47 protein-coding genes (1 of these 47 running past the window's edge) are annotated in these 57,671 nt (G+C 61.1%); 29 read left to right on the forward strand and 18 right to left on the reverse strand.

Annotated features, from left to right (window positions below; all coding sequences use genetic code 11):
* Positions 1 to 354: 354 nt before the first annotated feature.
* The gene (rhtA, locus tag C2E19_RS20495; protein WP_129394827.1) at positions 355 to 1,242 is read left to right on the forward strand and encodes a threonine/homoserine exporter RhtA; all 888 of its coding nucleotides are present in this window, start codon (positions 355 to 357) and stop codon (positions 1,240 to 1,242) included.
* A 170-nt stretch (positions 1,243 to 1,412) separates the two neighbouring features.
* Positions 1,413 to 1,694 carry a hypothetical protein gene (locus tag C2E19_RS20500; protein WP_129394828.1) on the forward strand — a complete coding sequence of 94 codons (282 nt, stop codon included), beginning with the start codon at positions 1,413 to 1,415 and terminating at the stop codon, positions 1,692 to 1,694.
* A gap of 9 nt (positions 1,695 to 1,703) precedes the next feature.
* Here the strand turns inward: C2E19_RS20500 and C2E19_RS20505 are convergent, their stop codons facing one another.
* Entirely contained in the window at positions 1,704 to 2,273 is a 570-nt protein-coding gene (locus C2E19_RS20505) for a TetR/AcrR family transcriptional regulator (protein WP_129394829.1), read from the reverse strand.
* A gap of 90 nt (positions 2,274 to 2,363) precedes the next feature.
* Between C2E19_RS20505 and C2E19_RS20510 the strand changes: the two genes are divergently transcribed.
* Both C2E19_RS20510 and C2E19_RS20515 read left to right on the forward strand, forming a co-directional pair.
* Positions 2,364 to 3,092 (forward strand): SDR family oxidoreductase, encoded by a 729-nt coding sequence (locus tag C2E19_RS20510; RefSeq protein WP_129394830.1) that lies wholly within the window; start codon positions 2,364 to 2,366, stop codon positions 3,090 to 3,092.
* A 36-nt stretch (positions 3,093 to 3,128) separates the two neighbouring features.
* Entirely contained in the window at positions 3,129 to 3,719 is a 591-nt protein-coding gene (locus C2E19_RS20515; protein ID WP_129394831.1) for a 2-hydroxychromene-2-carboxylate isomerase, read from the forward strand.
* Between the two features lie 65 nt (positions 3,720 to 3,784).
* On the opposite strand, the gene C2E19_RS20520 is transcribed toward C2E19_RS20515, so the two are convergent.
* The 4 genes from C2E19_RS20520 to C2E19_RS20535 all read right to left on the reverse strand — a co-directional run bounded on the left by C2E19_RS20520 (position 3,785) and on the right by C2E19_RS20535 (position 8,008).
* Entirely contained in the window at positions 3,785 to 5,593 is a 1,809-nt protein-coding gene (locus C2E19_RS20520; RefSeq protein ID WP_129394832.1) for an aminopeptidase P family protein, read from the reverse strand.
* Positions 5,594 to 5,649: 56 nt separating this feature from the next.
* Positions 5,650 to 6,816 (reverse strand): aminotransferase class V-fold PLP-dependent enzyme, encoded by a 1,167-nt coding sequence (locus C2E19_RS20525; protein ID WP_129394833.1) that lies wholly within the window; start codon positions 6,814 to 6,816, stop codon positions 5,650 to 5,652.
* 205 nt (positions 6,817 to 7,021) lie between these two features.
* The gene (locus C2E19_RS20530) at positions 7,022 to 7,636 is read right to left on the reverse strand and encodes a LysE family translocator (RefSeq protein ID WP_129394834.1); all 615 of its coding nucleotides are present in this window, start codon (positions 7,634 to 7,636) and stop codon (positions 7,022 to 7,024) included.
* A gap of 102 nt (positions 7,637 to 7,738) precedes the next feature.
* Complete coding sequence (locus C2E19_RS20535) at positions 7,739 to 8,008, reverse strand: hypothetical protein (RefSeq protein ID WP_064391321.1); 270 nt, start codon at positions 8,006 to 8,008, stop codon at positions 7,739 to 7,741.
* Positions 8,009 to 8,397: 389 nt separating this feature from the next.
* On the opposite strand from C2E19_RS20535, the gene msuE reads away from it, so the two are divergent.
* The 4 genes from msuE (at position 8,398) to C2E19_RS20555 (ending at position 12,568) form a co-directional block, all read left to right on the forward strand.
* A complete protein-coding gene (gene msuE, locus C2E19_RS20540; RefSeq protein WP_129394835.1) occupies positions 8,398 to 8,961 on the forward strand; it encodes an FMN reductase in 564 nt (187 codons plus the stop codon).
* Between the two features lie 10 nt (positions 8,962 to 8,971).
* Positions 8,972 to 10,117, forward strand: a complete 1,146-nt coding sequence (ssuD, locus tag C2E19_RS20545; protein ID WP_129394836.1) for an FMNH2-dependent alkanesulfonate monooxygenase — start codon at positions 8,972 to 8,974, stop codon at positions 10,115 to 10,117.
* Between the two features lie 123 nt (positions 10,118 to 10,240).
* Entirely contained in the window at positions 10,241 to 11,428 is a 1,188-nt protein-coding gene (locus tag C2E19_RS20550) for an acyl-CoA dehydrogenase family protein (RefSeq protein WP_129394837.1), read from the forward strand.
* Between the two features lie 36 nt (positions 11,429 to 11,464).
* Entirely contained in the window at positions 11,465 to 12,568 is a 1,104-nt protein-coding gene (locus C2E19_RS20555) for a sigma-54-dependent Fis family transcriptional regulator (RefSeq protein WP_129394838.1), read from the forward strand.
* Here the strand turns inward: C2E19_RS20555 and C2E19_RS20560 are convergent.
* Complete coding sequence (locus C2E19_RS20560; RefSeq protein ID WP_129394839.1) at positions 12,565 to 12,918, reverse strand: antibiotic biosynthesis monooxygenase; 354 nt, start codon at positions 12,916 to 12,918, stop codon at positions 12,565 to 12,567. The genes C2E19_RS20555 and C2E19_RS20560 overlap by 4 nt on opposite strands.
* A 93-nt stretch (positions 12,919 to 13,011) precedes the next feature.
* On the opposite strand from C2E19_RS20560, the gene soxR reads away from it, so the two are divergent.
* The 5 genes from soxR (at position 13,012) to C2E19_RS20585 (ending at position 17,654) form a co-directional block, all read left to right on the forward strand.
* Positions 13,012 to 13,464 carry a redox-sensitive transcriptional activator SoxR gene (gene soxR / locus C2E19_RS20565; RefSeq protein ID WP_129394840.1) on the forward strand — a complete coding sequence of 151 codons (453 nt, stop codon included), beginning with the start codon at positions 13,012 to 13,014 and terminating at the stop codon, positions 13,462 to 13,464.
* 245 nt (positions 13,465 to 13,709) lie between these two features.
* Complete coding sequence (locus C2E19_RS20570) at positions 13,710 to 14,168, forward strand: VOC family protein (RefSeq protein ID WP_129394841.1); 459 nt, start codon at positions 13,710 to 13,712, stop codon at positions 14,166 to 14,168.
* Positions 14,169 to 14,408: 240 nt separating this feature from the next.
* Entirely contained in the window at positions 14,409 to 15,284 is an 876-nt protein-coding gene (locus C2E19_RS20575) for an alpha/beta fold hydrolase (RefSeq protein WP_129394842.1), read from the forward strand.
* Positions 15,285 to 15,380: 96 nt separating this feature from the next.
* Positions 15,381 to 16,682 (forward strand): dicarboxylate/amino acid:cation symporter, encoded by a 1,302-nt coding sequence (locus C2E19_RS20580; RefSeq protein WP_129394843.1) that lies wholly within the window; start codon positions 15,381 to 15,383, stop codon positions 16,680 to 16,682.
* Positions 16,683 to 16,739: 57 nt separating this feature from the next.
* The gene (locus C2E19_RS20585; RefSeq protein ID WP_164979442.1) at positions 16,740 to 17,654 is read left to right on the forward strand and encodes a LysR substrate-binding domain-containing protein; all 915 of its coding nucleotides are present in this window, start codon (positions 16,740 to 16,742) and stop codon (positions 17,652 to 17,654) included.
* A gap of 76 nt (positions 17,655 to 17,730) precedes the next feature.
* Here the strand turns inward: C2E19_RS20585 and leuD are convergent, their stop codons facing one another.
* Positions 17,731 to 18,345, reverse strand: a complete 615-nt coding sequence (leuD, locus tag C2E19_RS20590) for a 3-isopropylmalate dehydratase small subunit (protein ID WP_129394844.1) — start codon at positions 18,343 to 18,345, stop codon at positions 17,731 to 17,733.
* Positions 18,342 to 19,760, reverse strand: coding sequence for a 3-isopropylmalate dehydratase large subunit (leuC, locus tag C2E19_RS20595; RefSeq protein WP_129394845.1), 1,419 nt, complete (start codon positions 19,758 to 19,760; stop codon positions 18,342 to 18,344). Before leuC ends, leuD begins: the two co-directional genes overlap by 4 nt.
* 414 nt (positions 19,761 to 20,174) lie before the next feature.
* Between leuC and C2E19_RS20600 the strand changes: the two genes are divergently transcribed.
* The 8 genes from C2E19_RS20600 to C2E19_RS20635 are packed head-to-tail and all read left to right on the forward strand — an operon-like array spanning position 20,175 to position 26,434.
* A complete protein-coding gene (locus tag C2E19_RS20600; RefSeq protein WP_129394846.1) occupies positions 20,175 to 21,377 on the forward strand; it encodes a PepSY domain-containing protein in 1,203 nt (400 codons plus the stop codon).
* The gene (locus C2E19_RS20605; protein WP_129394847.1) at positions 21,374 to 21,913 is read left to right on the forward strand and encodes a thiamine pyrophosphate-binding protein; all 540 of its coding nucleotides are present in this window, start codon (positions 21,374 to 21,376) and stop codon (positions 21,911 to 21,913) included. The genes C2E19_RS20600 and C2E19_RS20605 overlap by 4 nt, the downstream gene beginning before the upstream one ends.
* Positions 21,910 to 22,251 carry a hypothetical protein gene (locus C2E19_RS20610; RefSeq protein ID WP_129394848.1) on the forward strand — a complete coding sequence of 114 codons (342 nt, stop codon included), beginning with the start codon at positions 21,910 to 21,912 and terminating at the stop codon, positions 22,249 to 22,251. Before C2E19_RS20605 ends, C2E19_RS20610 begins: the two co-directional genes overlap by 4 nt.
* The gene (locus tag C2E19_RS20615; protein ID WP_129394849.1) at positions 22,248 to 22,823 is read left to right on the forward strand and encodes a DUF6162 family protein; all 576 of its coding nucleotides are present in this window, start codon (positions 22,248 to 22,250) and stop codon (positions 22,821 to 22,823) included. Before C2E19_RS20610 ends, C2E19_RS20615 begins: the two co-directional genes overlap by 4 nt.
* A gap of 34 nt (positions 22,824 to 22,857) precedes the next feature.
* Positions 22,858 to 23,787, forward strand: coding sequence for a metal ABC transporter substrate-binding protein (locus C2E19_RS20620; protein ID WP_129394850.1), 930 nt, complete (start codon positions 22,858 to 22,860; stop codon positions 23,785 to 23,787).
* On the forward strand, positions 23,784 to 24,629 hold the full coding sequence (locus C2E19_RS20625) for a metal ABC transporter ATP-binding protein (RefSeq protein WP_129394851.1): 846 nt from the start codon (positions 23,784 to 23,786) through the stop codon (positions 24,627 to 24,629). The genes C2E19_RS20620 and C2E19_RS20625 overlap by 4 nt, the downstream gene beginning before the upstream one ends.
* Entirely contained in the window at positions 24,629 to 25,528 is a 900-nt protein-coding gene (locus tag C2E19_RS20630) for a metal ABC transporter permease (RefSeq protein WP_007917717.1), read from the forward strand. Before C2E19_RS20625 ends, C2E19_RS20630 begins: the two co-directional genes overlap by 1 nt.
* Positions 25,529 to 26,434, forward strand: coding sequence for a metal ABC transporter solute-binding protein, Zn/Mn family (locus C2E19_RS20635; protein ID WP_129394852.1), 906 nt, complete (start codon positions 25,529 to 25,531; stop codon positions 26,432 to 26,434).
* A gap of 187 nt (positions 26,435 to 26,621) precedes the next feature.
* Here the strand turns inward: C2E19_RS20635 and C2E19_RS20640 are convergent, their stop codons facing one another.
* The 5 genes from C2E19_RS20640 to C2E19_RS20665 all read right to left on the reverse strand — a co-directional run bounded on the left by C2E19_RS20640 (position 26,622) and on the right by C2E19_RS20665 (position 31,261).
* Positions 26,622 to 26,846 (reverse strand): MbtH family protein, encoded by a 225-nt coding sequence (locus C2E19_RS20640; RefSeq protein WP_129394853.1) that lies wholly within the window; start codon positions 26,844 to 26,846, stop codon positions 26,622 to 26,624.
* Positions 26,847 to 26,929: 83 nt separating this feature from the next.
* The gene (locus tag C2E19_RS20645; protein WP_129394854.1) at positions 26,930 to 28,342 is read right to left on the reverse strand and encodes an aspartate aminotransferase family protein; all 1,413 of its coding nucleotides are present in this window, start codon (positions 28,340 to 28,342) and stop codon (positions 26,930 to 26,932) included.
* 143 nt (positions 28,343 to 28,485) lie between these two features.
* Positions 28,486 to 28,971 carry a GNAT family N-acetyltransferase gene (locus C2E19_RS20650; protein WP_129394855.1) on the reverse strand — a complete coding sequence of 162 codons (486 nt, stop codon included), beginning with the start codon at positions 28,969 to 28,971 and terminating at the stop codon, positions 28,486 to 28,488.
* 287 nt (positions 28,972 to 29,258) lie between these two features.
* A complete protein-coding gene (locus C2E19_RS20660) occupies positions 29,259 to 30,581 on the reverse strand; it encodes an ATP-binding protein (RefSeq protein ID WP_129394856.1) in 1,323 nt (440 codons plus the stop codon).
* Entirely contained in the window at positions 30,581 to 31,261 is a 681-nt protein-coding gene (locus C2E19_RS20665; RefSeq protein WP_129394857.1) for a response regulator, read from the reverse strand. The genes C2E19_RS20660 and C2E19_RS20665 overlap by 1 nt, the downstream gene beginning before the upstream one ends.
* Before the next feature lie 154 nt (positions 31,262 to 31,415).
* Between C2E19_RS20665 and dsbD the strand changes: the two genes are divergently transcribed.
* From dsbD to dsbG, 3 genes are read left to right on the forward strand one after another with little or no spacing between them, the layout of a single operon-like run.
* On the forward strand, positions 31,416 to 33,149 hold the full coding sequence (gene dsbD / locus C2E19_RS20670; RefSeq protein WP_129394858.1) for a protein-disulfide reductase DsbD: 1,734 nt from the start codon (positions 31,416 to 31,418) through the stop codon (positions 33,147 to 33,149).
* Entirely contained in the window at positions 33,149 to 34,030 is an 882-nt protein-coding gene (locus tag C2E19_RS20675; protein ID WP_129394859.1) for a TlpA disulfide reductase family protein, read from the forward strand. Before dsbD ends, C2E19_RS20675 begins: the two co-directional genes overlap by 1 nt.
* Positions 34,006 to 34,776 (forward strand): thiol:disulfide interchange protein DsbG, encoded by a 771-nt coding sequence (dsbG, locus tag C2E19_RS20680; protein ID WP_129394860.1) that lies wholly within the window; start codon positions 34,006 to 34,008, stop codon positions 34,774 to 34,776. Before C2E19_RS20675 ends, dsbG begins: the two co-directional genes overlap by 25 nt.
* Before the next feature lie 110 nt (positions 34,777 to 34,886).
* On the opposite strand, the gene C2E19_RS20685 is transcribed toward dsbG, so the two are convergent.
* Together C2E19_RS20685 and C2E19_RS20690 are read right to left on the reverse strand one after the other, a co-directional pair.
* A complete protein-coding gene (locus tag C2E19_RS20685; protein ID WP_129394861.1) occupies positions 34,887 to 35,711 on the reverse strand; it encodes an alpha/beta fold hydrolase in 825 nt (274 codons plus the stop codon).
* A 192-nt stretch (positions 35,712 to 35,903) separates the two neighbouring features.
* On the reverse strand, positions 35,904 to 48,902 hold the full coding sequence (locus tag C2E19_RS20690; protein WP_129394862.1) for a non-ribosomal peptide synthetase: 12,999 nt from the start codon (positions 48,900 to 48,902) through the stop codon (positions 35,904 to 35,906).
* 371 nt (positions 48,903 to 49,273) lie between these two features.
* Here C2E19_RS20690 and C2E19_RS20695 point away from each other — a divergent pair, with 371 nt between their 5' ends.
* A complete protein-coding gene (locus tag C2E19_RS20695; protein WP_008088195.1) occupies positions 49,274 to 49,828 on the forward strand; it encodes an RNA polymerase factor sigma-70 in 555 nt (184 codons plus the stop codon).
* A 93-nt stretch (positions 49,829 to 49,921) separates the two neighbouring features.
* Here the strand turns inward: C2E19_RS20695 and C2E19_RS20700 are convergent, their stop codons facing one another.
* The 3 genes from C2E19_RS20700 to C2E19_RS20710 form a co-directional block, all read right to left on the reverse strand.
* Complete coding sequence (locus C2E19_RS20700) at positions 49,922 to 50,935, reverse strand: GNAT family N-acetyltransferase (RefSeq protein ID WP_129394863.1); 1,014 nt, start codon at positions 50,933 to 50,935, stop codon at positions 49,922 to 49,924.
* An 87-nt stretch (positions 50,936 to 51,022) separates the two neighbouring features.
* Positions 51,023 to 51,820, reverse strand: coding sequence for an ABC transporter substrate-binding protein (locus C2E19_RS20705; protein ID WP_129394864.1), 798 nt, complete (start codon positions 51,818 to 51,820; stop codon positions 51,023 to 51,025).
* Positions 51,821 to 51,912: 92 nt separating this feature from the next.
* A complete protein-coding gene (locus C2E19_RS20710) occupies positions 51,913 to 52,536 on the reverse strand; it encodes a TetR/AcrR family transcriptional regulator (RefSeq protein WP_129394865.1) in 624 nt (207 codons plus the stop codon).
* 184 nt (positions 52,537 to 52,720) lie between these two features.
* Here C2E19_RS20710 and C2E19_RS20715 point away from each other — a divergent pair, with 184 nt between their 5' ends.
* The 4 genes in view from C2E19_RS20715 to atuD are tightly spaced (at most 30 nt apart) and all read left to right on the forward strand, a layout consistent with a single transcriptional unit that may run on beyond the window.
* A complete protein-coding gene (locus C2E19_RS20715; protein ID WP_129394866.1) occupies positions 52,721 to 54,505 on the forward strand; it encodes an acyclic terpene utilization AtuA family protein in 1,785 nt (594 codons plus the stop codon).
* 12 nt (positions 54,506 to 54,517) lie between these two features.
* The gene (locus C2E19_RS20720) at positions 54,518 to 55,387 is read left to right on the forward strand and encodes an SDR family oxidoreductase (protein WP_129394867.1); all 870 of its coding nucleotides are present in this window, start codon (positions 54,518 to 54,520) and stop codon (positions 55,385 to 55,387) included.
* 3 nt (positions 55,388 to 55,390) lie between these two features.
* Positions 55,391 to 57,007: a geranyl-CoA carboxylase subunit beta gene (atuC, locus tag C2E19_RS20725; RefSeq protein ID WP_129394868.1), complete on the forward strand. Its 1,617-nt coding sequence runs from the start codon at positions 55,391 to 55,393 to the stop codon at positions 57,005 to 57,007.
* 30 nt (positions 57,008 to 57,037) lie between these two features.
* Positions 57,038 to 57,671: the 5' portion of a citronellyl-CoA dehydrogenase gene (gene atuD, locus C2E19_RS20730; RefSeq protein ID WP_129394869.1), read on the forward strand. Its footprint extends 524 nt past the window's final position; only the first 634 of its 1,158 coding nucleotides appear in the window; it begins with the start codon at positions 57,038 to 57,040; its stop codon lies beyond the right edge, outside the window.

Consider the following 57,671-nt stretch of genomic DNA (forward strand, 5'->3'; position numbering starts at 1 on the left):
CAGCGTTACACGCTGCTGTCAACACCTCTTTTTCTCCGCTTTCGACCGAGAAGATCGAAACGTTAAAAGAGCCAAACATCATCACTCTTTCAACTCCTTCCAGGCTTCGATGATCTGAAGCAAGTCGCTGTCGAAAACTGCATAACTCATTGAATCTCAAGGAGTTTTCCGTTTCGACTGCGCCGGAAGTGGGGCGAATTATAGACGTCCAGAATCTGCCGTCAACCGTTAATTTCGCTTTTCTATCGATACGTCAGAAAAGCTGCCTATATATAGACGCAACGGCAGCGAATGCGCAATATATTGCCCAACAGCTATAAAAATGCCCGCTCCTACCTTGGATGATGCCTAGTAATGAATGACCAGCCTCGCTCCCTTGCCTCCATGCTGTTTCCGGTTGGCCTGCTATTAATAGCCATGGCATCCATCCAGTCCGGAGCCTCTCTGGCAAAAAGCATGTTCCCGGTCGTAGGCGCACAAGGAACTACAACACTTCGGCTGATCTTTGCCAGCGTGATCATGCTGATTTTGCTGCGTCCATGGCGCGCCAGGCTCACAGCTAAATCCCTGCGGACGGTGATCGTTTACGGGATGGCGCTGGGCGGCATGAACTTCCTCTTCTATATGTCCCTGCGCACCGTTCCTCTGGGAATCGCCGTGGCCCTGGAATTCACCGGGCCATTGGCCGTTGCCATTTATGCGTCGCGGCGTGCCATCGACTTTCTCTGGATCGCCCTGGCCGCAGCCGGACTGATGCTGTTGATACCTATCGGGGCAACGACTGCCGGGATCGATCTGGTGGGCGCTGGTTATGCACTGGGCGCCGGCGTTTGCTGGGCACTGTACATTCTGTTCGGGCAGAAGGCCGGCGCAGACAATGGCGTAACGACTGCGGCGCTGGGCGTAATGATCGCAGCGCTGTTCGTGGCGCCCATTGGCATTGTGCATGCCGGCGCTGCACTGCTGACGCCCTCGTTGATTCCGATTGCCATCGGCGTCGCGATTCTCTCTACCGCCCTACCCTACACCCTGGAAATGGTCGCCCTGACTCGCATGCCCGCGCGCACCTTCGGCACACTGATGAGCATCGAGCCGGCATTCGGCGCCCTGTCAGGTCTGTTTTTTCTCCAGGAATACCTGTCGCTGTCACAATGGATGGCGATCATGTGCATTATTCTGGCTTCTGTCGGGGCGACCCTGACCATGGGCAGCAACGCGAAGCCCGCCATCGCGGCAGATTGAAACAGGATTTGACCGGGGTCTGGTAATTGGCGCTCATTTAGGCCATGTTTAGATCCCGTAACCCATCGCCAGACATGGATTTTTTCGCAAAGGGACGTAGAAACGCTGCAGAAGCGAGCGAACACAGGCAGACCCGAGCATCAGACTCGCGGCCGCTATTAAGGACGGTAATGAAACGAATTTTGATACTGATCGCCGTACTGGCGATTGCGGGTTGTGCTGCGACTTCGGAAACCCAGGTCAAACGCGGCAAGAAGGGTTTGCATATCAACTGTTCAGGACTCTCGTCCTCTTGGGACAAGTGCTACACCAGTGCCGCCAATTCCTGCGCGCCAAAGGGTTACAAGGTCATTGCCAAATCCGGCGATGCCGTCGAGGAGCCGGGTGATTATCCGTTCGGCCTGAATCCCGCCGGCTACACCAGCCGCAGCATGATCGTCATCTGCAAATGACCCTCCGCCCTACTCCGCTCGCTGAACTGCGAGCTGACGGGCGATCTCTTCGTGACTGGATTTCAACACGGTGCGCTGGACGTCCGGTGTCGCCAACATCCGCGCAACCACCAAAGCACCGACGCATTGCGACAGTATCGCCCACGCCAGGCTCTCGCTTTGCAGTATCTGCGCCCAACTCTCCTGAAGACGGCAAATCCAGATTTCTGCCTGCTCGCGCACCTGCACATCCGAGCGGGCAATCTCCGCCCCCAATGTCGGCAACGCACACCCCGACTCAGGCTGCTCGACATGCGCCATGCTCAGGTATTGCTTGAGACAACGCTCCAGCCGCTCGCGGTCTTCATTGCCTTGCCCGCTCAGGCGCTCAAGGCTTTGCCCGAGCTCACGTTCGACGATGGCAGAGAACAAAGCATCCTTTGAGGAAAAGTGGCTGTAAAACGCTGCACCACTCAGCCCGATGGCTTTCATCAGCCCATCCACCCCTACCGTGGAAAACCCCGAGCGCTTTGCCGACAACGCACTGCTTTGCAGCAATCGTTCGCGGGTTTCCAACTTGTGACCGGCCGAATAACGCATGTGTTTACCCTGTAATTCACCGCCTTGACGTTGTTCGGATCCTAGCATAACGTTCGTTAACTAAACGATCGTTAACCAAAAGGATTCACCATGAATAACAACAAGGTCGTACTGGTGGTCGGTGCAGGCGACGCCACGGGCGGTGCAATTGCCAAGCGTTTTGCCCATGAAGGTTTTGTCGCCTGTGTCACTCGACGCAGCGCCGACAAACTCCAGCCGCTGGTAGACGCGATCAAGGCCGAAGGCGGCGAGGCTCACGGCTTTGCCTGCGATGCGCGCAAGGAAGAGGACGTCATTGCCCTGATTGAGGACATCGAAACCCGCCTCGGCCCGATTGAGGCATTCGTCTTCAATATCGGCGCCAACGTACCCTGCAGCATCCTCGAAGAGACCGCGCGCAAGTACTTCAAGATTTGGGAGATGGCCTGTTTCTCCGGTTTCCTCAATGCCCGCGAAGTGGCCAAGCGCATGGTCACTCGTCAGCGCGGCACAATATTGTTCACCGGCGCCACCGCCGGTCTTCGCGGCGCGTCGGGATTTGCCGCATTCGCCGGCGCCAAACACGGTATCCGCGCACTGGCGCAAAGCATGGCGCGAGAATTGGGGCCGATGAATATCCACGTCGCCCATGTGGTGGTCGATGGCGCAATCGATACCGACTTCATCCGTAACAGTTTTCCCGAGAAATACGCCACCAAGGATCAGGACGGTATTCTCGACCCCGAGCATATCGCCGAGAACTATTGGTATCTGCACAGCCAGCCACGGGATGCGTGGACCTTTGAGCTGGATCTGCGCCCATGGAATGAACGCTGGTAAGCCTGCCCCCATAACAATAAACAGAGAGCCGTGAGCATGAGCAAAACCGTTGAGTTCTACTTTGACCTGGGCAGCCCTGCCACTTACCTGGCCTACACCCAACTGCCAAGGATCTGCGCTGAAAACGACAGCGCGCTGATCTACATCCCGATGCTGCTCGGTGGTGTTTTCAAAGCCACGGGCAATGCTTCACCGGCGATGATTCCGGCGAAGGGCCGCTACATGTTTGAGGATCTGGACCGCTACGCCAAACGCTACGGCGTCCCGCTGAAATTCAATCCGCACTTCCCGATCAATACACTGATGCTGATGCGCGCCGTAACAGGCATGCAACTGCGCCACCCGGAACGCTTCCCGGCATTTATCGATTGCCTGTTCAAGGCACTTTGGGTTGACGGCCGCAGCCTCGATGAACCGGCAACCGTCGCAGCCGTGCTGACTGAGCACGGTTTTGCTCCAGAGGATGTACTGGCATTGACCAACGACGAGACCGTCAAAGCCGCACTCAAAGACAACACCGAAACCGCGGTTAAACGCGGTGTTTTCGGCGCACCGAGCATGTTTGTTGGCGGGCAATTGTTCTTCGGCCAGGATCGGCTGGATTTTATCGAGGAAGCCTTGCGCTAAACCTCGAGTTACCGGCTGCCAGGGCGACTCTCAAAAGGGTCGCCCTGGCGTTGCACGGCAACAGATCAGATCGCTGCAGTGCGCGTTTCGAGCCACTCCAGCGCCGCGCCGTCAAGCAGCGGGCTCAAGCGTTCGCGTACTTCGGCGTGATAGGCGTTGAACCATTGTTTCTCTTCCTGACTGAGCAATGACGGCACCAGGCAACGCGTGTCGATCGGGCACAGCGTCAGGGTTTCGAACTTGAGGAACTCGCCAAACTCGCTGCTGCCGGCCTCGCGGTTCATCGCCAGGTTCTCGATACGCACGCCCCAACGGCCCGGACGGTAAGTACCCGGTTCGATCGACGTGATCATCCCCACCTGCATCGCAGTCTGCGGCGCCGGCGCAGCCTGATAGGCAATCACCTGCGGGCCTTCATGGACGTTGAGGAAATAGCCGACGCCGTGACCGGTACCGTGACCGTAATCGACGTTATCCGCCCAGATCGGCGCACGGGCGATGGCATCAAGCAGCGGCGACAGAATGCCTTTCGGGAAATGCGCCCGGGACAGGGCAATCACACCTTTGAGCACGCGCGTGCAGTCGCGCTTTTGCTCTTCAGTCGGCGTTCCCACCGGTACCATCCGCGTGATGTCGGTTGTGCCGCCGAGGTATTGACCGCCCGAGTCGATCAGCAACAAACCATCGCCCTCGATCACCGCGTGCTCTTCTTCGGTGGCGTGGTAGTGCGGCATTGCGCCATTGGCGTTGAACGCGGCAATGGTGTTGAAACTCAGCGAAACATAATCCGGACGACGTTCACGGGCAGCCGTGAGTTTTTCATCGATGGTCAGTTCGGTGATGCGCTCGCGCCCCCAAGCCGATTCCAGCCAGGCGAAGAATTCGCACAACGCTGCGCCGTCCTGCTCCATCGCTTTACGGATGTGCCCAGCGTCGGCTTCGCTTTTCTGCGACTTGGCCAACGTGGTCGGGTTCAAGCCCTCGACCAGTTTCACGCCGCCGTCGAGATTGTCCAGCAAACCACTGGTGACCCGCGCCGGATCGACCAGCAAGCTCGCGCCACCCGGCACGGCCCGCAGCGCATCAGCCACTTCAGTGTAATCGCGCAGCGTCACGCCATCCTGTTCCAGCACGGCGCGCAGATCAGCGTCAACCTTGCTCAGTGCGACGAACAGCGTGGCTTGTTGTTGATTGATCAAGGCAAACGAAACAAACACCGGGTTGAACGACACGTCGCCGCCACGCAGGTTGAACAACCAGGCGATGTCGTCGAGGGTGGCGATGAAGTGCCAGTCGGCGCCGCGTTCCTGCAGGGTTTCGCGCAGCTTGGCGAGTTTCTCGCCACGGCTGACGGTCGCTTGCGGCGGCAGATGTTGATAGATCGCTGCATTCGGCAGGCCCGGGCGATCGCTCCAGACTTCCTGCAACAGATCGATGTCGGTCCGCAGACGTGCACCGCGCGCCTCAAGCTTGCTGCTCAGTGTGCGTGCCGAAGCCACCGCCATCACGGCGCCATCGACGGCAACGACGCCACCTTGCGGGGTCTGTTCGGCCAGCCAGTCGAGCGGACTCGGTTGACCCGGTTGTAATTTGACCAGTTCGATGCCGCTGCCTTTGAGTTCCTTGCTTGCCTGTTCCCAGTAACGACTGTCAGCCCAGACACCGGCGAAATCAGCGGTGACAATCAGAGTACCGACCGAACCATGGAACCCCGACAGCCATTGCCGCCCCTGCCAGTAACCCGGCAGATATTCCGACAAGTGCGGGTCAGCGGACGGCACCAGCAAGGCATGGATGCCTTCGCGGTGCATCAGTTCTCGGGTGTGCGCCAGGCGCTGGGGCACCGATCCTTCGGTCGAGGTCTGGGTACTCATCATGTCTCCTGCTAATCACTTCTTCGTTATTGTTCGTAGCCGTAGATTCGGCTCGTTTAAAGCCCGGTCGCCCAGAATGCCGGAGCACTGGCGCAGGCGGTCTTGATCAGTTCAACAGCCTTGTCGACGTCTTCGGCGGTGGTAAAACGCCCGAGACTCAAACGGATGGTGCGGCTGGCCAGATGCGCATCGTGCCCGAGGGCCAGCAGCACATGGGACGGCGCGTTGCTGGCGGAATTGCAGGCCGACGTCGCGGAAAACGCAATCGAGTGACTGAGTGCGGCACTGTTGAATTCGCCTTCGCTGAACGTCAGGCTCAGGGTGTGCGCAATGCGCTGTACAGGGCTGCCATTCAGGCGCACGCCCGGCAGGCTCAGCAGTTGCTCAAGCAAGCGCTCGCGCAGGGCCGCGATGGACTTTTTCTCCTCGTCGAACGCAGCCGCCGCCAAGGCAAACGCTGCGCCCATGCCGGCAATCTGGTGCGTCGCCAAGGTTCCGGAACGCAAGCCACCTTCGTGACCGCCGCCGTGAATCTGCGCCTGCAAACGCTGTTGCGCGCGCGGGCCGACGTACAACGCGCCGATCCCTTTGGGGCCGTAGAGTTTGTGTGCCGAGAACGACATCAGATCAACCGGCAACTGCGCCAGATCGATCGCCACCTTGCCGGCGCCTTGAGCGGCATCGACATGGAACAGCGCTTCGCGGCTGCGCACGACCTCGCCAATCGCCTGAATGTCGTTGAGCGTACCGAGTTCGTTGTTAACCAGCATCAGTGACACCAGAAAGGTGTCCTCGCGCATCGCTTCGCTGACCGCCTGCGGCGTGATCAGCCCGTCGGCGTCCGGCACCAGATAGGTCACGGCAATACCGGCGTCCTGCAACTGGCGGGCGGTATCGAGGATGGCTTTGTGTTCGATCTGACTGGTGATGATGTGGCCGCCAGGCACACCGCGCGCCTGCGCCACGCCCTTGAGGGCGAGGTTGTTGGACTCGGTCGCACCGGACGTCCAGACAATCTGCTCGGCACTGGCACCGACCAGCTCGGCGACTTGCCGCCGGGCCAGTTCGACTGTCTGCCGGGCCTGCTGGCCGAAGGCGTGGGAGCTGGAGGCCGGGTTGCCGAAGTTACCGTGAAACCCCAGACATTCGATCATCACCTGGATGACCCGCTCGTCCACCGGGGTGGTGGCGGCGTAATCGAAATACAACGGACGTGTGTTCATAAAAGACTCGCAGAGCGTGTTCCGGGATCAGGAGGCTCGTGTCTGCAAACGGCACCGCGCAGCCTTGTGAGCTGCGCGTCGGTTCGAGAGCGTCATCAATACCTGATCGGATGCCGTTAAAGAAGAACAACTTCATTTAAAAGTGCGTAGGAACGCTCCTGAAGTCGAGCTTAACAGGCATCGGGCCGGCGGTTGAAGCAATGCATCAGCTAAAGCTTTCGAGAAGTAACGGATACAGCGAAATCACCAACAACACCGCCATGCCCCAGTTGAACACGCGCAACCAGCGCGGCTCCTTCAGGACATTGCGCAACAATGTGCCGCAAGCTGCCCAGAGGCCGACACTCGGCAGGTTGATGATGGCGAACACCGCTGCGATCACCAGCACATTGGTGAAATAACCCTGCATCGGCGTGTACGTGCTGATAGCACCGATGGCCATGATCCACGCTTTGGGGTTGACCCACTGAAACGCCGCCGCGCCGAGGTAACTGATCGGCTTGGCTTCGCCTTCAACGCTGTCACCGACAGGTCCCGAGTGGGCGATTTTCCACGCCAGATACAAAAGATAAGCGGCGCCGACGTAGCGCAGAACTGTATAGAGCAGCGGATATGTCTGAAACACCGCGCCCAGACCGAAGCCCACCGCCACCACCAGCACAAAGAACCCGCAGGTGATGCCGAGCATGTGAGGAATGGTCCGGTTAAAACCGAAGTTGACACCCGATGCGAGCAACATGGTGTTGTTCGGCCCCGGGGTGATCGAGGTGACAAGGGCAAACAGGGCAAAGCCCAGCAGCAGATCGAGCGAGAGGTTCATGGTGCGGCAATCCATCAGGGTCATTCAGGTGTTGACCCTATCCCACGCAGCCCGGCAAGCCCACGGACAGTTAGGCAAAACTTCAAGCGGTACAGTTGGTTTTCAGCTGGAGCGACCGTGCAGCTGTACGGCACGTTCGGCGCTCATCTCACCCTGTTTGTCGAAACCGTATGTCTGCTGTGGCTGACCGAGCAACTGAGCTTTTTTCGAGTGGTATTCGTCGAAGGACAAACCGCTGCGATTCAGTGCCTCCATCGCCAGTTCACGGGATTCTTCGGCGCTGTAAGGACGCAATTCCGGAGCGACGTGGCTGGCGCATCCGGCCAGTACAGAGACAGCGAGCAGCAGCGAAACAGTCAGTAAATGATTCATGGGAGCGTCCTGGCGAGCAATGTGGGAGTCGATGAAGAAAGGCTACGCCCGCCCACGCTCATGCAGAAATCAACGCTCTCAATAGTGGCTATCAGGAATTCAACAGCGACTCCACATATCTCCAAAAGATCTATAAATATCGATTAACGTTCTTTTACGGAATAACAATCAGCCTTTATAAATCCCTTCATGCGCTCATCACTGTTGCTCCAGCAACTGTTGCTCAGCCAACAGCGTTTCAACAAACCGCACCGATACCCACACAGCCGATCGCTGGCGGAACGCTCAACGCCCCGTAAACCGGGTTCTCCAGGAATTGGTACAGCACTTGCTCCAGTGCAGTGACTTACTCACTGCTCGCTGAGCAACTGTTGAAAAAGGAACTGATCATGTCGCGTCCCCTGAAAGTCGTCGCCCTGTCCGGCGGCACCTGGCGTCCATCGCGCACCTTGGTGCTGACTCAAGCCTTGCTGGCTGAGCTGGCCGCGCATCTGCCGATCGAGAGCCACTTGATCGAACTCGGCGACATTGCCCGGCCGCTCGGCGGCGCGCTTTCGCGCCAGGAACTCAGCGCGGAAGTCGAAGCCGAGTTGCAAGCCATCGAACAGGCCGACCTGCTGATCGTCGCCGCGCCGGTGTATCGCGGCTCCTACCCGGGGTTGCTCAAGCATCTGTTCGACCTGATCGATCTCAACGCACTGATCGATACGCCGGTATTGCTCGCCGCCACCGGTGGCAGCGAACGCCATGCGCTGGTGCTCGATCATCAATTGCGGCCGCTGTTCAGCTTCTTCCAGGCCGTTACGTTGCCGATCGGCGTGTACGCCACCGAGGCGGATTTTGCCGACTACCAGATCACCAGCGAAACCCTGAAAGCACGCATCCGTCTGGCGGCCGAACGCGCTGCGCCGCTGTTCGCCACACAAATCAAACCGTTGCTGAAAATCGCCTGAGGAGCTGTTCATGGATGTTTTCTGGTTTCTCCCGACCCACGGCGACGGGCATTATCTGGGCACCACCCAAGGCGCGCGCCCGGTCACGCTCAACTATCTGAAACAAGTCGCGCAGGCGGCCGACAGCCTCGGTTATCACGGCGTGCTGATTCCCACCGGGAGATCTTGCGAGGACTCGTGGGTGATCGCGTCGGCACTGGTGCCGTTGACCGAACGCCTGCGCTATCTGGTGGCGATCCGTCCGGGGATCATTTCACCGACCGTTTCGGCGCGCATGGCGGCGACCCTCGACCGCTTGTCCAATGGCCGCTTGCTGATCAACGTGGTGACCGGCGGCGACCCGGATGAAAACCGTGGCGACGGCAGCTTCCTCAGCCATAGCGAACGCTACGAAGTCACCGATGAATTCCTGAAAATCTGGCGCCGGGTGCTGCAAGGCGAGGCCGTGGATTTCGACGGCAAACACCTGAAGGTGCAGAACGCCAAAGCGCTTTACCCACCCGTGCAGAAACCTTATCCACCGTTGTACTTCGGCGGTTCCTCCGACGCTGCGCATGATCTCGCTGCCGAACAGGTTGACGTCTACCTGACCTGGGGCGAAGCACCGGCCGCCGTCGCCGAAAAACTCGCCGATGTACGTGAACGTGCGGCTCGCCATGGGCGCAAAGTGAAGTTCGGTATCCGTCTGCATGTGATCGTCCGCGAAACCGCCGAAGAGGCGTGGAAAGCTGCAGACAAGCTGATCGAACACATCAGCGACGAGACCATCGAGGCGGCGCAGAAATCCTTTTCACGCTTCGACTCTGAAGGGCAGCGGCGCATGGCCGCGCTGCACGATGGTCGGCGCGACAACCTGGAAATCGCCCCCAACCTGTGGGCCGGCGTCGGCCTGGTGCGCGGCGGTGCCGGCACGGCATTGGTCGGCGATCCGCAGCAAGTGGCGGCGCGGATCAAGGAGTACACCGATCTGGGGATCGAGAGTTTCATCCTCTCCGGCTACCCGCATCTGGAAGAGGCTTATCGCTTTGCCGAGCTGGTGTTCCCGCTGCTGCCCGAGCCTTACGCGAGTCTGGCCGGGCGCGGCGTGACCAACCTCACCGGACCGTTTGGCGAAATGATCGCCAACGACGTCCTGCCGACAAAAGCCACGGCATAACCAAATCCCCTGTAGGAGCTGCCGCAGGCTGCGATCTTTTGATCTGGTGTTTAAAAATCAACGTCAACAGATCGCAGCCTGCGGCAGCTCCTACACGGGCAGTTTGAATTCAGGAGTGTTGGTGTGACTGCCAAACCGCAAAGTAGCCTTTTATCGCCGTTGCAGACTGCCCGCCAGCTGGCTGCCGAATTTGCTTTGACCGCCGTCGAGCGCGACGAACGTGGCGGCACGCCCAAGGCCGAACGCGATGCCCTGCGCGACAGCGGCCTGCTCGCCCTGAGCATTCCCGGCCGTTACGGCGGCCTCGGCGCGAGCTGGAGCGAAACCCTGCAAGTGGTGCGCGAGTTCGCCAAGGTAGACAGTTCGATCGCCCACGTTTTCGGTTTTCATCACCTGATGCTGGCCACCGTGCGCCTGTTCTCTCGCCCGGAACAATGGCAGCCGTGGTTCGAACAGACCGCCCGGCAGAACTGGTTCTGGGGCAACGCGCTGAACCCGCTCGACACCCGCACCGTGGTCAAGAACCTCGGTGGCTGGCGCGAGTTTTCCGGCAAGAAAAGCTTCTGCTCCGGCGCCAGCGACTCGCAAATGCTGATCGCCTCGGCGGTGGACGAAAGCGCCGGCGGCAAGCTGTTGATCGCGGCGATTCCCAGCGGCCGCAGCGGCATCACCCTGCACAACGACTGGAACAACATCGGCCAGCGCCAGACCGACAGCGGTAGCGCGACGTTCGAACGAGTCCGCGTCGAAGAATCGGAACTGCTGCTCGATCCCGGCCCGCTCAGCACGCCGTTCGCCTGCCTGCGGCCGCTGATCGCGCAACTGACCTTCACGCATATGTTTCTCGGGATTGCCGAAGGCGCATTCGCCGAGGCGCGGCAATACACCCTCAACGAAACCCGGCCGTGGCACAAATCCTCGGCGCGCGATGTCCGTGAAGATCCGTACGTGCTCGCGCATTACGGCGAGTTCTGGGTGGCCCTCGAAGGTATTCGTCTGCTGGTCGAACGGGCGGCGGCATTGCTCGATGCTGCCTGGGCCAAAGGCCCGACTCTCAGCGCCGAAGAACGCGGTCATGTCGCCACAGCGATTGCCACGGCGAAAGTCGCCGCCAGCCGTCAGGGCCTGGATATCTGCAGTCGTCTGTTCGAAGTCACCGGTGCGCGCTCGACCCACGCCTCGCTGCGCCTTGATCGGCATTGGCGCAACCTGCGCACGCAAACCCTGCACGACCCGCTGGATTACAAACTTCATGAGCTGGGCGACTGGGCGCTGAATCAGGCGCTGCCGGTGCCGACGTTCTATTCCTGATCTGCCTATATTTGAACTGAAGAAAAGGACGCGCCCATGCAACTGCTGACACTACCGCCCTCACCCGCGCTGGCGACGTCGATCCGCGCCACCGCGCAGGTGTTCGAAGACCCGAAGTCCCAAGCGCTGCTCGCACATTTGCAACAGGTCGCACCGAGCGAAGCCAGCGTGCTGATCATCGGCGAGACCGGCACCGGCAAGGAGCTGGTCGCGCGACATATTCACAACCTGAGCAATCGCCGCCATCGGCCGTTTGTCGCGGTGAACTGCGGCGCCTTCTCTGAATCGCTGGTGGAGGCGGAATTGTTCGGCCATGAAAAAGGCGCGTTTACCGGTGCGCTGAGCGCCAAGGCGGGATGGTTCGAGGAGGCGGATGGCGGCACGCTGTTTCTCGATGAGATCGGTGATCTGCCGATTGCGATTCAGGTGAAGCTGTTGCGGGTCTTGCAGGAGCGCGAAGTGGTGCGGCTCGGTTCGCGCAAAAGCATCCCCATCGATGTGCGAGTGCTGGCGGCGACCAACGTACAACTGGAAAAAGCCATCAATGCCGGGAATTTTCGCGAGGATCTGTATTACCGCCTCAACGTGGTCAATCTGGAACTCAGCCCGCTGCGCGAGCGTCCCGGCGACATCCTGCCGCTGACCCGCCACTTCATCGAGGCTTATAGCCAGCGCCTCGGTTATGGCCGCGTCAGCATCAGCCTTGGCGCCGAGCACAAACTGCGCGCCTACAGCTGGCCGGGGAATATTCGCGAGCTGGAAAACGTCATCCATCACACGCTGTTGATCTGCCGCAATGGCGTGATCGAACGTGATGATCTGCGCTTGTCGAACCTGCGCATCGACCGCCCGGACGATCATCACGCCAGCGCCGACGACTCACCGGAAGCGTTGCTCGAACAGGCTTTCCAAAAGCTCTTCGCGCAACAGGCCGGCGCCCTGCACGAGAAAGTTGAAGACGCTTTGCTGCGCGCCGCTTATCGCTTCTGCCATTACAACCAGGTGCACACCGCTGCGTTGCTTGGCCTGAGCCGCAACGTCACCCGTACGCGGTTGATCAAGATCGGCGAACTGGCGGTGAACAAGCGGCGGATGAGCGAGAACCTGCGAGGCGAGCGCCTGATCCAGTTGTCGATCTAGCCCACCAGATTGCAGTGCAAGGCATCGTCGTGACTGCGGGCGATGCTGCTCAGCACCTGGAAGGAATTGAAAGTGACGGTTTTCGCCTGATGCGTGCGGATCAGTTGCCAGAAATCCTGTTCGCCACGCTCAAAACCGCAAAACGCCGCCTCCCCCGCCTCGCGGGTCTGCCATTGCAGAAAACTCAACACCCGGCGTCCATCGTCGCTGACCTGCACGCTGGCGCTGAGGAAACCGTCATAGCGCTGGGCCAGGCGTTCGGTCTGTACCGAAAGCGCAGTGACCAAGGACGTTTGCTGACGCGGCTCGATTTCGAATTCGATCAATTGGGTAAAGCTGCGGTTGTTCATGAAATGCCCCCACTCATCGTAAGACGAGTCTTGCGACTCGAAGGCCTGCAGGGTAAAACCTCTAGTTAAGTCAAGGTCAAGAGTCTTTTTCCAATGATCACCCGGGAAAACCTGCACAAGCAGCTTACGGTCGGTGAAGTCGCGGCGCGCAGTGGTGTCGCGGTGACAGCGCTGCATTTCTACGAAGCCAAAGGCTTGCTCAAGAGCCAGCGCAATGCCGGCAACCAACGGCGTTATCCGCGCGAAGTGCTGCGCCGGGTGGCGTTGATCAAGGTCGCGCAGCGATTGGGGATTCCACTGGCGGAGATTGGCGAGGCGCTGAAAATCCTCCCGGATGATCGCGCGCCGACGGCAGCGGACTGGAAGGTTTTGTCCGAGCAATGGCGACGCGAGCTGGATGAACGGATCGAGCAACTGACGCTGTTGCGCGACCGGCTCAATGGCTGTATCGGCTGTGGCTGTCTGTCGATGGAAGCCTGCCCGCTACGCAACCAGGGCGACGTACTCGGCGAACAGGGCCCGGGCGCGCACTTCCCCAAAGACTAATGGAAACCCCTGTGGCGAGGGGATTTATCCCCGTTGGGCTGCGAAGCAGACCCTAAGCCAGTCAATGAGGTTTGTCTGAAGGAATGAGGATTGAGGTTTTGGGGCTGCTCCGCAGCCCAACGGGGATAAATCCCCTCGCCACAGGTCAGTGTGTACCCCTGCTGCTCGTCGGGTGAAAATCTGGACTGCGTGGACAGTTCTATAGTGATTCTTCATCTCGCAAAACAACAATCAGGGAGAACGTCATGAGCGTCAAACCCATTCCCGAGGGGTATCACAGCATTACCCCGTATCTCGGCATCCACAAGGCCGCCGAGGCCATCGACTTCTACAAAAAAGCCTTCGGCGCCACCGAAGTCATGCGCCTGGCCATGCCCGACGGCGGTATCGGCCACGCCGAACTGCGCATCGGCGACAGCGCCATCATGCTCGGCTCGCCGTGCGATCAGGGGCCATTGAGCAACCCGGACAATGCAGTGTCGGTCGGTTTGCATCTGTACGTGACCGATGTCGACAAATCCTTCCAGCGGGCACTGGATGCCGGCGCGACCACGGTGTCCGAGGTCAAGGATCAGTTTTACGGTGATCGCAGCGGGACGTTGAAGGATCCCTATGGACACCTGTGGTTTCTGGCCTCGCGCAAGGAGGATCTGACCGAAGAGCAGATCAGGCAGAGGGCGATGGAGATGTTTCAGCAGGGTTGAGTATTTCGGTGTCTGGATTGGCCTCTTCGCGAGCAGGCTCGCTCCCACAGGGTTTTGTGGTTTGACACAGGTAATGGTCACACCGGAAATTCATGTGGGAGCGAGCCTGCTCGCGAAGGGGCCGGGACTGACAACACACATCACACTTCATGAACCGGCCCATCACGCTTTGCGCCTTGCCCCGAACGCCAGACAATTTCAGGATGCATGCAACAAGAACCCTGAGAAAGGATCAGTCTGATGTTTGCCGGATTCCTCAAAGACCAGCGTCACGTCAACGGCGTTGACATTGCCTACCGCCTCGGCGGCAGCGGGCCGGGCCTGCTGTTGCTGCATGGCCACCCGCAGACCCACGTGATCTGGCACAAGATTGCCGAACAACTGGCCGAGCATTTCACCGTGGTCGCCGCCGACCTGCGCGGCTACGGTGACAGCGGCCGCCCGGCTGCCGATGACCAGCACCGCAACTACTCGAAACGCGAAATGGCCCGCGATGGCGCCGAACTGATGCAGGCGCTGGGTTTCGAGCAATTCTCGATCCTCGCCCACGATCGCGGCGCACGGGTCGCACATCGCCTGGCGCTCGATCACCCCGCCGCCGTGCAGCGCATGATGCTGCTCGACATCGCCCCGACCCTGTCGATGTACGCGCAAACCAACGAAGCCTTCGCCCGCGCCTACTGGCACTGGTTTTTCCTGATTCGTCCGGCGCCGCTGCCGGAAACCCTGATCGAGGCCAATCCAGAAGCCTATCTGCGCAGCGTAATGGGCAGCCGCAGCGCCGGCCTCAAACCCTTCACCGACGAAGCCTTCGGCGAGTACCTGCGCTGCCTGCAACAGCCGGGCAGCGCATGTGGCATCTGCGAAGACTATCGGGCCAGCGCCGGCATCGATCTGGAGCATGATCGCGCCGACATCGCCGCCCAACATCATTTGAATCTGCCGCTGCGCGTGCTGTGGGGCGCCGAAGGTACGGTCGGGCGCTGTTTCGATCCACTGAGGGAATGGCAGCAAGTGGCGACGAACGTCTCCGGCCAGGCCCTGCCCGCCGGCCATTACCTTGCCGAAGAAGTCCCCGAACTGTTGCTCGCCGAAGCGCTGGCGTTCCTGCGCTGACCGCCGTTTCGCACTGACCTGAACCGTTTCCTGCCACGGGCCGTGACTGGCCCGTGCGGGATCGTCATGCCCGAAAACCGTCTCGAGATAATAACAATGACTATTCGAAAACTGCTGGGAACCCTCTATGTGCAGGTGCTCATCGCCATCGCCCTCGGCGTGCTGATCGGCCATTACTGGCCGCAGGTCGGCGTCGATCTCAAGCCGTTGGGCGACGGTTTTATCAAGCTGATCAAGATGATCATCGGCCCGATCATCTTCTGCACGGTGGTCAGCGGGATCACCAGCATGCACGACGTCAAGCAGGTCGGCCGGGTCGGCGGCAAAGCGCTGCTGTATTTCGAAGTGGTGTCGAGCATCGCGCTGGTCATCGGCATTCTCGCCGCGCACCTGCTGCACCCCGGCGCCGGTTTCAACATTGATGTGAAGACCCTCGACTCCTCGGCAATCGCCGGATTTGTCGGTCAGGCCGAACATGGCGAAGGCGTCACCGGGTTTCTCCTGCATGTGATCCCGACGACGTTTTTCGACGCGTTTTCCAAAGGTGAAATTCTCCCGGTGCTGTTCGTTTCGGTGCTGTTTGGCGTGGCACTGGTGATGGTCGGTGAAAAGGGCCGGCCACTGGTGGGCATCATCAATCAGGCCAGCGAAGTGTTTTTCCGCATCGTCGGCATGATCGCTCGGGTGGCGCCGATTGGCGCGTTCGGCGCGATTGCTTTCACCATCGGCAAATACGGGGTCGGCTCGCTGCTGCCGCTGTTGAAGTTGATCGGCACGTTTTACCTGACGGCATTTATCTTCGTCGCTTGCGTACTCGGCGGGATCGCGCGGTACGCCGGTTTCAGCATTTTCAAATTGCTCGGCTATATAAAAGCCGAACTGTTGATCGTGCTTGGCACCAGCTCTTCGGAATCAGCACTGCCGCAACTGATCCAGAAACTCGAAAGCCTCGGCGCCTCGAAAGGTGTGGTCGGCATCGTTGTGCCGACTGGCTACACCTTCAATCTCGACGGCACCAACATCTATATGACCCTGGCGGTGCTGTTTCTCGCGCAGGCGACCAACATCGACCTGACGCTGGAACAGCAGCTGACGTTGCTCGCGGTGGCGATGCTCACCTCAAAAGGTGCCGGCGCCGTGGTCGGTGCCGGGTTTGTCGCGCTGGCCGCGAGCCTCGCCGTAGTGCCGACCGTGCCGGTAGCGGCGATGGTGCTGATCCTCGGCGTCGACCGTTTCATGGCGGAATGCCGTTCGCTGACCAACATCATCGGCAATGCTGTCGCCGCCTTGGTGATAGCCGCATGGGAGGGCGAACTGGATCGCGACAAACTCGCCCCGATCGCCCTCAAGACCGGTCGTCACGCCCGCGCCGCTGCAGCCAGACTCAGCGCCGAGTAATCGCCCCCGACGGCAATGCTATGCTGGCGGCTTCTGCCGCCAGTGTTCGTTTTAGACATGTCCCAGAAGAAAGACACCGTGCCCCTGCCCGAAGACCTGCGTGTGCTGCTCACCGTGATCCGCAAGAACGGCTTTGCTGCCGCAGCGGATGAACTGGGCCTGTCCCCGGCCTACGTCAGCAAACGCATCCAGATTCTCGAAAGCACCCTCGGCACGCGCCTGCTGCACCGTACCAGTCGCCGCGTCTCGCTGACCGAGGATGGCGAACGCGTGCAGCGTTGGGCGTTGCGCATTCTCGATGACTTCCAGCAACTGCACGACGAACTCTGCGACGCCCACGATAGCCCGCGTGGGCGTTTGCACATCTGCAGCAGTTTCGGTTTCGGCCGCAATCACGTGGCGCCAGCGGTGTCGCTGTTGGCCGAACGTTATCCCGAGCTGGAAATCCGCCTCGACCTGTTTGACCGTGTGGTCGACATCATCAATGAAGGTTTCGATCTGGAGATCCGCGTCGGCGATGATATTCCCGGCCAGCACATCGGCCGGCGCCTGGTGAGCAACCGGCGAGTGTTGTGCGCCGCGCCAGGCTATCTGCAACGCCGTGGCATGCCGCGAACCCTGGAAGAACTGCAACAGCACGATTGCCTGGTGATCAAGGAGCGCGACAACGCCTTCGGCATCTGGAGTCTGGATCGCGATGGCGCACAGGAAAGCGTGCGGGTCAGTGGGCCGTTGTCGTCGAACAATGGCGAGATCGTCCTGCAATGGGCGCTGGATGGGCGGGGAATGTTGCTGCGTTCATTGTGGGACGTGAAGCCGTTGCTGGAGCAAGGACGGCTGGTGCAGGTGCTGGAGGATTACAGCCAGAGCGCGAATGTCTGGGCGGTGTACCCGACACGGCTGGCGCATTCGGGGAAGTTGCGAGCGTGTGTGGAGTTTTTGCAGGAACACTTCAAAAGCCTGTCCGTTTAGAAGATCAAAAGATCGCAGCCTGCGGCAGCTCCTACCTGTATCCCTGTAGGAGCTGCCGCAGGCTGCGATCTTTTCGTCAGGAGAGCCAGGGATTGTCGGCCAGATGTTGGCGTTCGAAGGCTTTGATCTGTTCGCGCCGTTGCAAGGTGCTGCCGATCGCATCCAGACCGAGCAGCAAGGCAGTTTTACGCAGCGTATCGATCTCGAACTCAATGATAGAGCCGTCCGCCAGAGCAATCTGCTGCGCCTCCAGATCAAGGCTGATCCGCGCACTTTCAGGCTGACCAACCCACTGCCCGAGCCGTTGCACCTGCGCTTCTTCCAGCGTGATCAACAACACGCCGTTGCGCTGGCAGTTGTCGAAAAAGATCCCGGCGAAGCTGCTGCCGATCAGCGCGCGAATGCCCATCTGCTGCAAGCCCCATACAGCGTGCTCACGGCTGGAACCACAACCGAAGTTAGGCCCGACGACGAGGAAACTTGCGCCCTGCCACGCAGGCTGATTGAGCACGAAATCAGGGTTGGGCGTGCCGTCGGGCAAAAACCGCAGATCGAAAAACAGGCCGCGATCCAGGCCCTGGCGATCGATGCCTTTGAGAAACTGCTTGGGCATGATCACGTCGGTGTCGACGTTGGCCGCGAGCAACGGCGCGGCCTGGCCGCTGACCTGAGTGAAGGGTTGCAGGCTCATGGGCGTTCTCCAAAATGGCGGATGTCAGTGAGTCGGCCACTGATCGCGGCCGCGGCAACCATCGCCGGACTCATCAGATGGGTGCGCGCGCCGGCGCCCTGCCGACCTTCGAAATTGCGGTTGGTGCTGGACGCGCAGCGGTCGCCGGGGGCCAGCACGTCGTCGTTCATCGCCAGGCACATCGAGCAACCCGACTGCCGCCACTCAAAACCGGCGTCGATAAAGATCTGCGCCAGCCCTTCAGCCTCGGCCTGCGCGCGCACTTCGCTGGAACCCGGGACGATCATCGCTCGCACATGCGCAGCCACCTGCTGGCCACGCACGACGCTGGCGGCGTCGCGCAAGTCTTCGATTCGCGCATTGGTGCAGGAGCCGATAAACGCATGGCTGATGACGATATCGCTAAGTGCCATGCCCGCTTCGAGGCCCATGTAATTGAGCGCGCGGCGCATGTCCTGACGCAGGATCGGGTCGCTGACCGCTTGCGGGTCGGGCACTCGCGCGCCAATCGGTGCGGCCTGATCCGGGCTGGTGCCCCAGGTCACCATCGGCTCCAGCAGGCTGGCGTCGAGATGAATCTCGCGGTCGAACAGTGCGCCGGGATCGCTGCGCAAATCGCGCCATTTTTGCAATCCGCGCTCCCACAACTCACCGGTGGGCGCACGCGGTTTGCCTTTGAGATAGATGAAAACTTTTTCGTCCGGCGCCATGAACGCGCCGCGCGCACCGGCCTCGACCGCCATGTTGCAAATGGTCATGCGCGCCTCGACGCTCAGCGCATCAATGGTCGAACCGCAGAACTCGATGGCATAACCGGTGGCGCCGGACGCGCCAATCTGGCCGATCAGCGCCATGATCACGTCTTTCGAAGTCAGGCCCGGTGCCAGCTCGCCGGCAACGGTCACGCGCATGCTTTTCAGGCGTTTGTAGACCAGCGTCTGCGAGGCTAGCAAGTGCTCGATTTCGGAGGTACCGATACCAAAACCGAAGGCGCCAAGTGCGCCGTAAGTGGTGGTGTGGCTGTCACCGGCGGCGATGACCATGCCCGGCAGGATGAAGCCCTGTTCCGGGGCAATCACGTGTTCGATGCCCTGGCGTTTGTCGAGGATGTCCAGCAACTCGATGCCGAAGTCGCGGCAATTTTCCGCCAGATACGACACTTGACGGGCACCGCCGGCATCCGGCATCGCCGCCACACGCAGCGGTGTGGTCGGGTTGACGTGATCGACCACCGCCAGCGCCGTGCCCGGGCGCCAGACCTCGCGCCCGGCCGCGCGCAGGCCGCTGAACGCCTGCGGGCTGGTGTATTCGTTGATCACCTGACGATCGATATACAACAGGACATGGCCCTGATCGTCGAGGCGGCACACCGTGTGCGAATCGATGTGTTTGTCGTAAAGGGTTCTGGGGCTCATCAAGCACTACTCAGGCAATCACTGGTGATTTCCATCATAGGCAGCGGCCCGCCGCCATCAATTGGCAGAGAGTGATGGCATCCTCCATGAATCGTGTTCGATCCGAAGACCGGTAGGAGCTGCGGCACGCTGCGATCTTTTGATCTTGTTCTGAAGATCAAAAGATCGCAGCCTCGTTTTACTCGTCAGCTCCTACAGGGGCATTGGGGTGGGGGATTGAGGGGGGAGAGTTGGCGGTGAGGGAAGTGCGAAACATTTACTTTCATATCCCTTATCGGGATTCGTCACGCTCATCCGTCTTATAGAGATGCGGGCTGGTCGCGTAGGCAACAGCCACGACCAGACCTTCCAGGGATACATGGACTGCGAAGCCCGTAGTCACGCTCCCTTCCATCGAAATCAAGACGCGCAATCATGTCGAAGAAGTCCCGCTCCAAACTGTGGTTCCTGGTACATAGCTGGCTCGCGTTACCGATCTGGTTTTTTGTCCTGATCGTCTGTGTCACCGGCACTCTGGCGGTGGTCAGCCAGGAAATCGTCTGGCTGGCCAACCCGCAGATGCGCGCCAGCCAGCCCACCGATGACGCGCCCCTGCTCAGCTATGACGAGATTCTCGCCGCGATCAAAAAGGCCGAGCCGCAGACGCTGGTCGAAAGCATCAGCCGACCGGATGAAGCGCATTTTGCCCTCGATGTCGAAGTGAGTTACCCGGACGGGCGCTCGCTGACCGTCTACGTCAACCCCTACACCGGCGCCATCCAGGGCACCGCCCCCGAATTCAATTTCAAGGCCTTCACCCGCGCCTTGCATGGCTGGTGGCTGGTGCCGTTTACCAATGGCTACAGCTGGGGCTGGTATCTGGTGTCGTTCCTCGGCTTGCCGATGCTCGTCTCGCTGGTCACCGGCCTGGTGGTTTACAAGCGTTTCTGGAAAGGCTTTCTGCGTCCGACCCTGCGCATTCGCCACGGCGCACGGATTTTCTGGGGCGACTTCCATCGCCTGAGCGGCATCTGGTCGATCTGGTTTATCGCGGTGATTTCCATCACCGGCACCTGGTTCCTGATTCAGGCACTGCTCTCGGACAACCATATTTCCTGGTCCAGCGAGCCGATCATTCCGGCGCTCGCCCGTGAAAGCGTGCCGGTGTCGAGCGATGCCGCGCCACCGGCGAAGATCAGCCTGGCGCGCGCCATCGAAATCACCGAACAGAAGATCCCCGGCCTCGAAGTCAGTTTCGTCAGCATGCCGGGCAACGCCTACAGCCATTTGAGCCTTGGCGGACGTGGCTGGTATCCGTTGATGTTCCAGACGGCGACGCTCAATCCGTATAACGGCGACCTGGCGGCGACTCGCCTGCTTTCCGATCGCAACTCGCTGGAGTTCGTCACCGAATCCATGCGCCCGTTGCACACCGGTGACTTTGGCGGTTTGTGGATCAAGCTGATCTGGTTCTTCTTCGGCCTGCTGCTGAGCATGATGGTGCTCAGCGGTCTGTTGATCTGGACCAAGCGCACCGCGCTGGCCACCGCCAACGCCCTTAAACGCGAAAGCAAGAAAGCCCGCAGCGCCGCCATGCAGCCCGCGACCACCCGCGAGACTTCGGAGGCCAGCCTGTGAGCCAGACGACGAGCATTGCCCAACCTTCACGCCTGAGCCGCTTCTGGCACAAATGGCGCTTCCACATCAACGTACTGCTACTGCTGATTCCGCTGGGTTTCATGCCGAAATACTTTGCCGACGTCGCGTTGTTCCGTGGCGACAGCGGCCTTGGCGAACGCGAGATCGGTGAAGTCCAGGTCGGCCCGTGGAGCCTGCGCCTGGCCGAGCTGCGCAACGAAGCGCCGCTCAATGGTCCCGCCGGTTTCATGAAGGACTTCAACGCTGCCTTGTGTGATGCCTGTATCGAACAGGTCAAGGCGACTTACCTGCGCATCGGCAAACCCCGCAGCCTGCGCGCCGCCGGGGTGATTTTCTTCGGTACGCCGTACCGCATGGGCACGCAATTGCTGATCCCGGAAAAGACCAAAACCGACGCCGAACTGTGGATCACCATGGAAGGCTGGGACGGCAACATGCATCAGGCCTCGATTCCCCTGAGCCAGGCCTCCCCCGCCACGATCGCCTGGCTGAACAAACAAGGAGCCAAACCATGAGCCACACCAAACGCCCTTCCCGCCTGGGGCTGAGTACTGCGCTGCTGGTGCTGTGCACTGGTTTCAGCGCCAGCGCCCTCGCGCACAACCCGATGTGCGAATGCAAAGCCGTCGATGCCGAGCAGATCAAATGCACCGGTGGTTTCTCCGACGGCAGCGGTGCCCCGGGAGTGACCCTCGATGTGATCGGCTACGACGAAACGATTCTGTTGCCGGGCAAGCTCGGCAGCGATTCGACCCTGACCTTCAAGAAGCCCGGCGCCGAGTTCTATGTATTGTTCGACGCCGGCCCGGGCCACGTCGTGGAAATCGATCAAGCGGATATCGAGACCCCATGAGTACGCCCACCACACAAATCGTGCGCCCGGCGGGTGCCGGCCATGAAACCCTCAATGTGCTGCTGTTGTGCCTGCTGATCCTGGCAATTGCCGGTTCCGTGGTGGCGTGGCGCGGCGTATCGCATGAACCGGAGCCGGTCGCCAGCAACCAGCTCGACGCCCGTCGTGACCTCAGCGCCGCCGAGCAAGGCATCTATGCCGACCTGCGGGTCACCCTCGACGAAATCCACTTGCTGCGCGAAGAGCAGAAAGCCCTGCCGACCCCGCAAAACCTCGCGGACGAAGGTTTCGCACCGTTTGCCCAGGACGCCAGTTCGGTCAGCCGTGGCGGGCATGTCTGGCAAATGCTCGCAGGCACTGCCTATTACGGGCACAGCCAGACGCCCGCCGTCGCCGGTTCGTTTCTGATGCGCGTCAGCGCCGACGACAAGGCTGCGCCGGACATCTGGCTCAGCCGCGATGCCGACCTCAAGCCGGCTGCCGATCTGTCGGATGCCGCACTGTCCGCTGCCGGCTGGAAACAAATCGTCGCGCAATACGATGCCGGGGTTACCCGCGAACATCGTCATTGAACCCTCGCCCCATTCGAGAGAAGACCGCTTGCCCATGTCTATTTCATCGCCTCGCCGTCCCTTGCTGCGCCTGTTTCTAGTCGGCCTTTGCGCCTGCCTGCTGAGCCCGCTGGCCAGTGCCGATCCGGCCAAACGCCTGCGCATCGGCATCACCCTGCACCCTTATTACAGCTACGTGGCCAACATCGTCGGCGACAAGGCCGACGTCGTGCCGCTGATTCCCGCCGGCTTCAACCCGCACGCCTACGAGCCTCGGGCCGAGGACATCAAGCGCATCAGCGGGCTGGACGTGATCGTGCTGAATGGTGTCGGCCATGACGATTTCGCCGACCGCATGATCGCCGCCAGCGAAACGCCGAACATCAAGACCATCGAAGCCAACGAGAACGTGCCGCTGCTGGCCGCCACCGGGGTCGCCGCGCGCGGTGCCGGCAAAGTGGTCAACCCGCACACGTTCCTGTCGATCAGCGCCTCGATCGCGCAGGTCAACAATATCGCCCGCGAGCTGGGCAAACTCGACCCGGACAACGCCAGGACCTACACGCAGAACGCCCGCGCCTACGGCAAACGCCTGCGGCAGATGCGGGCCGACGCCTTGGCCAAACTGACCCAGGCGCCGAATGCCGAACTGCGCGTGGCCACGGTTCACGCAGCGTATGACTATCTGCTGCGCGAATTCGGCCTGGAAGTGACGGCAGTGGTCGAGCCGGCACACGGTATCGAGCCAAGCCCGAGCCAGTTGAAAAAGACCATCGATCAACTGCGCGAGCTGGATGTGAAAGTGATCTTCTCGGAGATGGATTTCCCCTCCACGTATGTCGAAACCATCCAGCGTGAGTCCGGCGTCAAGCTCTACCCGCTGTCGCACATTTCCTATGGCGAATACACCGCCGACAAATATGAAAAGGAAATGACCGGCAACCTCAATACCGTGGTGCGGGCGATTCAGGAGTCGGGCGCATGACCTCAAAAGAAACGATCTCGGACGAACTCCAATCCCCTGTGGGAGCGGGCTTGCTCGCGAATGCGGTGAGTCATTCTCCTCAAGTAGCGCCTGACACGACGCCTTCGCGAGCAAGCCCGCTCCCACAGGTTTCGGGGCCGACTTTGGATTTTTCGGAGGTTTGTCTGACCCTGGGCCGCACGACGATTCTCGACAAAGTCACTTTCCAGGTGCGGCCCGGCAGCGTGCATGCGCTGGTCGGCCCGAACGGTGGCGGCAAGAGTTCGCTGATCAAGACGCTGCTCGGGCAGATGCCGCATCAGGGCCAGCTCAGCCTGCAATGGCCCGGCGCCCCCGGCACCATCGGTTATGTGCCGCAGGCGCTGGAGTTCGATCGTGGTTTACCGATGACCGTCGACGATTTCATGGCCGCGATGTGCCAGCGCCGTCCGGCGTTTCTCGGCTTGAGCAAACACTACGCCGGCGCCATCGGCGAAGCGCTGGAGCGCGTCGGCATGCAGGACAAGCGCAAGCGCCGCATGGGCGCGCTGTCGGGCGGTGAACGGCAGCGGGTGCTCCTCGCGCAAGGGCTGATTCCGGCGCCGCAACTGCTGGTGCTCGACGAACCGATGTCGGCCCTCGACGAAGCCGGGATTCAAGTCTTTGAACGACTGCTGAATGACTGGCGCGCAGCGGGCATTACCGTGCTGTGGATCGAACACGATCTGGAAGCCGTCGGGCGTCTGGCCAATCACGTCACCGGTCTCAACCGTCGCGTGCTGTTCGATGCCACGCCGCAACAGGCGCTGACCCCGGAACGCCTGCTGACCTTGTTCTCGACCCATCCGCGGAGCGCTGTCTGATGAGTTACGAAGCTTTTCGCCTGATGGTACAGGGCTGGGCCTCCTCTGGTTATCTGCCGGAAGCGCTGGCCTATGGATTTGTGGTCAACGCGTTGCTCGCCGGCCTGCTGATCGGCCCGGTGCTCGGTGGTCTCGGTACGCTGGTGGTGGTCAAGCGCTTCGCGTTTTTCTCCGAAGCGGTCGGGCATGCGGCGCTGACCGGCGTGGCCATCGGCATTCTGCTCGGCGAACCCTACACCGGCCCATATGGCAGCCTGTTCGGTTATTGCCTGCTGTTCGGCATCCTGCTCAATTACCTGCGCAACCGCACTGGTCTGGCGCCGGACACCTTGATCGGCGTGTTCCTGTCGGTGTCGTTGGCATTGGGTGCAAGCCTGCTGCTGATTCTCGCGGGCAAGATCAACGTGCACATTCTCGAAAACGTGCTGTTCGGCTCGGTGCTCACGGTGAACGGCAATGATCTGGCGGTGCTGGCGATCGTCGGTTCGCTGGTCATGGCGTTGGCGCTGCCGCTGTACAACCGCATCATGCTCGCCAGTTTCAACCCGCAACTGGCGGCGGTGCGCGGCGTGGCGGTGAAGACCCTGGATTATCTGTTCGTGATTCTGGTGACGCTGATCACCGTCGCGGCGGTGAAGGTGATTGGGGCAATTCTGGTCGGCGCGCTGCTGGTGATTCCGGCCGCTGCTGCACGTTTGCTCAGTCAATCGCTCAAGGGCTTTTTCTGGTGTTCGGTGCTGATCGCCACCGTCAGCACGTTGTGCGGAATTCTCGCGCCCATCGTCTTCGACCTGCCGATCCCGTCCGGCGCCGCGATCATTCTGGTCGCCGGCATCGCCTTCGCCCTCGCCGCCATCGCGCGCGGGGTTGTCCCGAGTCTGAAAGGGAATCTTGGATAAATGACTTTTTCACTGCGTAAGCTGAGCTTGGCCATGGCCCTGTGCGGCGTGATGGGTACACCGTTGCTGGCCGCCGAAAACACCAAGCCATTGCGGGTGCTGGCGTCGTTGCCGATCACCTACGGCCTGGGCGAAGTGCTGCTCAAGGGCACCGACGTCAACCTCGAACGTGCGGCGCCAGCGAATCTGCCCGGCAGTCGCCAGACCGCCTACTTCACCGGTCGCGGCGCGCCGGCGCTGAGCAAACTGGCGACCGGAGCCGACGCGGTGATCGGCGTGCGCTCGCTGTGGGCTGATGATCCGCTGTACCCGATCGCCCGCCGCAGCAACATTCGTATCGTCGAGGTCGATGCCGCACGTCCGGTCGACGGTGCCCTGCCCGGCATTGCCGTGCAACCCGAGCTGAAAGTCGATGGCCTGAACAGCCAGCCATGGCTGGCGAGCAACAACATGGGGCGCATGGCGGACGTGATGGCGGCAGATCTGGTGCGGCTGGCACCGAGCGCCAAACCAAAGATCGAGGCCAATCTGGCGGCGTTGAAGCAGCGTCTGCTGAAACTCAGCGCCGACAGCGAGGCGCGTCTGGCCAGTGCCGACAATCTGAGTGTGATGAGCCTGAGCGATCACTTCGGCTATCTGATCGGCAGCCTCAATCTCGAGCTGATCGGCGAGGATCCCCGCCCCGATGCCGAGTGGACGCCAGAAGACCTGAAAAAACTGACGGCAACGCTCAAGGACAATGATGTCGCCGTTGTGCTGCATCATCGTCAGCCTTCGGAAGCGGTGAAAGCGGCGATTGCCGAGTCGGGTAGTCATCTGGTGGTGCTGAGCACCGATGCGGCGGATCCGGTGGCGGAGCTGGAGGGGAACGTGGATTTGCTGCTCAAAGGTTTGAGCGGGGCGTAGTTTCAGCCGGAACCGCGTTATCGTTCTTCGCTGGCAAGCCAGCTCCCACAGAGATTGATGCACGATACAGCCCTCCTGTGGGAGCGAGCCTGCTCGCGAAGAGGCCTGACCTGACAACACCTATTTCCAGGCATGAAAAAACCCGCTGACCGTCTCCGGTTCAGCGGGTTTCTTTTTGCCAATGAGCTTATTGAGCGGCGACCTGCGCTTCCATCTTCTGACGCAGGCTCAATGGACGCATGTCAGTCCAGGTCTCTTCGATGTAGGCAAGGCATTCCTTTTTCAGGCCACTCTTGCCCACGGTGCGCCAGCCTTCCGGCACGGCTTTGTAGTCGGGCCAGATCGAGTATTGCTCTTCGTGGTTGACCACGACCTGAAAGAGGATGTCCTCGCGGTCGAATACTGACGTCATGCTGGTTCTCCATCGATGTAAGGGTGGGCCGCACAACGGGTGCGGCCGGGTATGTAGAAAGAACGTTCGGCGCGGCGAAAAATTTACAGCGCGGCAGTCGCGGCAATCAGGGCGCGACCGAAGATCTCGGCAACGCGGTCGATCTCGGTTGCGGTGATCACCAGCGGCGGCAGGAAACGCACCACCGCGCCGTGTCGACCGCCCAGCTCCAGAATCAGCCCACGCTTGAGGCATTCGCGCTGCACCAGCGGCGCCAGACGGGCAAACGCTGGCGGATGCCCCAGCGCATCCGGCGCTCCGGCCGGATCGACCAACTCGACACCGAGCATCAGGCCACGCCCCCGAATGTCGCCGAGTTGCGGGAAGTCACGCTGCAGAATGCGCAGGTGTTCGCTGAGACGTTCACCCATGGCTGCAGCGTGTTCGCAGACCTTGTGTTCGACCAGGTAACGCATCACCGCCGAACCGGCAGCCATCGCCATCTGATTGCCACGGAAAGTGCCGGCGTGTGCGCCCGGTTGCCAGGTGTCGAGCCAGTCGCGATAAACCACCACCGCCAGCGGCAGGCTGCCGCCAATGGCTTTGGACAGCACCACCACATCCGGGATGATCCCGGCGTGTTCAAAGGCAAACATTTTGCCGGTGCGGGCGAAACCGCTCTGGATCTCATCGACGATCAGCGCGACCCCCGCCTTCTCGGTGATCCGGCGCAAACCGCGCAGCCACTCGATATCGGCAGGAATCACGCCGCCCTCGCCCTGCACCGCTTCAACGATCACCGCCGCTGGCAGTTGCACACCGGCTTCAGGATCGTTGAGCAGGTTTTCCAGGTAGCTCAAGTTGGCCTTGACGCCGGCGGCGCCACCGAGGCCGAACGGGCAGCGATAGTCATACGGGAACGGCATGAACTGCACACCGTTGCTGAGCAAGGCACCCAACGGCTTTTTCGGCCCCAGGCTGCCCATCAGGCTTAACGCGCCCTGGCTCATGCCGTGGTAACCGCCGGAAAACGACAGCACGGTGCTGCGGCCAGTGGCGGTGCGCACCAGTTTCAGCGCAGCTTCCACGGCGTCGGTACCGGTCGGGCCGCAGAACTGGATTTTGGCTTGCGCCGCCAGCTCACGTGGTAACAAGCCGAACAGATCCTGGACGAACTGATCCTTGACCGGCGTGGTCAGGTCCAGCGTGTGCAGCGGCAGCTCGTCGGCAAGCACCTGCTGGATCGCTTCGATCACCACCGGGTGGTTATGCCCCAATGCCAGCGTGCCGGCACCGGCCAGGCAGTCGATGAAGGTGCGCCCTTCGACGTCCTCGACATACAGACCCTTGGCCCGCTTGAGTGCCAGCGGAATACGCCGCGGATAACTGCGAGCGTTGGATTCCTGCTGGCTCTGCCGAGCCAGCAGCGGCGATTCATTGAACTGGTACAACGTTTCCGCTGGCGCCGAGCTGACCCGGGCCGACGACTCTTCGATAAGGCTGGTGGCGACTGACATCTCTCGACCCCTCAATTCGCTATGGATTGTGACCAAAACAGCACACCAGACAGGTGCGCGTTCCGGTCGCGGGGCGCACTTGCAGGTTTTCCTGTTCTGGAAACGCTTAAGCGCGGCGAGGATTTAGACCCTTGATCGAGATGTCAGGCAGGAACCGCCAGCGACTTGTGCATGGGCGTGGCTTTTACCCCGTGATGGAGCAACGCCGGTGCCGACTCGCGATAACCCAGGTGCCGATAAAACGCTTCGCCGGTGCGTGTACTTTTCAGGGCCACGCCCGGCCTGCCCCGGATTCGCAGCCAGCCTTCGAGATCCGCCATCAACGCCCGACCGGCGCCGCGGCGAAACCATTCCGGCTGCACATGGCAGAAGGTCACGTCGCCACTGGACGCCGCCATGCCGACGCCGACCGGTTTGTCCGCTAGCAACGCGATGTTGAGGTAGAAGTGCGGATCGACCAGCCACGCAGTGATGCGCTCTGCCGATTGCTGGCGTACCCAGGTGTTGACGAGTCGCGGGTCGTTACGGTGATCAAGCGCGCAACCGACGCGAATCGAGCGTTCGATGATACGGCTGATGATGCCGGAGTCGGCGGGTGTGGCGGCGTAAATGTAGATGGGGGCATCCATGGCGCTGTTCTCTCAATCCGTTGAGTCAAGGCTGCGCAGACCATAACGTCAGGGCCGGCGGATAGCCAACGCCCAGAAGTTACATTTGATGTGCCGATGCACCAATCCCCGTAGGAGCTGCCGCAGGCTGCGATCTTTTGATGTTGTTTTAAAAAGACAAGACCAAGAGATCGCAGCCTTCACCAATCCCTGTAGGAGCTGCCGCAGGCTGCGATCTTTTGATCTTGTTTTAAAAAGACGAGATCAAGAGATCGCAGCCTTCGGCAGCTCCTGCATAGGGGGTGAGATCAGACGGGTTGCAGTGGCATGCTCAGTTCGACACGCAAGCCGTCCGGACGGCTGTCGAAATGCAGGGCGCATTCGCAGCGCTGGACGATCGCCTGGACAATCGCCAGACCCAGGCCACAACCGGTGCTCTGGCCGTTGCGCCAGAAGCGTTGGGTCAGATGTTGCAGATCATCCGTCGCAATGCCCGGACCATGATCGCGCACGACATAACGGACGCGGTTGCCAAGGGTCTCCAGGCTCAACTCCACCGCGCAATCCTCGGGCGTATGGCGCAGGGCGTTATCGAGCAGATTGCGCAGCGCGGCAATCGACAACACGGCCGGCATTTGCAACGCTGCTGTGGAGAGGTCGTCCGGCAGCTGCAACTTGATCCGCAGACGTTCGCCACCGGTGGCGTCCTGAATCGCCAGCCGTGCGACTTGCTCGGCACTGCATTGCACGCCATCGTCAAACGACAGACTGCCTTCGACACGCGCCAGCAACAGCAGTTGCTCAAGGGTGCGATGCATGCGATCGGCACCTTCCTCGGCCCGCGCCAGCGATTGATCGCGCGCATTGCCTTCGGTCATGCGCGCCACTTGCAGGTGGGTCTTGATCGCGGTCAGCGGGCTGCGCAGTTCATGCGCCGCATCACCGGTCAGCCGACGCTCTCGTTCGATGGTCTTGGCGATGCGCTGGAACAGCTGGTTCTGGGTGTCGAGCAATGGCTTCAGCTCGCTGGGAAACGCCTGCAATTGCAGCGGTTCCAGCGAGTCGGCATTACGCCGCATCAGCGCTTCCCGCAGGCGATTGAGCGGCGCCAGCCCCTGGCCGATGCCCAGCCACAACAGGCACAGGCAACCGAGCAATGCGACACCCACCGGCACCGACGCAGCCAGCAGAATCGACATGTTCAGGGCTTCGCGTTCGATTTGCCGATCGGCCGTGGTAATCCGTACATCACCGCGAGCAAGGGTGAAACTGCGCCACGGCGCGCCGTCGATCATCTGGTCGTGGAAGCCCATTTTCTCGGCTTCCAGCGCTTGCTCGGGATTGTTGTGACTGCGGGCGAGAATTTCCCCGCGCAACGAGCTGACCTGACAAGCCATGCCACCGGGAATGTTCAACTGCTCGGCGCTGAAATGGGTGCCCTCGCCTTTGCTCGGCAATGTCGGCAACTGCTCCAGCAGGCCGGCGACCATGCGCGCGGAAGCGACCAGGCGCTGGTCGAGGGAAAACATCATCTGATTGCGCAGATCGCTGAGCATCCAGGCTGCCGCCAGCGCCCAGATCAACGCGAACGCGGCGCCGAGCGTCAGGCTCAGGCGCAGTCGCAGGCTCATCACTTGCCTTGATCTCCACCATCGGCCGGGCCCAGGCGATAGCCGAGGCCGCGCACGGTTTCAACGATGCCTTTACCGAGTTTGCTGCGCAGGTGATGGATATGCACGTTGAGCGCATTGCTTTCCAGCTCATCGTTGAAGCCATAGACGCTGTCTTTCAACTGCTCGGTAGACAACACGCGACCGCGGTTATGCAACAACGCCTGCAACAACGACTGTTCGCGGCGCGACAAGTCCACGGCTTGACCACCCAGGCGGGTTTCACGGCTGCTCGGGTCGTAGGTCAGCGCACCGTGTTCGATGAGGTTGACACTGCGGCCCGCCACGCGACGCAGCAGGGTTTGCAACCGCGCGAACAACTCACGCAGGTCGAAGGGTTTGAGCAGGTAATCGTCAGCACCGGCCTGCAAGCCATCGACGCGGTCGGTGACCGAATCCCGCGCAGTGAGGATCAGCACGGGGATTTCCAGGCCGCCCTGGCGCAATTGCTGCAGCAACTTGAGGCCATCTTCGTCGGGCAAGCCGAGGTCGAGCACCATCACATCAAACTCAGCGACCTTGAGCATCGCCCGAGCCTTCGACGCCGTGTTGACGTGCTCGACGGTCAGACCCTGCGCCGTGAGACCGGCAACGATGCCGCTGGCGATCAACTCATCGTCTTCGCAAACCAGTACGTGCATGGTGAGTCCCGTAGAAAAAAGCGGATTAGGCAGTTCGCCGATTAAGCTGACATTATGCCCCGAACGTCACAGCGACAAGGGCGTGGCGGTTAATCATCGGTTAATCGCCAACGGCCATTGTGCACCTCACTTGCACAGGGACAAGGCTTCCTCCATGCGTCATTTTTTTCTTTTGTTTGCCCTCTTGCTCTCGGGCCTGGCCCAGGCAGGAAACAATCCATTCGAGACAAAACCTGAGTTTCTTCCGGTCGACAAGGCGTTCGTCCTCACGTCCGAACGCCTGGAGTCCGGTGAAACCCAGCTGTTCTGGCAAATCACCGATGGCTATTACCTGTATCAGAAACGCCTGAAATTCGATGGCCTGACGGCGCAGCAACAACCAGCGTTGCCCGAAGGCGAATCGCACAGTGATGAGTACTTCGGTGAGCAACCGGTTTATCGCCAAGGCCTCGAGGTGAAGATCCCGGCCTCGGCCAGCGGGCAGATCAAGGTCAGCTATCAAGGCTGCGCGGATGCCGGCCTGTGTTATCCGCCGCAAACCCGGGTCATCGACCTGGGCGGAAAAGCGCCGTCGACGACCGCCACTGAAGCACCGGATCAAGCCCTTGCCAGCGGCCTGCAACAGCACGCGCTGGGCTGGAGCCTGCTAGTGTTTTTCGGCTTGGGTCTGCTGTTGGCATTTACCCCTTGCACGTTGCCGATGCTGCCGATTCTGGCCGGTATGGTGGTGGGCAGCGGCGCCACGCCTCGACGCGGTTTTGCCTTGGCCAGCAGTTATGTGATCTGCATGGCGCTGGTGTACGCGGCGATGGGCGTGATTGCTGCGCTGCTCGGCGCGAACTTGCAGGCGTGGTTGCAGAACCCTTGGTTGCTCGGCACCTTTGCCGCGATTTTTGTTGTGCTGGCGCTGCCGATGTTTGGCTTCTTCGAGCTGCAATTACCGGTGGCCCTGCGCGATCGGCTGGAACACGCTTCGCGCAGCCGCAGCGGTGGCAGCCTGATCGGCGCCGGCGTCCTCGGTGCCTTGTCAGGATTGTTGGTCGGCCCGTGCATGACCGCACCGCTGGCCGGCGCCTTGCTGTATATCGCGCAGAGTGGCAACGCCCTGCACGGCGGGTTGATCCTGTTTGCGCTGGGCATCGGCATCGGTGTGCCGCTGTTGCTGCTGGTGACGGTCGGCAATCGCTTCCTGCCCAAACCCGGCGCGTGGATGAACCTGCTCAAAGGCGTGTTCGGTTTCCTCTTTCTCGCCACCGCGCTGTTGATGCTGCGTCCGGTGCTGGATCCGTCGTTGTGGCTGGGCCTGTGCGGTGCGCTGCTGCTGATCGCGGCCTTCTGTGCCTGGAAGCAATCGGAAGGATTTGGCCGGGTGGCGCAACTGTTTGGCGCGACTTCGCTGTTGCTGGGTGTGTGGGGCAGTGTGCTGGTGATCGGCGCGGCGGGCGGCAGCGATGATCCGTATCAGCCATTGCAGGTCTATAGCGCTGGCCGAACTGTCAGCGCGGCACCCAACGGTCACGAGGCATTCACCACGATCAAGGAACCGGCGGCGCTGCAACGCGAACTGGATGCCGCCAAGGCTCAGGGCCAGTGGGTGCTGCTCGATTACTACGCCGACTGGTGCGTGTCATGCAAAGTCATGGAGAAACAGGTGTTCGGCCAGGACAAGGTCATGCAGGGCTTGAGTGATGTGCGCCTGCTGCGCCTCGATGTCACTGCCGACAATGCCGCCAGCCGCGAACTGCTCGGCCGCTACAAAGTGCCGGGGCCACCGAGTTTCGTATGGATCGGCACTGATGGCGAAGAGCGCCGCAGCCAGCGCATCACCGGCGAAGTCGATGCCGATACGTTCTTGCAACGCTGGACCGCCACCCGAGACGCCAATTAATGCTGACCTTCACCCTCGGCACCTTTGCCATCGCGCTCAACCACCTGCTGCTGATCAGTGCATTGGCACTGGCAACCTTTGTCGGCTGGCGGGTGGCCAAGCGCGGCGGCGATAACCCCGAGTCGGCACTGTTCAGCCTGTTTCTGCTGGGCATGCTGGCGGCGCGTATTGCCTTTGTCGGCGTGTACTGGAGCCACTATCGCAACGATCCGTGGCAGATCATCGACCTGCGCGATGGCGGTTTTCTCGCATGGCCTGGAGTGATCGTATTGCTGCTGGCGGCGCTGTATCGCGGCTGGCGCCGGCCCGGTTTGCGCCGACCGCTGGGCTTTGGCGTGGTCAGCGGCGTGGCGTTCTGGTTGCTCGCAACCCTGTCACTGAATATCTATGAACAAGGCACGCGCCTGCCGGAAATCTCCCTGCGCAATGCGGCCGGGGAAACCATCCAGCTCAGCGACTATCAGGGCGGCCCGCTGGTCATCAACCTGTGGGCGACCTGGTGCCCGCCATGCCGTCGCGAAATGCCAGTACTGGAAAACGCCCAACAGCAACGACCGGATCTGACCTTCCTGTTCGTCAATCAGGCCGAAAGCATGCAAAGCGTGGCGACGTTTCTCGAAACCCAAGGCCTGAGCCTCAATAACGTACTGTTCGACCGCAGTGGCCGACTCGGCCAGGCCGTGGGTTCCATGGCATTGCCGACTACGCTGTTCTATAGCCCTGACGGTCGATTGCTGAGCAGTCATCTGGGCGAATTGTCGAATGCCAGTCTGGCGCGCGCCCTGGAAAACTTCGGCGACCCCAATTCGCTTTCGAACCCGGCCGCAAACCCGGCCACCTCTGCAAGGAAACTGCCATGCCCCGCCTCCGCCACCTGCTGACGCTAACCCTGGGCACTGCCCTGCTGCACTTGCCGTCGGTGCAGGCTGCTGAAGAATTGCCGGCGGCGATCAAGCAGATCGAAGCCAAAGGCGCGAAAATCGTTGGTCAGTTCGATGCTCCCGATGGTTTGCGCGGCTACGCGGCGCAATATCAGAACCGTGGCATGGCGCTGTACCTGACCCCGGATGGCAAACACGTCCTGCTGGGTAATCTGTATGACGCCGACGGCAAGGACCTGAGCAGCGAACCGTTGCAAAAACTGGTCTACGCGCCGATGGCCAAGGAAGTCTGGGCCAAGTTCGAAGCAAGCAACTGGATTCAGGACGGCAACAAGGATGCACCGCGCACGGTGTACCTGTTCAGTGATCCGAACTGCCCTTACTGCAACATGTTCTGGGAACAGGCGCGGCCTTGGGTCAAGTCCGGCAAGGTGCAGTTGCGGCACATCATGGTCGGCATCATTCGCGAAGACAGCCCGGGCAAATCGGCGGCGCTGCTGGCGGCGAAAGACCCGGCCAAGGCGCTGGAAGATCATGAGAAGGCTGGCAAGGCCAGTTCACTCAAGGCGCTCAAAGATATTCCGGCAGCCGTGCAGAGCAAGCTGGGGGCGAACATGCAGTTGATGGAAGACCTCGATTTGCAGGCGACGCCGGCGATTTTCTACATGGATGCCAAGGGTGAGTTGCAACAGCAGCAAGGTGCGCCTTCGCCGGAGAAACTGGCGCAGATTCTCGGGCCTAAGTAACCCTTCTATCTTTATTGCCTGATCTGGCCTCTTCGCGAGCAAGCCCGCTCCCACATTTAGATTTGTGTACGCAGAACCAATGTGGGAGCGGGCTTGCTCGCGAAGAACGATTACTCGGTATGTCGGTTGCGCTCGCTGAGGAAGGCGAACAACACCTCGGTGACAAACTCGGGGTTCTCCAGATTGGAGATATGCCCCGCCTGCGGTACCAGCACCCACGGGCAACCGATCAGCTCGGCCATTTCCTGCGCTTCCGAGGGTGGTCGTGGTTTGTCCTGATCGCCGCACAGTACCAGCGTGGTTGCGGCATTCAACTCACCGAGACGTGGCAATAAATCATCACGGCCAAAGGTGATGCGCCCCATCGGCACGATGCTGTCGCGCAAGCGGTCAGACGAATACGCTGCCAGTTTTGCACGGAAATCCTGATACAGCGCCGACTGCGAATCGATGCCCGGGCGGAAGAAGATTGGCACGACGATGTCGAGCAGTTGCTCGGAGATTTCGCCGCTGTCTTCAATCTGCTTGAACAGCGAGAAGTAATACTGACGGGTCGGCTCCGGCTCGACGCCGACGTAGGTGTCCATCAGCGCCAGGCCGTTGATCCGCTGCGGAGCCGCCAGCGCCAGACGCACGCCCCACATGCCGCCGACCGACAAGCCAACGAGCGTGACCTGATCGATGTCCAGATGATCGAGCAAGGCCTGCGCCTGACGTGCGATGTCGTCCAGCGAGGTGGTGTTTTCGGGTAACCGCCCCGACTCGCCGTGGCCCCACAGGTCCAGCGCAATCACCCGATAGTGCGGCGACAACGCGGCAACCTGCGGCGCCCACATGGCCTGATCCCACAGATAGCTGCCGGCCAGCAGGACTGCCGGGCCGGTGCCTTGATCAATGTAATGCAGTGCTTGTCCGTCAACCGTGAAGAAGGGCATCGATTCACCTGCGCGGTAAAAAACAGAACCGGCAGACTGAGCTGCCGGTTGCTGATCGTCAACCTTGGAAATGATGCGGTTTGTGTTGACGTCCGATGTCAGAAAAGCAAAAAGATCGCAGCCTGCGGCAGCTCCTACAGGGAAACGCGATGTTCTCTGTAGGAGCTGCCGCAGGCTGCGATCTTTTGATCTTTACAGCCCCTCCAGCTCCGCCATCAGATCATTCAACCGGTCAACCTTCTCCTCGGTGATATCACTCGCCGCCAGCCCATCGATGTACTCGGCCAGTTCCTCCACCGTGCTGCACTCGAACATCGCCCGCAACGGCACGTCGCGCTGCAGCGACTTCTGTACCCGCGAAGCGATCTGCGTGGCCAGCAACGAATGCCCGCCCAGCTCAAAGAAGTTGTCACGCACACCGACCTGCTCGACCTTCAACACCTCGGCCCAAATGTCGGCCAGCGTCTGCTCCAGTTCATTGCGCGGGGCCAGATAGTCCTGGCTCTGCAACTGACCGATCTCCAGCGCCGGCAGGGCTTTGCGGTCGAGTTTGCCGTTGGCATTCAGCGGCAACTGATCGAGCCACAACCAGTGCAGCGGCACCATGTACTCCGGCAACTCGGCACGCAGGCGCTGTTTGATCCGCTCCAGACGTTCGCTTGGGTTGAGTGCCGAATCGGCCGCAACCAGATAGCCGACCAAGTGCTTACCGTTGACACCTTCCTGCACACCAACCGCGCCATCGCGCACTTCCGGCTGTTCATGCAGGCGCGCTTCGATCTCGCCCAGTTCGATGCGGTAACCGCGAATCTTCACCTGATGGTCAACGCGGCCAACGTACTCGAGCACACCGTCGCTGCGACGCCGCGCCAGATCCCCGGTGCGGTACAGACGTTCGCCCGGCGCACCGAACGGGTTCGGCACAAACACCGGCGCGGTGCGCAACGGATCGCTGACATAACCGCGACCGACGCCCGTGCCCGCCACGCACAACTCACCCACCGCACCCAGAGGCACCAGTTCCAGCGCGCCATCGACCAGATAGAGCAAGTTGTTGTCGGTCGGTGTACCGATCGGCAAATAGCTGCCGCGCGTCGACGCCATGTCGACACGGAAGAACGCCACGTCATCCGAGCATTCCGCCGGGCCATAAGCGTTGACCAGACCGATGTCCGGGTAACGCAGCAACCATTGATGCGCCAGCTCCGGCGGCATTGCTTCACCGGTCGGCAACATCCAGCGCAAGCCATCGAGGCTCAGGCGCTCCGAGGCGAGCATGCCCTGAATCAGCGACGGCACGCTCTCCAGCACGGTGATGCCCTGCGCTTGCACGTGCACCAGCAACCCTTGCGGATCGTGGGCGATGGTATTCGGCACGATGTCCACCCGCGCGCCGAACAGCGGCGCGGCGAGGAACTGCCAGACCGAAATATCGAAGCTTTGCGAAGCGGTCTGGGCGATGACGTCGGCGTCGCTCAGATTCAAGTACGGCACCTTGCTCAACTGGTTATTAAGCATGCCGCGCTGCTCGACCATCACGCCTTTCGGCAGGCCAGTGGAGCCCGAGGTGTAGATCACGTAGGCGAGGTTGTCCGGGGCGCTGTAAATGCCCAGGTCCTGCGCCGACGTTGCCGCCGCCTGAATCTCTTCCCAGACCAGCAACTTTGGACGATTGGCGCAGCTGAACTCATCCAGCAACGTCTGCGCCTGTTCAAAGCATGCTTTAGAGCAGACGAGAACCGGCGTGCGGCTCAGCTCGATGATGCGTTGCAGACGCTGGCTCGGCAGGCCCGGATCCAGTGGCAGATAACCCGCGCCAGCTTTGAAGCTGCCGATGATCATGCCGAGCAGATCGAGATTTCGTTCGCCGAGCAAGGCCACCGGTTGATCCATCTGCACCCCGGCCGCGACCAGTGCATGGCCGAGACGGTTGGCGTTGTGGTTCAGTTCAGCGTAGCTCTGTTGCTGATCCAGGCACGTCGCGGCGATGCGCTGCGGATGCGCCGTCACCTGTGCTTCGAACAGCGCCACATAGCTCTGCTCCAGCGGATAATCGTGGCCACTCTGGTTGCAACCGTGCAGCAGGAAGTCCTGTTCCTCGGTACCCAGCAGCGGCAGATCGGCCATGTCACCATGGAAGCCATCGACCAGCGCCAGCAGCAGACGCTTGAACTCGCCGAGCATGCGCTCGATGGTCGATTCGTCGAAATAACGCTGGTCATACGACAGGTGCAAACCAAGGTCATCGCCCGGGTAGCACACCGCCGTCAACGGGAAGTTAGTGTGCGTGCGGCCGGAGTCCGAGGTCGCATTCAGGCTCTGCGCCCGATCCAGCACCGAGACTTCAACCGGGGCGTTTTCGAAGACAAACAAGCTGTCGAACAACGGCTGGCCTTTCGGCAATTCGCTTTGTTCCTGGATGTTCACCAGCGGCAGGTATTCGTATTCGCGCAGTTGCATGTTGCTGTCGAGCAAACCACTGAGCCACTGACGCACGCTGCTACGCTGATCGTCAGCCGGCATCTGCACCCGCAGCGCGATGCTGTTGATGAACAGACCAACGGTGCGCTGCATCTCCGGCATTTCCACCGGCCGCCCGGCCACGGTCACGCCGAACAGCACATCACGATCGCCGCTCATACGGCGCAGCACCAAGGCCCACGCTGCTTGAGCAAACGTGTTGATCGTCAGTTGATGCGCCTGCGCCAGTTCACGCAGACGCGCACCGTCCTCGACATTCAGGCGGGTGTAGCGATCGCCGACGATCATCCCGCCGCTTTCACCGGCATGTTCACGCAGGAACGGCCGGTCACTCGGAATCGGCGTGGTGCGCTCAAAGCCTTGCAGATTGCTCTGCCACCACTGCCGCGCTTCGTCGAGGCTCTGGCGTTGCAGCCAGCCAATATAGTCGCGATAACGCGGCGGCACGGCGAGTTGCGCTTCACGACCCTCACCGAGGGCGGTGTAGATCTCGAAGAAGTCATTCATCAGCAACGAGCGGCACCAGGCATCGATGAGGATGTGGTGGTTGCTCATCATGAACCAGTAGCGCGCCGCGCCGACCTTGATCAGGCGCAGGTGGAACGGTGCCTGATTGAGCAGATCGAAACCGGCCTTTCGCTCGTTTTTCAGCAGCGCTTGCAGCTTCGGTTCCTGCTCGGTTTCGGCGATGGCGCTCCAGTCCAGATACTCGATTGGCGTGCGACCCGGGGTGTGAATCACTTGCAGCATGTCTTCGCCGACGTTCCAGCAGAACGACGCGCGCAACGCTTCATGACGGGCGATCACCGCTTGCCAGGCCTGAGCGAAACGCTCGGCGTCGAGTTCACTGTTGATGCGGTAGCGATCCTGCATGTAGTACAGACCGGTGCCCGGCTCGAGCAAGGTGTGCAGGAGCATGCCTTCCTGCATCGGCGTCAGCGGATAGACGTCTTCGATGTGCGCGGCCGGCACCGGCAAGGCATCGAGTTGCGCCTGAGTCAGCTTGGCCAATGGGAAGTCCGAAGGCGTCAGTCCACCGGCGTCGTCTTGCAGGCAATGGTCGATCAGGCTTTGCAGCTCACCGAGGTACGCGTCGGCCAGATCGTTGATGGTCTGTGCGTCGTAACGCTCGGCGCTGAAGGTCCAGCGCAAGAGCAATTCACCGCCATAAACCTGGCTGTCGACGCTCAATTCATTCGGCAAAGGTGCCTGCGGATCGTGGGCGGCACCGACCGGCTCGTCCAGCGGACGGAACAGCGCATCGCTGCCAAAACTCTGATCGAACTGGCCGAGGTAGTTGAAGGTGATCGGCGCCTGCGGCAACGCGGCCATGCTGCGCTGGCTGAGGTCGTCGGCGAGATAACGCAGCACTCCATAACCGAGGCCTTTGTGCGGTACCGCGCGCAGTTGCTCCTTGATCGCCTTGATCGAAGCGCCCTGCCCGGCGGCCTCTTCGATGTTGTGCGGGGTCAGGCGTAATGGATAGGCGCTGGTGAACCAGCCGACGGTGCGGGTCAGGTCGATCTCGTCGAACAGGGTTTCGCGGCCGTGGCCTTCCAGTTGAATGAGCGCCGACGGCTGACCGCTCCAGCGGCACAGCACGCGGGCCAATGCGGTCAGCAGCAGATCGTTGACCTGCGTGCGGTAAGCGGCCGGCGCCTGTTGTAGCAACTGTCTGGTGTGTTCGGCATCGAGACGCACGTTGACGGTTTGTGCGTGACGATTCTGCTGGCCGCCCTGCGGGTTTTCGCAAGGCAGATCGGCGTTCGGGCCGGCCAATTGCGTCTGCCACCAGTCGAGTTCTTCGCGCAGGGATTCGCTGCCGGCGTAGGCCTGCAAGCGTGCGGCCCAGTCTTTGAAGGCACTGGTTTTTGCCGGCAGTTTCACCGCTTGTTCGGCGTCGAGTTGGCGGTACACGGTTTGCAAATCGTCGAGCAACACGCGCCACGACACGCCATCGACCACCAAGTGATGGATCGCGATAAACAGGCGTTGCTGACCGTGCGGGCCATCGACCAGCACGCCACGCAGCAGCGGGCCTTGCGCAAGATCGAGGCTGCGCTGGGCATCGGCGAACAGTGCTGCGCACTTGTCCATCGACGGCACGCGCACTTGCCACAACACCGCCGCATCGGACACCGGTTGATGGCTGGCTTGCCACCGGCTGTCGGACTCGGTGAAGCGCAGACGCAGGGCGTCATGTTGCTCGATCACCGCCAGCAACGCTTGCTCCAGACGATGTGGTTCCAGCGCCACGGTTGGCTCCAGCAACAGCGCCTGATTCCAGTGCTGACGCTCAGGGATATCGGTGTCGAAGAACCAATGCTGAATCGGCGTCAGAGGCGATTCACCAACCACCAGACCTTGCTCGGCCGTCACTTGTTCGGTGCGGCTGGCCACGGCGGCGAGGGTCTGCACAGTCTGATGCTGGAACAGGTCACGCGGGCTGAAATGAATGCCTTGCTGACGTGCGCGGCTGACCACTTGAATCGACAGAATCGAGTCGCCACCGAGTTCGAAGAAGTTGTCGTTGAGGCCAACCTGTTCGACGTTGAGCACTGCGCACCAGATCTGCGCCAGGGTCTGCTCCAGCTCGTTACTTGGCGCGACGTAGTCCTGACGATTCGCCTCAGGATTCGGCGCCGGCAACGCACGACGATCGAGTTTGCCGTTGTCCGTCAGTGGCATGCTCGCCAGCAGAATCAGGTGCGTCGGCACCATGTAATCCGGCAGTTGCGCCTTGAGCTGCGACTTGAGAGCGTCGCGCAGCTCGGCCTGTTTGGCTTCGCTTTGCTCGGCAACTTCGGTGACCAGATAGCCGACCAGTTGTTTGCCGCTTGGCGCATCGAGGGCGAGCACCACGGCTTCGCGGATCGAATCGTGATCGAGCAAACGGGTTTCGATTTCGCCCAGTTCGATACGGAAACCACGGATTTTCACCTGATGGTCGATCCGGCCCAGGTATTCCACCAGGCCATCGGCACGCTGGCGCACGAGGTCGCCGGTGCGGTACATGCGCCCGCCATCAGTGGCAAACGGGTCCGCGATAAAACGCTCGGCGGTGATCCCCGGACGATCGTGATAAGCCTGGGCCAGACCGGCGCCGCCGACGAACAATTCACCGGTCGCGCCCTGTGGCACCAGCGCCAGATCGGCGTCGAGAATGTACGCAACACGCGCGCCAATCACGCTGCCGATCGGCACGCTGCCGGCGCCCTCTTCCAGCACCTCCGGCGCCAGACTGGCCAGTGGCATGACCACGGTTTCCGTCGGGCCATAGGCGTTGAAAAACATCGCCGGTTTGAACGTCGCCCGGATGCGTTGCAGATGCTCGCCGGTCAGCGCTTCACCGCCGGTGATGATCATCCGCACCGGCAGGATCTCGTTTTGCGTCGAGAGGAACTGCGCCAACTGGCTGCCGTAGCTCGGGGTGAAACCGAGCACGTTGATTTTATGCGAACGGATCAAACCGCAGATTTCTTCGGCGTCCCACTGACCTTGCGCACGCAACACCACTTGCGCGCCGCTGAGCAGCGGCACCAGCAGACGCTCGGTCGCCGCGTCGAAGTTGATCGAATAGAAGTGCAGTTCGCAATCGTCCGGGCGCATGCCGAAACGCTCGATCACGGCTTGGCAGTGCATGGCGATTTCGCCGTGGGAGACCACCACGCCTTTCGGTTTGCCGGTCGAACCCGAGGTGTAAATCAGGTACGCCTGATGCTGCGGCAGGCTGATAAACGGCAGCTCGCTGGCCGGATAATCAGCGAGTGCCGCGCTGTCGTCTTCCAGGCACCAGCGCGCCACACTCGACGGCAGATCGCCAAGGGCATTGAACATCGCGCGATCACTGAGCAGCAGGCCGATGCGGCTGTCTTCGATCATGTAATGCAGACGGTCGAGCGGGTACTCCGGGTCCAGCGGCACATACGCACCGCCAGCCTTGAGAATCGCCAGCAGGCCGATGACCATTTCCAGCGAACGCTCCAGCGCCAGACCGACGCGCACTTGCGGCCCGACGCCACGCTCACGCAAAGCCCAGGCCAGGCGATTGGCGTGGGCATCGAGTTCGGCGTAGCTCAGGGTCTGCCCGGCGAAGGTCAGCGCAGGGGCGTCTTTACGCGCCAGTGCCTGCTCGGCGAACAGGTGATGGATGCACTGATCGAGACGATGCTCGCCCGGCTCGATACCGAGGCTGTCGAGCAGTTGCTGTTGCTCCGGCGAATCGAGCAGCGGCAATTCACTGAGGCGCTGTTGCGGATCGGCGATCAGTGCTTCGAGCAAGTTGCGCCAATGTCTGGCCATGCGCGCGATGGTCGGCTCGTCGAACAGATCGGTGCTGTAAGTCAGGCAGCAACCGAGGCGATGATCGAGGTCGGTGACTTCCAGGTTGAGGTCGAACTTGGTCGCCCGCGCATCGTTGGCCAGATATTCGACGGTCATGCCGGCGAGCATGCGGCTCTGCTGGAATTCCCAGCGCTGCACGTTACACATCACCTGGAACAGCGGGTTGTACGCGGCGCTGCGTGGCGGCTGCAAGGTTTCAACCAGATGATCGAATGGCAGATCCTGATGCGACTGGCCTTCGATCACGGTGTGGCGCATCTGCTCGAACAACTCGCCGACCGACATCATCCCGTCGAGCTGGCAACGCAGCACTTGAGTGTTGAGGAACGCACCGATCAGCCCTTCGCTTTCCGGACGAATGCGGTTGGCCACCGGCGCGCCGATGCGCAGATCGGTCTGGCCGCTGTAGCGGTAGAGCAGCGTGGCCAGTGCGGCAGTCATGGTCATGAACAGGGTCAGACCGTTTTGCGCATTGAATGCACGAACGCGCGCGGCGAGGTCGTCGCTGAGGTCGAAACGGAACAGCTCGCCCTGGTGGCTTTGCACCGGCGGACGCGGGCGGTCGCCGGGCAATTCCAGCAGCGGATGTTCGCGACCGAGTTGCGCGGTCCAGTAATCGAGTTGGCGCTGACGCTCGCCGGACTCCAGCCAGTTACGCTGCCAGACGCTGTAGTCGAGGTACTGCACCGGCAACGGTTCCAGCGGCGAATCGCGATCATCGACAAACGCTTCGTACAGCGCACTGAGTTCACGGGCGAAGATGTCCATCGCCCAACCTTCGGTGACGATGTGGTGCAGGGTCAGGACGAAGTAATGTTCGTGCTCGGCAGTCTTGACCAGGCAGGCGCGCAGCAGCGGACCGGTTTCCAGGTCGAACGGCAGATGCGCTTCTTCATCGGCCAGTTGCTGAACCTTTTGTTCACGCACGTCGGCGGCGAATTTGGAGAAATCCTTCCAGCCCATGCGCACGCCGGTTTCGGCATGCACCTGCTGACGGGCGACGCCATCAACGCTCGGGAACGTGGTGCGCAGGGTTTCGTGACGCAAGATCAGCGCTTGCAACGCCGACTCGAAACGCTCGACATGCAACACGCCACGCAGGCGCGCCATGCCGCCGACGTTATACGCCGGGCTGTCCGGTTCCATCTGCCAGAGGAACCACATGCGCTGTTGCGAGTACGACAGCGGCACCGGTTTGCTGCGATCAACCTTGTCGATCGGTGGCTGCTTGTTGGTGCGGCCGCTGACCTGGATCAGGCGAATCTGTTCGGCGAAATCACCGAGTTCACTGTGCTCGAACAACGCGCGCAACGGCAGTTCGACGTCGCAGGCCTGACGGCTGCGCGAGATGATTTGCGTGGCCAGCAGCGAGTGACCGCCGAGGGCGAAGAAGTCGTCGCGCAGACCGACTTGTGCCAGACCCAGCACTTCGCGCCAGATCGCGGCGATCTGCTGTTGCAGTTCAGTGACCGGCTCGACGTGTTCACGAACCTGCCATTGCGGCTCGGGCAAGCCGCGGCGGTCGAGTTTGCCGCTGGGGCTGAGGGGCATTGCGTCGAGGCGCATCAGTTGCGCCGGGACCATGTATTCCGGCAGCTCGGCGGCCAGTGCAGTTTTCAGCCGGGTGGTTTGCTCGTCTGCATCAACGCTGGCATCGGTGGCGGTGAAGTAGCCAATCAGTTGCGCGCCGGCAGCGGTTTCACGCACCAGCACCACGGCTTGGGCGACGCCGTCCTGCGCGAGCAAACGCGCTTCGATTTCTTCCGGCTCGACGCGGAAACCACGCAGTTTGACCTGCTGATCGAGACGACCGAGGTACTCGATCACGCCGTCCGACGTCCAGCGTGCACGGTCGCCGGTACGGTACAAACGCGCGCCCTGCTCGCCCAATGGATCGACGACAAAGCGTTCAGCGGTCAACGCTGGACGACCGAGGTAACCGCGAGCCAGACCGATGCCGCTGATGCACAACTCTCCCGGCACACCGGCCGGCACGGGATTGAGATCGGCGTCGAGTACGCGGCAAATCACGTTGCCCAGCGGCCGGCCGATCGGTGAGCGCTCGCCATCGGCCGTGGTGCAATGCCAATGGGTGACGTTGATCGCGGTTTCGGTCGGGCCGTAACGGTTGTGCAATTGCACCGCTGGCAATTGCGCCAGCACGCGATTACGCAGTTCGGCCGGTAGTGCTTCACCACCGGAGAAGACCCGGCGCAGACTGGTGCATTCGGCGCTCAGCGGTTCGTCGATGAACAGCGAAAGCAGCGGCGGGACAAAGTGCAGCGTGGTCACGCCATGCTCTTGAACAAGCTGGGCGATTCGATGCGGATCGCGGTGTTCACCGGGACCTGCAATCAGCAGACGTGCGCCAGTGATCAACGGCCAGAAGCATTCCCACACCGACACGTCGAAACTGATCGGTGCTTTTTGCATCAACACATCGGTTTCATTCAGCGCGTAAGCGTTCTGCATCCATTGCAGGCGCTCAGCTAATGCCGCGTGGGTGTTGCCGACGCCTTTCGGCTGGCCGGTAGAACCGGAGGTGTAAATCACGTAGGCGAGGTTGTCGCCGTGCAGGTGCAAGCCCGGCGCCTGGCTCGGCCAGTTTTCCAGGTGCAGCGCGTCCATGGCGATGACGCTAACGCCGTCGCTGGCCGGCAAACGGTCAAGCAATTCGGTCTGGGTCAGCAGCAGCTCGACGCCGCTGTCGCTGAGCATGTAGGCGAGACGCTCGGCCGGGTAATCCGGATCCAGCGGCACGTAGGCGCCGCCAGCCTTGATGATCGCCAGCAGACCGATCAACAGTTGCGGCGAACGCTCGGCGGCGATAGCCACGCAGACATCCGGACCGACACCTTTGTCGCGCAAATAGTGCGCGAGGCGGTTGGCCTGATTGTGCAGTTCGGCGAAGTCGAGGCTGCCGCCCTCCCACACCAGTGCGGTGCGTTCCGGCGTTTGTCGCGCCTGCTCATTGAGCAGTTCCGGCAGCCATTGTTGTGCCGGGGCGCACGGCGCGACGCTCCAGTTTTTTTGCTGATCGTGCTCGTTGATGGTGAGCAGTTGCAGGTCGCCGATGGCTTGCTGCGGGCGCTCGCAGACATCGCGCAACAGGTTGCTGAAATGCTCGCACAGCCGCTCGATAGTCGCCGCGTCGAACAGTTCGCTGGCGTAGTCAAACGACAGCGTCAGGCGACCGTTACGGTCTTCTTCGCTGTGCAGTTGCAGGTCGAACTTGGCTTCGCGGCTGTGCCACGGCAGCTCTTCGGCAAGCAGACCCGGCAGGCGTTTCAGCGCACTGAGGTCGCGTTGCTGATGGTTGAACATGACTTGGAACAGGCCTTGTTCACGGGCCTGCGGGAAGGCTTCGAGGAGTTGCTCGAATGGTAGATCCTGATTGGCCTGCGCACCGAGTGCGGCCTCGCGAGTCTGGCCCAGCAGATCGACGAACGAAAGGCGCGAATCGATCTTTGCGCGCAGCACCTGGGTGTTGATGAAGAAGCCAATCAGGCCCTGGGTTTCCAGGCGCGGACGGTTGGCATTCGGCACGCCGATGCGGATGTCGCGCTGACCGCTGTAGCGATGCAGCAGGCTCTGGAATGCCGAGAGCAGCAGCATGAACGGTGTCGCTTGGTGCGCCTGCGCGGTATTGCGGATCGCATCGCTGAGGCTCACGCCCAGACGTACGGTGTGGCGTGCTGCACTGTGAGTTTGCTTGGCGGATCGTGGGTAATCGGTGGCCAGTTCCAGCGCTGGATGCTCGTCGCCCAACTGGTTTTTCCAGTAGGCCAGTTGCCGCTCGCCCTCACCTTGCGCCAGCCATTGGCGCTGCCAGCTGCCGTAGTCGGCGTACTGGGTTGGCAGTGGCGCGAGGCTGGCCGTCGCGCCTTGCGAAGCGGCGGCGTACAGGCGCGAAAACTCGTCGATCAAGATATTCAGCGACCAGCCATCGGCGATGATGTGGTGCAGCGTCACCAGCAACTGGTGATCTTCGTCGTCGAGACGCACCAGCGTCACCCACAGCAGCGGGCCTTTTTCCAGGTCGAACTGGCTGCGCGCTTCGTCTTCGCGGATCTGCTGCCCGCGGGCTTCACGCTCATGCGCTGGCAGGTCGCTGATGTCGATCAGTTGCAGGTTGAATTCGGCGGCGGCATCGACTTGTTGCAGAGCCACGCCGTCGCGTTCGAAGAAGCGTGTGCGCAGGGATTCGTGGCGCTCGATCAGCTGCTGGAAGCTCGCGCGCAAGGCGTCTTCGTCGAGTTCGCCGCGCAGGCGAAGGGCACCGGGAATGTTGTAGGCGCTGCTTTGCGGGTCGAGTTGCCAAGTGATCCACAAACGGTTTTGCGCCAGCGATTGCGGCATCGGCTCGCTGCGCGACAGTGCGGTGATTGCACCTTGGGCGCTGCCGCCGTCTTGCTGCTGTTGCGCCACGGCTGCGGCGAATGCGGACAGCGTCGGCGCTTCGAAGAGCAGGCGCAGGTTCAGCTCAAGAGCGAGTTCTTCACGCACGCGGGCGATCACTTGCGTGGCGGCGATCGAGTTGCCGCCAAGCAGGAAGAAGTGATCGTCGGCGTTGACCTGTTTGACGTTGAGTTGCTCGGCCCAGATCTTGCCGATCAGGGCTTCGAGTTCAGAGACGCTGGTGGTCGCTTGTTGGGTTTCAGACGTGGTTGACGGGAACACCGCGTAGCTGTCGAGGCTGCCATCGGCCAGGCGATTGCGGCAGGACGAGCGTTGCAACTTGCCGCTGGAGGTTTTCGGCAACGCGCCCGGATTAAGCAACACCACCACGCTCGGCGCTTCCTGATACGCCTCGGCCACGGCTTGGCGAATGGCTTTGATCAGCGCTTCCGGCGGCAGGATTTTCTGCACGCTGCGGCTGATTTCCGCAGCGATGCCGATGCCTTCTGCGCCATTCTGATTGACCGCGAATGCAGCGACGCGGCCCTTGCGCACCACTTCCACTTCGTTCTCGACAGTCTTCTCGATGTCCTGCGGATACAGGTTGTGGCCGCGCACGATGAGCATGTCTTTCAAGCGGCCGGTGACGAACAACTCGCCGTCGCGGATAAAACCGAGGTCGCCGGTGCGTAGCCAGGTGCGGCCGGCGTGCTCGACGAAGGTCTTGGCGCTGGCCTCGGGGTTGCGCCAGTAACCGAGGGCGATGCTCGGCCCGGCCGCCCAGACTTCGCCGATGGCGTTGTCGGCGAGTTCTACCAGCGTATTCGGCTCGACGATCAGCACCGCATGCTCAGGCTGGCTGATCCCGCAGCTCATGATCGGGCTGCCCTCGCCCGGCTCGGCACGGTTTTGTGCCAGAGCCTGATCGTCCACGCGCAGTGCCGGAATGCCAGTGCCGCGCGGCGTGCCGGCGACGAACAGCGTGGCCTCGGCCAGACCGTACGAAGCCATGAAACTGTCGTCGCTGAAACCGCTCGCGGCGAACTTTTCGGCGAAGCGCTCAAGGGTGTCGAGACGGATCGGCTCGGAACCGGAATAGGCCACGCGCCAACGGCTCAGATCAAGGCGTTCAAGCGCCGATTCGCTGACCCGTTCGCTGCACAGGCGATAGGCAAAATCCGGCCCGCCGCTGATGGTGCCGCCGTATTGGCTGATTGCTTCGAGCCAGCGCAATGGCCGACCGAGGAAGTACGCCGGCGACATCAGGATGCACGGCACACCGCTGAAGATCGGCTGCAGCAAGCCACCGATCAAACCCATGTCGTGGTACAGCGGCAACCAGCTGACGATGACGTCGTCCGGGTTCACGTCAATGCCGAAACCATGGCGGATCAGCATTTCGTTGGCGACCAGATTGCCGTGGCTGACCTGCACGCCTTTGGGCAAAGCGGTAGAGCCGGAGGTGTATTGCAGGAAGGCGATGTGATCTTGCGGCAGGTTCGGCTCGACCCAGTTTTCGGCCTGTGCACTGTCGAGGGTATCGACGCACAGCAGCGGCGGCGCGCCTTCGATCTGCTGCAAGGCGTCGCGCAGGTCAGCGCTGGTCAGCAGCAGGCGCGGTTCGGCGTCGGCAATGATCGACAGCAGACGCTCCTGATGGTGACGACGGGCGGATTCCGGCGGATAGGCCGGCACCGCGATCACGCCTGCGTACAGGCAACCAAAGAAGGCCGCGACGTAATCCGGGCCGCTGGGAAACAACAAGACTGCACGATCGCCGTATTCGGCTTCGGCCTGCAACGCGGCCGCAATGGTGCGCGCGCGTTGATCCAGTTCGCGATAGCTGAGTACCACAGCCTGCTCTGCGTTTTCGGCGAGAAAACGCAGGGCCAATTGGTCCGGTGTCAGGGCCGCACGGCGCTGGAGGGCTTGGACCAGAGTGCTGGGGATTTCGAACGCGTCGGTCATGAGGTTTCCTGCCTGAATTCGGCTTGCGAGTGGAATCGGGTTGCTGTGTCACGCCCCTCTTGGGCATGCAGGGCGCGGTCTGTGCCGACCGCGCAAGGCTTGGGAATGCTGTCTGGCCGGGGCTCGATACCCGGAACCATTCACCAATGAGAACGGATGACGTCTTGAAATAATTAGTCGGCAGGCTGGATCGCCAATGGGGCCGGGATGCGGCGGCGTGTCGCAGTTCTCACAACGCACCGATTTGGATCATTAGTTCTTTTTCTCATTTGACAATCATTATCATTCAACATAATTTGTCGCTCGATGTGTAGGACGGCCCCGTCCCCCCAAGGCGTCCCACTAACCTATTTGGCAGCAAGGTGATTTCCATGACGGAACAAGTATCCACAAGCAGGTGCGATTCACCGCTACTTCAGGCATTCGTCGACAATCGACTGATTCTGGTCAAAATTGCAGCCCGCATTACCGGCTGCCGGTCACGTGCCGAAGATGTGGTGCAGGATGCGTTTTTCCGACTGCAGTCGGCGCCGCCGATCACATCGTCGATCAAGGCTCAACTGAGTTATCTGTTCCAGATCGTGCGCAACCTCGCCATCGATCACTACCGCAAACAGGCGCTGGAACAGAAATACTCCGGCCCTGAAGAGGAAGGGCTGAACGTGGTCATTCAGGGTGCTTCGCCGGAAACCTCGCACATCAATTTCTCCACCCTGGAACACATCGCCGACGCGCTGACCGAGCTGCCAAGCCGGACCCGTTATGCGTTTGAGATGTATCGCCTGCACGGTGTGCCGCAGAAAGACATTGCCAAGGAACTGGGCGTATCGCCGACCCTGGTCAACTTCATGATTCGTGATGCGCTGGTGCACTGCCGCAAGGTCTCGGGCAGCCGTCGGGATGCGGTGATTGCCGGTCGCCGCTGAGACCGCATCTGCAGATAGAAAAAGATCGCAGCCTGCGGCAGCTCCTACATGAGGACCCGGTCGCAGGCTGCGATCTTTTGCTTTCAGGTCACTTCAAGCCAACTTGCACCGATCAAAAAACCGCTCACGCCCCAGAATCATCAACGCCGCGCGCTTGTGCGGGAAGTCGAATTCCTTCTCGCAGTGGAAGCACTGGTTCTGCATGTGGCCAATCATCTTGGCGTTATCGGCCCGTGGCTCGGCGACCACGCGTTGCGTGCGCGGATCATCCAGAAACAGGTAATGCACCAGCGCCGACAACCAGCTCGCCACTTTGTGCGGGCCGCGATGATCTTCCTCGCCGACCAGCATGTGAATGCCACGGTCGAAGTTATCGGCATCGTAGAACGGCGCGATGCGATCTTCCTTGGCCCAATAAGCCTCGAAATAGGCAAACGGCTGATCATCGAAACAGCCGATCAGCGTCAGCGTGTGTGGATCGGTGTCGAGTTTGCTCAGGTACTCACGATGCTTTTCGATACTGCCCTCCTCCTGCCAGAAACTGGCGACACGAGGGCTGTTCTGCCAGCGATTGAATCGCGGCAAATCTTCTTCGATCTCCACGGTTCGCAGGGAAATCCACGCACCAAGGCGCGCATCGAAACGCCGATAGACTTCACCACGCGGCTTCACCGGTCGCAGCGGATGGCGCTTGCCTTGGCTGATGACCATTTGCTGCGGGTAGCTGCCGGTCAGCGAAGTGCCGAGCCACGGTTGCGGCAATTGCCAGAACAGCGTGCGTTCGCAGCAGTATTCACCGGCCACTTCAGTGCTTACCAGCAAACCGCTGAGCAACGCTTCGGTCGGCGGCTGATCCAGTTGCCAGGTCAATTGCTGGCAGTCAGGATCGCGGGCGAACAGCCAATAACAGGCGGCCCACAGCGCTTGTCCGGGCGGCAAGGCAAAACGCTCATCGATCTGAATCGGCCCTTTGGCCTCACGATCAAGGCGCAGGCGAATCAGCGGCTGCCCGTCCAGGCTCAGGCTCAGACGGCTTTCGGTGGCATCAGCGATCAGTTGACTGCCCGAAGGCAACGCAAGGGCAGTCAGTTCATTCAGATTGGACATGGGTCGGGCTCACGATAATCGTCGACAGTTCAACGATGGGACGTGATCCGCGCAGGGAAATTTAGCCTTTGCCGGGAAATCACTGCCTCAGTGGTGAGGCACTGGCACCACGGCAATCTTGTACGGATCGAAAATCTTCAGCATTTCACCGTTGTCGCGCAAACCCTGCAGCAGTCTGGAAAATGCCTCGCCGGTGATCGGCGCGGTCGGCCGCAGGATCGCGTAATGGTGATAGACCTGATCGATACGCTGCGAAACCAGCAGCTCATCACGGACTTTTTCATTGCGCAGCAGATAATCGAACAGATAGGAGCGCGTCACCAGCGCAATATCGGCGCGCCCGCGCAGGACCATCAGCAAGTTGCTGTCGTGGGAATAGGTCAACGTCGCGTTGAAGTTCTGCGCAAGGAACTTGGGATCTGCGTTGAAGCTGGCGAATTCATAGTGATAGCCGCTGAACAACGCCAGACGCTTGCCGGTCAGGCTGGCAAAATAATTTTGCTGGCGCCCGTCTTCACGTTGCGCGACGAAAATCTCGGCGTCTTCCAGGCCCATATCGACATCGGTGTGAGGAATATCCTTCCAGCCCCATTCCGGATTCTCGAAGATCGCCATGTCGATCCGGCCCTGCTTGAAATCACCAAAGCGCCGTGGAATCGACGTCGGCACGAGGACGAACTGGTAGTCGCTTTGCTGCGCGTTCAGGGCCTCGACCAATTGCGGCAGCAGGCCGGTGTCGGCACCGTTTTCCGGGCGAACGGTGTAAGGCGGAAAATGCGCCGCGCCGACCCGAACCAGTTGCGCTGCCTGAGCGGGCAATACCCATATTGCAGCCAGCGCTGCGAGCATCAACCCCGCAGCCGTCCGAATTGGCGAAGACTTCAAAACACCCCACTCCCCGAAAAAATACCGATCATTGCATTCAAGCTAGGCGGTTTCGCCCAGTTAGCCAGTTTCCCGGCTCGATAGAAAGTCGCTCAACGCTCTTCGAGGACCAGAATCAACGCCTCTTCAGCCAGCTGTTCGAGGCTCAAACCACCGCCAGCACGGAACCAGGTGGTGGTCCAGGACAGTGCGCCCGTGAGGAAACGTCGGGTAATAAATACGTCGCCGCGAATAAAACCTTGCGCCTTGGCTTCGCCGAGCACTTGCAGCCACAACTCTTCATAAACATCGCGCAACGCCAGCACTTTGGCCTGGCCGTCTTCGGACAACGAGCGCCATTCGTAAACCAGCACCGCCATCGCTTCGCCACTGCCGCCCATGATCGACTGCAATTCACAGCGGATCAGCGCCAGCACCCGCTCGCGCACATTGCCGGCTTCGGCGAGTGCCGCGCGCATCAATGCAGTGTTGTAACGGATGGTTTCTTCCATCACCGCACGGAGAATTTCATCCTTGCTTTTGAAGTGATGAAAAATGCTCCCCGACTGAATGCCGACTGCACCGGCCAGATCACGCACCGTGGTGCGTTCGTAACCTTTGTTACGGAACAGGTGAGCCGCCACTTGCAGCAATTTGCCGCGGGCGCTGTCCGGGTCGGTCAACTGACCTTCGTCGACCAATTCGCGCATGACCCTCAGGGCTTTTTGCTCGTCCACCCGTTCTCTCCTACAGTCGATCTGTCTGTTGCCCCCTGAAACCGCAGGGTTGCGCGCAATTTAAGCCGCCAGCGACGACCAAGCAAGCGCTTGGGCAGAAGATAATCTTAGCCATTTACAAACCAAGCGCTTGCTTGGTAGCCTCAAGGCACTTCTGTCGCAGGTTCCTGAGTCGGAGATAAAAATGCCAAACACCGTCCGCATCGGATGCGCCAGTGCATTCTGGGGTGACACGTCTACCGCCGCCGCGCAGCTTGTGGCCGGAGGGCGCCTGGATTATCTGGTGTTCGATTACCTGGCCGAGATCACCCTGTCGATCATGGCCGGCGCACGCATGAAAGATCCGCAGGCGGGTTTCGCCGGTGACTTCATCGAAGTCCTGACGCCGCTGCTGCCACAACTGGCAGAACAGAACATCCGCGTCATCAGCAACGCCGGCGGGGTCAATCCGCTCGCCTGCGCCGCCGCATTGCAAGCGGCCTGCGACAAGTCCGGAATCAAACTGAAAATCGCTGTACTGCTCGGCGATGACCTGCAACCGCAATTCAAACAGCTCAGTGGCATCCGCGAGATGTTCAGCGGCGCACCGCTGCCGCCGCTGTGCGTGTCGACCAACGCCTACCTCGGCGCACCGGGCATCGTCGAAGCCCTGCGCCTGGGCGCCGACATCGTCATCACCGGGCGAGTGGTCGACAGCGCCGTGGTCAGCGCCGCACTGGTGCACGAATTCGGCTGGGCATGGCACGACTACGACAAACTTGCGCAAGCCGCGCTGGCCGGGCACATCATCGAATGTGGTGCGCAATGCACCGGCGGCAATTTCACCGACTGGCGCGACGTGCCGGATTACGAACACATCGGCTTTCCGATCGTTGAAGTCAGCGCCGACAGCCAATTCACCGTCAGCAAACCCGAGGGCTCCGGCGGACTGGTCACACCGCTGACCGTCGGCGAACAGATGCTCTATGAAATTGGTGACCCACAGGCGTATCTGTTACCCGATGTGGTCTGCGATTTCACTGAAGTCAGGCTTCAGCAGCAAGGCAAGAACATCGTCCATGTGCATGGCGCCAAAGGCTTGCCGCCGAGTGACAAATACAAGGTCAGCGCGACCTCGCCGGATGGTTTCCGCTGCACCGCCAGTTGCCTGATTGCCGGCATCGATGCGGTGGAAAAGGCTCAGCGCGTCAGTCAGGCGATCATCGATAAAACCGCAGAGATGTTCAGCCAGCGCGGCTGGGCGCCTTACAGCGAAATCAGTATCGAACTGCTCGGCAGCGAAGCCACCTACGGCCCCCACGGTCAGCGCCGCGACAGCCGTGAAGTGGTGATCAAACTCGCCGTGCGGCATCCGCACAAACAGGCGTTGGTACTGTTCTCGCGGGAAATCGCCCAGGCCGCGACCGGCATGGCGCCGGGGCTGACCGGCATCGTCGGTGGACGGCCAACGGTGTACCCGTTGATCCGGCTGTTCTCTTTCCTGATCGAAAAAAGCGCCTGCACCCTGCAAATCGAGATGGCCGGTGAGCGCCATCCTTGCGCCCTGCCCGCACAGGTGGCGCTCGACAGCGAAGACTTGCCGATTGCTCATCAACCGCCGAAACCACAGGGCCGCGCCGATGCCAGCGTAGCGCTGGTAAAACTGGCCGTGGCGCGCTCCGGTGACAAGGGCAATCACAGCAACATCGGCGTGATGCCGCGCCAGCCTGAATATCTGCCGTGGATTGCCGAAGCGCTGACCCCGGCCGTGATCGTCGAATGGATGAGCCATGTGCTCGATCCGATCCACGGCCGCGTCGAACGCTGGTATCTGCCCGGCACCCACAGCCTCAATTTTCTCCTGGAAAACGCTCTCGGCGGTGGCGGCGTGGCCAGTCTGCGCATCGACCCGCAGGGCAAAGCCTTCGCCCAGCAATTATTGGAAATCCAGATCCCGGTGCCGCAGAGCATCGCCGAACAGCTCGACTAGAGGATGGTTTGCATGGCTTACGCGTCGATTTTCAACGCCGATCTGTTCAGCGGCCAGACCATCATTGTCACCGGTGGTGGCAGCGGCATTGGCCGCTGCACCGCGCATGAACTGGCAGCACTCGGCGCCAATGTGCTGCTGGTCGGGCGCAAACCGGAAAAGCTCGAAAAGGTCGCCGCCGAAATCGCCGAGGACGGTGGCCGTGCGCACTGGCAGGCCTGCGATATCCGCGATGAAGAAGCGGTGAAACAACTGGTCAGGGAGCTGATCTCCGCGCACGGGCCAATTCATGGACTGGTCAACAATGCGGGCGGCCAATACCCGTCGCCGCTGGCCTCGATCAATCAGAAAGGTTTCGAAACCGTGCTGCGCACCAATCTGGTCGGCGGCTTTCTGATGGCGCGGGAAGTGTTCAACCAGTCAATGAGCAAACACGGCGGCAACATCGTCAACATGCTCGCCGACATGTGGGGCGGCATGCCCGGCATGGGTCATTCGGGCGCGGCGCGTGCGGGCATGGATAACTTCACCAAGACCGCCGCGTTCGAGTGGGGTTATGCCGGCGTGCGGGTCAACGCCGTGGCGCCGGGCTGGATCGCCTCAAGCGGCATGGACACTTATGAAGGTGCGTTCAAAGCGGTGATTCCGACCCTGCGCGAGCATGTGCCACTCAAGCGCATCGGTACCGAATCGGAAGTCAGCGCGGCGATCGTGTTTCTGCTCAGCCCGGCGGCGGCATTCATCAGCGGCAGCACCTTGAAAATTGATGGTGCAGCCAGCCTTGGCAGTCGCGCGTGGCCGCTGCACAAGGCGACTCACAGCGAGTCGTTCAATGGGTTTCACCGGGCGTACCTTCCGGATGTCCTCAAGGACAAGGAATAAGCCATGCCGCAGATCCAGTCCCAACTCGACCCGCACAGTGAGGCCTTCACCCGTAACCGGACGGCGATGCTTGCGGCCATCGAGCAAGTGCAGCAGCTCGAACAAAACCTGCTGAACAAAGCAGCCGAAGCGAAGGAGAAGTTCGACAAGCGCGGGCAATTGCTCCCGCGCGAACGCCTGAACCTACTGCTCGATCCCGGCGCGCCGTTTCTGGAACTGGCCAGCCTCGCCGGTTACAAGCTGCATGACGACAAGGACGGCAGCGCGGCCGGTGGCGGACTGATCGCCGGCATCGGTTATGTCTCCGGTATCCGTGCAATGGTCGTGGCGAACAACAGCGCGATCAAGGGCGGCACGATCTCGCCGAGTGGTCTGAAAAAATCCCTGCGCCTGCAACAGATCGCCCAGGAAAACAAACTGCCGGTGATCACTCTCGCCGAAAGCGGCGGCGCCAACCTCAATTACGCCGCCGAGATTTTTGTCGAAGGCGCGCGCAGTTTTGCCAATCAGGCGCGCATGTCGGCGCTGGGTTTGCCACAAATCACCGTGGTCCATGGCTCGGCCACGGCCGGCGGCGCCTATCAGCCAGGCCTGTCGGATTACGTGGTGGTGGTGCGCGGCAAGGCCAAGCTGTTTCTCGCCGGGCCGCCGCTGCTCAAAGCGGCGACCGGCGAAGTCGCCACCGATGAAGAACTCGGTGGCGCCGAGATGCACGCGCAGGTCGCCGGCACGGCTGAATACCTGGCTGAAAACGATGCCGATGGCGTGCGCCAGGTGCGTGAAATCCTCCGCATGCTGCCGTGGAACGAGCAACTGCCATGGCTGCCGGAGCCGCAATACAAAGAGCCGCTCTACCCGATCGAAGAACTGCTCGGCTTGATCCCGGACGATCCGAAAAAGCCTTACGACGTGCGCGAAATCATCGCGCGGATTGCCGATGAATCGTGCTTTCTCGAATTCAAGGGCGAGTTCGATCAGCAAACCATCTGCGGCCAATTGAAGATCCAGGGTCGCGCCTGCGGTTTCATCGGCAACAACGGACCGATCACCCCGAACGGCGCGAGCAAGGCAGCGCAGTTCATTCAACTGTGCGATCAAAGCCAGACACCGCTGCTGTTTTTCCACAACACCACTGGCTTCATGGTCGGCACCGAATCCGAGCAACAAGGCGTGATCAAACACGGTTCGAAACTGATTCAGGCGGTGGCGAATGCGCGAGTGCCTAAACTGACCATCGTCGTCGGCGGTTCCTACGGTGCCGGCAACTATGCGATGTGCGGACGCGGACTCGATCCGCGCTTTATCTTTGCCTGGCCAAACAGCCGCACGGCGGTGATGGGCGGCGCGCAGGCCGGCAAGGTTTTGCGCATCGTTACCGAGGCCAAACAACTCAAGGACGGCCTGGTGCCGGACCCGAAAATGCTCGACATGCTCGAACAAGTCACCGCGCAGAAACTCGACAGCCAGTCCACCGCGCTCTATGGCAGCGCCAATCTGTGGGATGACGGGCTGATCGATCCACGCGACACGCGCACCCTGCTGGGCTATTTGCTGGACATCTGCCACGAAGCCGACATTCGCACGCTGCAACCCAACAGCTTCGGCGTCAGCCGGTTCTGACCGCCACGGATCCTACGGAGAACAATAACAATGATCTTCACCCCGGAACACGAAGCCCTGCGCCGTACCGTCCGCCAGTTCGTCGAACACGAGATCAATCCGCACGTCGACGAATGGGAAAAGGCCGGCCGCTTTCCGATCCACGAGATTTTCCGCAAGGCCGGCGATCTGGGTTTACTGGGCATTTCCAAACCGGAAAAATTCGGCGGCATGGGCCTCGATTACAGCTATTCGATTGTCGCCGCCGAAGAGTTCGGCACCATTCATTGCGGCGGCATTCCGATGTCGATCGGCGTACAGACCGACATGTGCACCCCCGCCCTCGCCCGCTTCGGCTCCGATGAATTGCGCGACGAATTCCTGCGCCCGGCCATCACCGGCGAGCAGGTCGGCTGCATCGGCGTTTCCGAAGTCGGTGCCGGCTCCGACGTCGCCGGGCTGAAAACCACTGCGCGCAAGGACGGTGACGACTACGTGATCAACGGCAGCAAGATGTGGATCACCAACTCGCCAAGCGCCGACTTCATCTGCCTGCTGGCGAACACTTCGGACGACAAACCGCACATCAACAAGTCGCTGATCATGGTGCCGATGAACACAGCGGGGATCAGCCTCAGCTCGCACCTGGACAAACTCGGCATGCGCAGCTCGGAAACTGCCCAGG

This window comes from Pseudomonas sp. DTU12.3, assembly GCF_004124275.1.
GTDB lineage: Bacteria > Pseudomonadota > Gammaproteobacteria > Pseudomonadales > Pseudomonadaceae > Aquipseudomonas > Aquipseudomonas helmanticensis.

Bases quoted from the DNA above. Each gene is read 5' to 3' on its own strand.
- soxR (WP_129394840.1), top strand. From the start codon at position 13,012: ATGATCACCCGGGAAAACCTGCACAAGCAGCTTACGGTCGGTGAAGTC.
- C2E19_RS20530 (WP_129394834.1), bottom strand. From the start codon at position 7,636: ATGAACCTCTCGCTCGATCTGCTGCTGGGCTTTGCCCTGTTTGCCCTT.
- C2E19_RS20600 (WP_129394846.1), top strand. From the start codon at position 20,175: ATGTCGAAGAAGTCCCGCTCCAAACTGTGGTTCCTGGTACATAGCTGG.
- C2E19_RS20640 (WP_129394853.1), bottom strand. From the start codon at position 26,846: ATGACGTCAGTATTCGACCGCGAGGACATCCTCTTTCAGGTCGTGGTC.
- C2E19_RS20560 (WP_129394839.1), bottom strand. From the start codon at position 12,918: ATGAACAACCGCAGCTTTACCCAATTGATCGAATTCGAAATCGAGCCG.
- C2E19_RS20505 (WP_129394829.1), bottom strand. From the start codon at position 2,273: ATGCGTTATTCGGCCGGTCACAAGTTGGAAACCCGCGAACGATTGCTG.
- C2E19_RS20620 (WP_129394850.1), top strand. From the start codon at position 22,858: ATGTCTATTTCATCGCCTCGCCGTCCCTTGCTGCGCCTGTTTCTAGTC.
- C2E19_RS20650 (WP_129394855.1), bottom strand. From the start codon at position 28,971: ATGGATGCCCCCATCTACATTTACGCCGCCACACCCGCCGACTCCGGC.
- C2E19_RS20585 (WP_164979442.1), top strand. From the start codon at position 16,740: ATGTCCCAGAAGAAAGACACCGTGCCCCTGCCCGAAGACCTGCGTGTG.
- C2E19_RS20690 (WP_129394862.1), bottom strand. From the start codon at position 48,902: ATGACCGACGCGTTCGAAATCCCCAGCACTCTGGTCCAAGCCCTCCAG.
- C2E19_RS20625 (WP_129394851.1), top strand. From the start codon at position 23,784: ATGACCTCAAAAGAAACGATCTCGGACGAACTCCAATCCCCTGTGGGA.
- C2E19_RS20685 (WP_129394861.1), bottom strand. From the start codon at position 35,711: ATGCCCTTCTTCACGGTTGACGGACAAGCACTGCATTACATTGATCAA.
- C2E19_RS20695 (WP_008088195.1), top strand. From the start codon at position 49,274: ATGACGGAACAAGTATCCACAAGCAGGTGCGATTCACCGCTACTTCAG.
- ssuD (WP_129394836.1), top strand. From the start codon at position 8,972: ATGGATGTTTTCTGGTTTCTCCCGACCCACGGCGACGGGCATTATCTG.
- msuE (WP_129394835.1), top strand. From the start codon at position 8,398: ATGTCGCGTCCCCTGAAAGTCGTCGCCCTGTCCGGCGGCACCTGGCGT.
- leuC (WP_129394845.1), bottom strand. From the start codon at position 19,760: ATGAGCCCCAGAACCCTTTACGACAAACACATCGATTCGCACACGGTG.
- rhtA (WP_129394827.1), top strand. From the start codon at position 355: ATGAATGACCAGCCTCGCTCCCTTGCCTCCATGCTGTTTCCGGTTGGC.
- dsbD (WP_129394858.1), top strand. From the start codon at position 31,416: ATGCGTCATTTTTTTCTTTTGTTTGCCCTCTTGCTCTCGGGCCTGGCC.
- C2E19_RS20520 (WP_129394832.1), bottom strand. From the start codon at position 5,593: ATGAGTACCCAGACCTCGACCGAAGGATCGGTGCCCCAGCGCCTGGCG.
- leuD (WP_129394844.1), bottom strand. From the start codon at position 18,345: ATGAGCCTGCAACCCTTCACTCAGGTCAGCGGCCAGGCCGCGCCGTTG.
- C2E19_RS20610 (WP_129394848.1), top strand. From the start codon at position 21,910: ATGAGCCACACCAAACGCCCTTCCCGCCTGGGGCTGAGTACTGCGCTG.
- C2E19_RS20720 (WP_129394867.1), top strand. From the start codon at position 54,518: ATGGCTTACGCGTCGATTTTCAACGCCGATCTGTTCAGCGGCCAGACC.
- C2E19_RS20575 (WP_129394842.1), top strand. From the start codon at position 14,409: ATGTTTGCCGGATTCCTCAAAGACCAGCGTCACGTCAACGGCGTTGAC.
- atuC (WP_129394868.1), top strand. From the start codon at position 55,391: ATGCCGCAGATCCAGTCCCAACTCGACCCGCACAGTGAGGCCTTCACC.
- C2E19_RS20630 (WP_007917717.1), top strand. From the start codon at position 24,629: ATGAGTTACGAAGCTTTTCGCCTGATGGTACAGGGCTGGGCCTCCTCT.
- C2E19_RS20665 (WP_129394857.1), bottom strand. From the start codon at position 31,261: ATGCACGTACTGGTTTGCGAAGACGATGAGTTGATCGCCAGCGGCATC.
- C2E19_RS20580 (WP_129394843.1), top strand. From the start codon at position 15,381: ATGACTATTCGAAAACTGCTGGGAACCCTCTATGTGCAGGTGCTCATC.
- C2E19_RS20525 (WP_129394833.1), bottom strand. From the start codon at position 6,816: ATGAACACACGTCCGTTGTATTTCGATTACGCCGCCACCACCCCGGTG.
- C2E19_RS20645 (WP_129394854.1), bottom strand. From the start codon at position 28,342: ATGTCAGTCGCCACCAGCCTTATCGAAGAGTCGTCGGCCCGGGTCAGC.
- C2E19_RS20715 (WP_129394866.1), top strand. From the start codon at position 52,721: ATGCCAAACACCGTCCGCATCGGATGCGCCAGTGCATTCTGGGGTGAC.
- C2E19_RS20615 (WP_129394849.1), top strand. From the start codon at position 22,248: ATGAGTACGCCCACCACACAAATCGTGCGCCCGGCGGGTGCCGGCCAT.
- C2E19_RS20515 (WP_129394831.1), top strand. From the start codon at position 3,129: ATGAGCAAAACCGTTGAGTTCTACTTTGACCTGGGCAGCCCTGCCACT.
- C2E19_RS20700 (WP_129394863.1), bottom strand. From the start codon at position 50,935: ATGTCCAATCTGAATGAACTGACTGCCCTTGCGTTGCCTTCGGGCAGT.
- C2E19_RS20555 (WP_129394838.1), top strand. From the start codon at position 11,465: ATGCAACTGCTGACACTACCGCCCTCACCCGCGCTGGCGACGTCGATC.
- dsbG (WP_129394860.1), top strand. From the start codon at position 34,006: ATGCCCCGCCTCCGCCACCTGCTGACGCTAACCCTGGGCACTGCCCTG.
- C2E19_RS20510 (WP_129394830.1), top strand. From the start codon at position 2,364: ATGAATAACAACAAGGTCGTACTGGTGGTCGGTGCAGGCGACGCCACG.
- C2E19_RS20500 (WP_129394828.1), top strand. From the start codon at position 1,413: ATGAAACGAATTTTGATACTGATCGCCGTACTGGCGATTGCGGGTTGT.
- C2E19_RS20635 (WP_129394852.1), top strand. From the start codon at position 25,529: ATGACTTTTTCACTGCGTAAGCTGAGCTTGGCCATGGCCCTGTGCGGC.
- C2E19_RS20535 (WP_064391321.1), bottom strand. From the start codon at position 8,008: ATGAATCATTTACTGACTGTTTCGCTGCTGCTCGCTGTCTCTGTACTG.
- C2E19_RS20570 (WP_129394841.1), top strand. From the start codon at position 13,710: ATGAGCGTCAAACCCATTCCCGAGGGGTATCACAGCATTACCCCGTAT.
- C2E19_RS20660 (WP_129394856.1), bottom strand. From the start codon at position 30,581: ATGAGCCTGCGACTGCGCCTGAGCCTGACGCTCGGCGCCGCGTTCGCG.
- C2E19_RS20675 (WP_129394859.1), top strand. From the start codon at position 33,149: ATGCTGACCTTCACCCTCGGCACCTTTGCCATCGCGCTCAACCACCTG.